A 57,671-nucleotide genomic window follows, 5' to 3' on the forward strand; every position below is an offset into this window, starting at 1 on the left:
TCATTCCTCACTAAAGTCTGAAACGTTCTATCTTAACAGCATTGATCGAACGACGACCACCATCGTAGAACGCACTGTCAAAGAATACATTTATTATTATAACAACATTCGCATTCAAACGAAACTAAACAACCAATCACCGATAAACTATCGGCAATTGGCTGTATAAAGGTGTTTTGATCCCTGTCTCAAAAACGGGGGTCAGTCCCACCAGGTGGGGTTTTTCGAGCTTAGTTTAATTTTTCTTTTGCAAGTTGAACTGCATCATAGAAAGTTTTTAATTGCTCTTGAGGAATTTTCTTAAGCAATTGGTTGAAAATAAGTAATTCAGTAGATTTGAATCCAAGACCTTTTGCGATTTTTGAATCAATTACAACGTTTCCTTTTTTGTCTAGAACAAGTGCATCACCAGCAAGATCAGCAATTCTGATCACTGATTTGAAAAGCTTTTCGAATTTAGTTGCTTCTTCTTTAGTAAGACCAAGTTCAATCGCTTTTTCTGCATCAAAAACTAATTTTCCTTTTTCGTTTTTAGTGATGCTTTCACTGAAAACGATTGTAAGAACAGCTGCGCGATCTAAGAATTTCTCAGCAGTCGCCGCTTCTTCTTCAGTCAGACCGAGCTCAACAGCTTTTTTCACATCAAATGTGTAGTTGTTGTCTTCCTCAACAAATGAATTGATGAGAATGTTGATGACACGCTCGTTTTTCTCCAATAATTCTTTAATAATTTGTTGCTGCTCAAAAGGAATCCCTTTGAAAGTTGCAGCGCTTGCTTGCCCAGGAGCTACTGTTGTGAAAGTAAGAATGATAGCTAAAGCGAAAAATACAACAGAGCTGAGCGATTTGCTCAAAAACTTCTTCATGCTTCTTTTCTCTCCCTTTTCTGTTAAATTTTGTTGCAAGAACAGCATACCACGAGAAAGTTTGTGGAAGAATAGGAAAAATGTAATTTTGTGTTTGATTTTGGAGAACTATAAAAGTTCTTGTCGAAAAATAGAGAGGTTCAGATTGCTTATATTTGCCAAGTCTATATGCTATTTTCAGTCTGATTACTCGGGTTTTAATAGGTGATTGGTCTTGTTTTTGCTCAAAATAAAAAACCTTCTACATGTAGAAGGTAAAAGGCTTTTGAAAAAATTTATGATTGCACGTTTAATTTTCTTTTTAATGTAAATCCTGTACCCATGAAAATCAAGGCGAACACGATACTAAGGCATGTTCCCAGTATGCTTTTTTCTGCAACAGATACCCCAATAAACGCCATACTGACGACTGCAAGTAAAGCACATAATAATAGAAGCCATTTGATTTGTTTCATTTATCTCCATCCCTTTTTTTAGAGTTAATATAAGTTTACAGAAAAACGATCGGATTTTAAAGGGGATTGTGATATAATATGAAAGTTATCTAATTATTTTAGGAGATGAAAATGTGAAACTTCGAAAAGATCTTCGCAACATCGCAATTATTGCCCACGTTGACCATGGTAAAACGACGCTTGTTGACCAATTGCTCCATCAAGCTGGTACTTTCCGTGCGAATGAAAATATCGCTGAGAGAGCCATGGATTCAAATGATTTAGAGCGAGAGCGCGGTATTACGATTTTAGCTAAAAATACTGCGATCCATTATAAAGATACACGCATTAATATTTTAGATACACCAGGACACGCCGATTTCGGTGGTGAGGTTGAGCGTATCATGAAAATGGTAGATGGTGTACTTCTCGTGGTGGACGCTTATGAAGGCTGTATGCCTCAAACACGATTTGTGCTGAAAAAAGCACTTGAGCAAAACTTAACACCAATTGTTGTTGTCAATAAAATTGACCGCGACTTTGCTCGTCCGGCTGAAGTAGTCGATGAAGTCATTGACTTGTTCATTGAATTGGATGCAACAGAAGAACAGCTTGAATTCCCAGTTGTGTATGCATCAGCAATCAATGGTACGGCAAGTAATGATCCGAGCAAGCAAGATGAAAACATGGAATCTTTGTTTGAAGCAATTGTCAACCATATTCCATGCCCAATTGATAACCATGAAGAGCCGCTTCAATTCCAAGTGGCGCTACTTGATTACAATGATTATGTTGGAAGAATTGGAATCGGCCGTGTATTCAGAGGAACAATGCAAGTAGGACAGCAAGTGGCCCTGATGAAAGTTGATGGCAGTGTGAAACAATTCCGTGTGACAAAGATTTTTGGTTTCCAAGGGTTAAAACGAGTGGAAATCAATGAAGCGAAAGCTGGAGATCTTGTCGCTGTATCTGGTATGGAAGACATCAACGTAGGTGAAACAGTTTGTCCGGTAGAACACCAAGAGGCACTGCCAATCCTTCGTATTGATGAGCCGACACTTCAAATGACGTTTGTTGTCAATAACAGCCCATTTGCAGGCCGTGAAGGAAAATACGTGACTTCACGTAAAATTGAAGAACGTTTAGAGCAGCAGCTTCAAACAGATGTAAGTCTTCGCGTGGATCCAACTGATTCACCTGATGCTTGGGTTGTATCTGGACGCGGAGAGCTTCACTTATCGATTCTGATTGAGAATATGAGACGTGAAGGGTTTGAATTACAAGTATCGAAGCCAGAAGTTATTGTAAAAGAAGTGGATGGTGTTCGATGCGAGCCTGTAGAACGCGTTCAAATTGATGTACCAGAAGAGCACACTGGCTCTATCATGGAATCAATGGGTGCAAGAAAAGGTGACATGATTGACATGATCAATAATGGTAACGGTCAAGTTCGCCTGATCTTTACAGTTCCATCACGTGGTTTAATCGGATATACAACTGAATTTCTTTCATTAACTCGTGGTTTTGGTATTCTGAACCATACGTTTGACAGCTATCAGCCGATGCAGTCTGGCCAAGTTGGCGGACGCCGTCAAGGTGTACTTGTTTCAATGGAAACAGGCAAAGCAACTTCTTACGGAATCCAAGGCGTTGAAGAGCGTGGTGTGATTTTTGTTGAGCCGGGTACTGAAGTGTATCAAGGAATGATTGTTGGTGAGCATAACCGTGAGAACGACCTTGTTGTCAACGTTAGCCGTATGAAACAACAAACGAACGTACGTTCAGCGACAAAAGATCAAACGGTTAGTATGAAAAAACCACGTATTATGTCACTTGAGGAATCTCTTGAGTACCTTAATGAAGACGAATACTGTGAGGTTACACCAGAATCCATTCGTCTAAGAAAGAAAATTTTAGATAAAAACGAACGTGAGAAAGCGGCGAAGAAGAAAAAGCTAGCAGGATTATCATAATTCCATGAAGAATTAAAAAGATAGAACCCTGAAAGATAAGGGGAGGGAATCTTTTGAATGATCAGGAAGTAAGTGAGAATCTATCCTTTTTCGCGATGCTGTTTCGTGTCGATGAAAATCCGCAAACAGGGATGTGGCTCCTATATGGCACCATCCTTGTTTTAGCGATTATTGTTTTTAAGCTCGGCTTTGCTAGACGTTTACCGATTTTAAAAGCGCTCGTGATTTATTTGTTTTTGATTTTTGGCTGTACGTTTCTCACATTTCTAGGAATCTTCTTGCCAGTAGCGGAAGGCCTGGTAGTGGCAGCTGCCATTTTGATTATTTATAAAATAAGGCTGCATCGTGCGAAAAAAGAAGGAACAGTAAATACGTAAAAAAGACCTGAACATGTGTCAGGTCTTTTTTATGTTTTTTGTTCTTTTTTTCCTTTTTTCTTCTTTTTCTCTTTCGTCGCAGGATCTTGATAAAGAGAGAATCTGCCAGTTTTGATGCGTGCTTCTGTCTTTACTTTAATTCTTTCCTGGCAGTCATCGCACATATATGTATGAATCGGTCGATTTCTTAACCGCTTAGCAACGAGTGTATCATCATCAATGGTTTCAAGCTTTTCACATAATGAGCACTTCACTCTCATCATTTTCACCTCACTTTATTGCATTCATTATAGCATGTTTTCTGGACCACTTGAAATCAGCGTAGAAAAAGGCTTATATCACAGGAGATATAAGCCGTTCTCATTATTTCTTCTGATTCATATGATGGTTTGATTGATCGTTTTGATTTTTGTCTAACTGCTTTTGATCGTTTTGTTTGAGCTGATCATTCGGATCATTTGTCGGGTCCGTTTCGCTACGATCGATTTCATTTCGCGGCATTTCTGGCATCACACGTCCGACAATGGCAGCTAGTTCATCCATAATACCACTTACAGGACGGCCTGCTTGAATTTCTTTGCCCATTTCTTTTAAACGGCTGACTGTATCTGGGTCAGCGACCACAACAGCATTCGCACCCTCTGGGTCATTTTTTAGCGCTTTTGCAACTGAATATTTAATGGTTTCTACTTTGCTTCTATCTAAATCATCTTTTACATCAATGCCAACAACAGCATAGCGGCCGATGACGATAGCCGTTGCATCATTTACATCTGCTACGTGCTCGGTCACATTGACAAGATGCTGCGCAACATCTGTTGATGGGCGGGCTTGATTGGTATTTTTCTTGGTTGAGTCTGACACCCGTACTAAATGCTGGCGTCCATCTTGCTTGTCCAAAGCCTCTGGCTTTTCCTGCTGCTGGCAAGCGCCCAACAGAAAGATGGTATGAATCATGAATAATGTAACAAATAGTCGCATGTGTATTCCCTCCTTCACAAACTGCATGATTTATTTTATTGTTGAATTAACCTTCTAACTTTATTCATGAAAACATATATTTTAACAATCGTTTTGGGAAAGACAAGGATGAATGAAACCCCGATCAGGAGGCGAAGGACCTGAGTAAAATTTATGTATTAGACACGAATGTGTTATTACAGGATCCGAATTCAATCTTTTCATTTGAAGACAATGAGGTCGTCATTCCGGCCGTTGTGTTAGAAGAAGTAGACTCTAAAAAGAGATATATGGACGAGGTTGGGCAAAATGCTCGGCGCGTTTCACGTTTAATCGACGGTTTGAGATCGAAAGGGAAACTGCATGAAAAAATTACGCTAGAGTCAAAAGGGACGCTGCGCATTGAACTGAATCACCGCTCTTTCCACGAGCTTCAAGAAATTTTCATTGAAAAAACGAACGATAATCGGATTTTGGCTGTCGCGAAGAATTTGAGCTTAGAGGAAGAAACAAAGCCTCATGGGCGGCCTGTCATTTTAGTCAGCAAGGATGTCTTAGTGCGAGTGAAGGCAGATGCTATTGGGCTGCAAGCAGAGGATTTCTTAAGTGATCGTGTGTTGCAAAATGAAGACATTGATAATGGCTATCACGAGCTCTATATTCCAACTGAGCAGTTAAATACATTTTATAAGCAAAATCAGTTATACGTAAAAGACGTCACCAATGCCTCGTTAAACCCTCATCAATTCGTCATTATGAAGGGAAATGAAGGGGGGTCTGCTATAGGAATGCTTGATCAAAAAGGAGAGCTCGTCAAGCGTCTCATTTATGATCAAGAACATATTTGGGGAATCCGCCCGAAAAATGTCCAGCAGACAATGGCGCTAGAGTTGCTTTTACGACGTGATATCCCGCTCGTGACGCTCATCGGAAAAGCGGGGACAGGCAAAACATTGCTTGCACTTGCTGCTGGATTGATGCAAACAGAGGATTTCGGCATGTTTAAAAAGCTCATCGTGGCCCGCTCAATTGTTCCTGTTGGTAAGGATTTAGGCTACTTGCCAGGAGAGAAGGAAGAGAAGCTCAGGCCGTGGATGCAGCCGATCTATGACAATTTAGAATTTTTATTTAATACAAAAAAACCTGGAGAACTTGATGCGATCTTAGCGGGTATTGGTTCTATTCAAGTGGAGGCTTTAACGTATATCCGTGGAAGAAGTATACCTGATCAATTTATCATCATTGATGAGGCGCAAAATTTAACAAAACACGAAGTGAAAACATTATTAACGCGAGTTGGAGAGGGAAGTAAAATTGTGCTGATGGGGGATCCAGAGCAGATTGATCATCCTTATTTAGATAGCTTAAATAATGGGCTTACGTATGTCATTGAGCGTTTCAAAGGGCAACAAATATCTGGACATGTCAAGCTTGTCAAAGGAGAAAGATCTGGACTTGCACAGCTTGCAGCTGATTTGTTATAGTCCAGACCCTCTATCTTATGTAATGATTAGCTCTTTTACACCTTTAATCGGCCGAGTTAAGTTGGACTGATCCTCGAAATAAACGTGGATTGGTCCTTCTTCTGTAATAGGCTTTCCATTTTGGCTGAAATGAGCAATGCTTTCCATTGCCTTAGAAAGCGGCACAGCAATTGTTTCCGTTTCTGTGACAAATTCACACGTTGCCGCCTCATCAAGCGGTTCTGCATTTTTCAGCATGTCGCCAAGCTTCATACCGAAGCTGCCTGTGACGAGTCTTTCTTTTTCGTACTTCTTCTCTGTTTTTAAAGTGGGTGGAAGTGTTTGACCTTCTCTTATGACCCGCTCTTGGTCAAGCTCCTGATCAAGCTGATTCTCTTCACTTGCTGCGCTTTTCTCAAAAAATGAATCCATTAAAAATTTGCGGTCATCAAAAATCCACACACTTGGATCAATGGTGATCTTGTACCGTACGTTCCCCTTAATTTGAATAATGCTCATGTTCAAGACAACCCCTTTCCATCATAAATTATAGAAGTTTTCGCCCGCTTTGTCACTTTCATAAACATGCTTCTCTTTGTACACACTAACCTTACATGAAAGATAGGGAGGATTTTGGGCATGGCGTGTCGTGACAATGAAGAGCTTCAGCGATTTGTAGAAGAAGCAAAAAAAGTCGCCAAAAATGGCAAAGTAGCATCCTATATTCCCGCTCTCGGTAAAGCGGATCAGACAGATTTATCTGTGGCTGTTTATCATGTGAGTAATACTTGCCACTCGGCGGGAGATGTAGATAAACGCTTTACCCTTCAAAGTATTTCAAAAGTATTAGCACTTGCGCTCGTGCTCTCAGAAGAAGGGCCAAAAAAAGTATTTCAATTTGTTGGGCAGGAACCAACAGGCGACCCGTTTAATTCGATGATTAAACTTGAAACAGCAAGCCCGAATAAGCCGCTGAATCCAATGATTAATGCAGGAGCGCTCGCAGTCACAAGTTTAATAAAAGGTGCGACGCCGCAAGATCAGCTCAACCGACTACTTGCTTTTATTAGAGAGCTTGCAAATGACACAAGCATTACATACTGCAAAGAAACAGCTGCTTCCGAATTTGAGACATCGATGATTAACCGCGCCATGTGCTATTACATGAAGCAATATCATATCATTAGAGGGAATGTAGAAGAGGTCATGGACGTCTATACGAAACAATGTGCCATCATGATGAACAGCTTGGATTTGGCGAAAATCGCTTGTGTTTTTTCATTAGACGGCAGGCATCCAGAGACGGGGAAGCAGATCCTTTCAAAAGATGTCGCTAGAATTTGTAAAACCTTTATGGTGACTTGCGGAATGTACAATGCAAGCGGAGAATTTGCCATTAATATCGGGATTCCTGCCAAAAGCGGTGTCTCCGGCGGGATTATGGGGGCAGCGCCATATGATTTTGGGATTGGCATCTTTGGGCCTGCGCTGGATGAGAAAGGGAATAGTATTGCTGGTATTAAGCTGCTTGAGCTCATGAGTGAAAAATATGAAATGAGTATCTTTTAACAACTTGTGCCTTCTTTTTATTTTTACAAAGCGAACTGTACAAATCTGCTTGCAATTTTGGGCGTTTCGCTTTATGATAAATAGAAGAATTAGGTACTCGCCTGGGGAACGGAGGGATACTTTTGGCGTCAGAAATTTTAGTCGATCATCGGCAAAAAGCACTGTCTTTATTAAAATTGGATGCAGATAAAATTTTAAAATTGATCCAAGTGCAAATGGACAACTTAACGATGCCGCAATGTCCTCTTTATGAAGAGGTTTTAGATACTCAAATGTTCGGATTATCGAGAGAAATTGATTTTGCTGTCCGACTTGGATTAGTTGATCAACATGAAGGCAAGAAACTACTCGATAAACTTGAGAGAGAGCTTTCCGCACTTCATGATGCGTTCACAAAAAAATAATGATTGAAAACTCAAACTTCCACAACATAAGTTTGAGTTTTTTTGTCCTCCATTTTCTTTTGATTGTTTGAGAACAAACGGACTTGATTCTTTCATGAATGACGAACAATATAAAAGAGGTAAAACGGGATCAAACGGAGAAAATGTAGTAGAATAAGAACAGCTAAGAGGATATCGAGCAGAAGAAACAGACGTTAGGAAGAGGATTATATGTTAAAGAGAATGCTAAAATCGTATGACTACTCATTATTGTTCGCCATTATATTAATTAGCGCATTCGGTTTGGTGATGGTGTATAGCTCAAGTATGATTACATCTGTCATCAGATATGATGCCGCGCCAGATAATTTTTTTAAGAAACAGCTTTTATTTATGATTGTTGGGGCGGTCATCTTGATCTTTACAGCTCTGGCTCCATATCAGCTGTTTTCAAATAAAAAATTCCAGATCGGTATGCTGCTGCTTTCTGTTGTTTCACTCATCTATGTGTACTTTGGCGGTCACATTGCAGGGAATGCTAGAAGCTGGATCAAAATAGGACCTTTTAGTCTTCAGCCAGCAGAATTTGTGAAGATTGTCGTCATTATCTATCTTGCTGCTGTGTATGCAAAAAAGCAGCACTATATTGATCATATTTTAAGAGGGGTCACACCTCCAATCGTGATTGTCTCCATCTTATGCGGCTTCATCATTTTGCAGCCAGACTATGGGACAGCCTTTATCATTGGCATGATTGCCTTTGCGATGATTTTATGCTCCGGCTTTAGCGGTAAAACGCTTGCGAAGCTGTTAGCGTTATTTAGTGCAGTGATGGTCGTTGTAACACCGTTTATTATGCTGTTTTGGGATAAAATTTTCACACAAAATCGTCTCGGACGTTTTGAAAGTTTCCAAGACCCATTTAAAGATGCAGGCGCCACTGGGCATCAATTGATTAATTCATATTATGCGATTGGATCAGGTGGTTTTTTTGGTCTTGGACTTGGAGAGAGTGTCCAAAAGTATGGGTATCTTCCAGAGCCGCATACAGATTTTATCATGGCGATCATCTCAGAAGAGCTTGGCTTTTTCGGTGTATTTTTTGTTCTAGCTCTACTTGGCTTCATCGTCGTGAAAGGTTTTTATATTGCGAGAAAGTGTGAGGATCCGTTTGGAAGTTTGCTTGCAATAGGAATTTCTTCGATGATTGCGATCCAAACATGTATCAATTTGGGTGGTGTTTCAGGTCTTATTCCAATCACTGGGGTGACACTTCCATTTATCAGCTACGGGGGATCGTCCATCATTTTATTAAGCGGATGTATGGGAATACTGCTGAATATCAGCATGTTCACTGAATATAAAGAGCGTTATAAAAAGAAAAGATCAATCAGCAAACCATCGCTTCAAAAAAATGGATTGCAGAAAACTTTGAATCTTTAGAAAACAAAAGTGTACAGTTTTCATTTCTTCCTTTATTATAGAGTACATATAAAATTTTAAGGGATATGGAGGAGTGAGAATGTCACAGAGAACAATTCAAAAGGTTCTAGTTGCAAACAGAGGGGAAATAGCTATCAGAGTCTTCAGGGCCTGTACGGAGCTTAATTTACGTACAGTGGCCATTTACTCCAAAGAAGACTCGGGCTCTTATCATCGCTATAAAGCAGATGAAGCATATCTAGTTGGAGAAGGGAAAAAACCGATTGATGCCTACCTTGATATCGAGGGGATCATCGAAATTGCAAAACGAAATGACGTGGATGCGATTCATCCAGGGTACGGATTTTTATCCGAAAACATTCATTTTGCAAGACGATGCGAAGAGGAAGGCATTCAATTTATCGGTCCAACTTCTCAGCATTTAGATATGTTTGGAGATAAAGTAAAGGCGAGAGATGAAGCGAAAAAAGCTGGAATTCCAGTTATTCCAGGAAGTGACGGGCCAGTTGATTCGGTCAAAGAAGTCGAAAAATTCGGTGAAGAATACGGTTACCCGTTTATTATTAAAGCGTCACTTGGCGGCGGCGGCCGAGGTATGCGGATTGTCAGATCAAAAGAGGAGCTGAATGAAGCCTATGACCGTGCAAAGTCAGAGGCGAAAGCTGCTTTTGGAAATGACGAAGTATACGTTGAGAAGCTGATTGAAAATCCGAAACATATTGAAGTGCAGGTGATTGGTGACAATCACGGCAATATCATTCATTTATATGAACGTGACTGCTCTGTCCAAAGGCGTCATCAAAAGGTCATTGAAGTTGCGCCAAGTGTGTCTCTTACAGATCAATTACGTGAAGACATCTGCGAAGCGGCTGTTAAGCTGGCTCGAAATGTGTCATATATTAACGCTGGGACTGTAGAATTCCTAGTGGCAAATGGTGAGTTTTATTTTATTGAAGTCAATCCTAGGGTACAGGTGGAACACACGATCACAGAAATGATCACAGGTGTCGATATCGTACAAACCCAAATTCTTGTCGCAAAGGGTCATGATCTCCATAGCAAGGAAGTCGGTATACCAAAGCAAGAAGATATCTTCACACATGGATTTGCCATTCAATCAAGGGTCACAACAGAGGATCCTTTGAATGACTTTATGCCGGACACAGGAAAAATTATGGCCTACCGTTCAGGCGGGGGATTTGGTGTACGCTTAGATACTGGGAACAGCTTCCAAGGTGCGGTCATTACACCTTATTACGATTCATTATTGGTCAAGCTGTCTACATGGGCGCTCACATTTGATCAGGCTGCTGCTAAAATGGTCCGTAATTTACAAGAATTCAGGATTCGCGGCATTAAAACGAATATCCCATTTCTTGAAAACGTGGCAAAGCATGAGAAGTTTCTAAAAGGGGAATACGATACGTCGTTTATCGATTCAACGCCAGAGCTATTTAATTTCCCTAAACAAAAAGACCGCGGAACAAAGATGTTGACTTATATTGGTAACGTGACCATTAATGGGTTCCCCGGTATCGCCGAGAAAAAGAAGCCTCATTTTGATAGACCAAATGTACCGAAGCTTCCTGTCCATGAAGAGGTTCCGTCTGGGACAAAACAGTTGTTAGATACGCATGGACCTGAGGGGCTCGCCAATTGGGTAAAAGAACAAAGCGATGTTCTTTTAACAGATACAACCTTTAGAGATGCGCATCAGTCTCTGCTTGCGACACGCTTTAGAACGCATGACTTAAAGAAAATTGCCCAGCCAACAGCGGGGTTATGGCCAGAGCTATTCAGTATGGAAATGTGGGGCGGTGCTACATTTGATGTTGCGTATCGTTTCTTAAAAGAAGATCCTTGGGAAAGACTGAAAGAGCTTCGTCAAGAAGTTCCAAACACGTTGTTCCAAATGCTTTTAAGATCATCAAACGCTGTCGGGTATACAAACTATGCGGACAATGTGATTAAAGCATTTGTCAAGGAATCGGCTGAGGCGGGCATTGATGTGTTCCGTATTTTTGACAGCTTAAACTGGGTCAAAGGCATGACGCTTGCCATTGATTCTGTTCGTGAATCAGGCAAAGTGGCTGAGGCAGCCATTTGTTATACGGGGGATATTCTTGATCCATCTCGTCCGAAATATGACCTTAAATACTATGTATCTCTTGCGAAGGAACTTGAATCCGCAGGCGCTCATATTTTAGGCATTAAAGATATGGCGGGATTATTAAAACCGCAGGCAGCTTACGAGCTTGTATCTGCTTTAAAAGATGAGCTGACCATCCCAATTCATCTTCATACGCATGACACGAGTGGAAATGGACTGTTCACCTATGCAAGAGCGATCGATGCAGGTGTTGATATTGTTGATGTTGCTGTCAGCTCTATGGCGGGGCTTACATCGCAGCCAAGTGCGAGCTCATTATACTATGCTTTAGATGGTCATGAAAGAAAGCCAGAAATGAATGTCAAAGCTGTAGAACGTCTTTCTCAATACTGGGATTCCGTCAGAAAATACTATCATGAGTTCGAAAGCGGCATGAATTCGCCGCATACAGAAATTTATGAGCATGAAATGCCTGGCGGTCAGTATAGTAACTTGCAGCAGCAGGCGAAAGGTGTAGGTCTTGACGACCGCTGGAATGAAGTAAAGGAAATGTACAGACGTGTGAATGACATGTTTGGTGATATTGTAAAGGTGACACCATCCTCTAAAGTGGTCGGAGATATGGCACTTTATATGGTGCAAAATGATCTAACAGAAGAGGATGTCTATGAAAAAGGAGCAACACTGGACTTCCCGGATTCTGTTGTTGAATTATTTAAAGGCTACTTAGGTCAGCCGCATGGCGGATTCCCAGAAAAACTGCAAAAGCTGATTTTAAAAGGGGAAGAGCCGCTGACTGTCAGACCAGGTGAGAAGTTAGAGCCAGTGGACTTTGAAGAAATTAAAAAGCAATTCAAAGAATCACATGACCTGACGTTGACAGAACAAGATGCGATTGCGTATGCCTTATACCCGAAAGTCTTTTCTGAATTTGTCCAAACAGCAGAAAGCTATGGTGACATCTCTGTTCTTGACACACCGACGTTTTTCTATGGGATGAGACTTGGTGAAGAGATTGAGGTGGAAATTGAAAAAGGAAAAACCCTCATTGTCAAACTCGTGTCAATTGGAGAACCGAATCCAGATGCCACAAGAGTTCTTTACTTTGAGCTAAATGGTCAGCCGCGTGAAGTGGTGATTAAGGATGAAAGCATCAAATCCTCCGTTCAAGAAAAAATGAAGGCGGATCGCTCAAATCCAAATCACATTGCCGCATCGATGCCAGGCACCGTAATCAAAGTGCTTGTTGAAAAAGGGCAGAAAATCTCGCAAGGTGAGCATTTGATGATCAATGAAGCCATGAAAATGGAAACAACCGTTCAAGCACCATTTTCTGCGGTCGTAGATGAAATTCATGTTACGAATGGAGAACCGATTCAAACCGGTGATCTGTTGATTGTATTAAAGCCTGAATAATGAGTGAGACACATCCGTAGCGATGTGTCTTTTTTTGAGCGTGCAGCGGCCTGAAAGAGTGATTACACTATAGAATGAGGTGAAGAAAGTTGAAAATCGTCGTGATTTGGTTTCGCCGAGATATGCGATTGAATGATCATATCGCCTTATCAAAAGCGATCACATATGCAAAAAAACACGAGTACAAATTATTTGCTTTTTATCATCTAGATCCTTTTTTTACTGAAATGGAGCTGGATTTAAACCATGAACATTTCTTTCAAAGCTTGGCTTATTTCGTCAAGGAAGCGAGAGAATCTCAAGTTTATGTTCACCTTCTCCATGATGATGTCTTGTCTGCCTTTCAGCAGGTCATGAATGTTTATGACATCAAAGCCGTCTTTTTTAATGAAGACCAAGTTGGAATCGGCCAAACACGTGACGATCAAGTATCCGATTTTTTAGAAGGAAAGGGCATTCATGTATTAAAGTGGCAAGATACACACCTTCATGGGGCGAGAGACATTTTAAAAGCGGATGGGTCTCATTATCAAGTGTTCACTCCATACTATCAATCATTGCGGAAGCAAGAGAAGCAGCCTGTGATAAAAATTGACAAATCATCTTTCAGTAGTGAGCACACGATTTGTGACGAGTCACTTTCGCAAAAAGGGGATAAAAAGCTACGAGGCATCATCAAGGGATGCTCAAGGAAATTTGATCAAATTGGTTCAGACAAAGCGATAAACACTCTGCACACCTTTATCCAAAAAAGACTGACGCGTTATCATGAGAAACGGGATATTCCGTCTGTCTTTGGAACGAGTAAACTGTCCCGGTTCTTAAAAACAGGAACCATTTCTATCCGGACGATCTTTCATGCTATCAATGAAGAAGCACTTTATGAAGACGAGGGCCGGGAAACCTTTATCAAAGAGCTGGCGTGGCGTGATTTTTATCATATGATTTTTGCGCACTATCCAGAGATGAAAGAAAAGGAAATCAATTCTTCATTTCAAGGGATGAAATGGAATGAAGATGAGACGCTTTTTGAAGCTTGGTGTAAAGGTGAGACAGGGTTTCCGCTCGTTGATGCAGGGATGAGGCAATTAAATGAAGAAGGCTGGATGCATAACCGCTTGCGAATGGTGACTGCTTCATTTTTAACAAAGGATTATTTGATTGATTGGAGAAAAGGCGAAGCGTATTTTGCGAAAAAACTCGTGGATTATGATGAGGCTTCAAATATCGGGGGATTTCAGTGGGCAGCCTCTGTCGGAACGGATGCTGTTCCTTACTTTCGCATTTTTAATCCAACGACCCAATCGAAACGGTTTGATCCAACCGGGGAATTTATCAGAAGATATGTACCTGAACTAAAACATGTCGAAGAAAAATGGATTCATGAACCAAGTAAAATGCCGATTGATGAACAAATGAAATCGGGATGTGTGCTAGGGGATGCATATCCACTGCCAACAGTCGATCATCAAGAAAGACGCAAAAAAGCCATTTCGCTATTTGAAAAAGCAAAACAACAATAAAAGAAATCCCCTTTCCGCATGGAAGGGGGATACAAACTTTTATCTAAATGGCTCTTTGCTTTCATATTTAAACCGGGCAATGAGTAAGCAGAAGTAGCATAGTACCCCAAACAAACAAGAAATAAAGAATGAATGAGCAAGCGCATAACCAAGTGCAAGGTGAGAATAAACAGACATCACACCTGAAATCGCTTGAAGTGTAATCAGAATGGCTGAAATGATCCATCCATAATACAACTGCTTCTGATCTTTATAATGTTTAATGGCATGGAACATAGCGACAAATATCCATACGAATAAAAGAAGTGCTGCTGCTCGGTGAGACATTTGGACCCACTGATTAAAGTACGCCGGAAGTGCGCCGTCTTTTGAACAAAATGGGAAGACAGAACAAGCAAGGCTTGATTTTGTGTGTCTCACATAAGCACCCGTATACACCACGATATACGTATATGTGATCAAGCCATAAATATGGAACTGCATTCTTTTTCCGATATGAAGCGGCTTCACAAGCTTTGTTTCAGATCTGGTTGCCTCAAACACAAGAAGGGCAAGCAGTAAGATTGAAGCAAAAGAAATCAGTGAAATACCGAAGTGCAGTGCCATGACAAGTGCGTTAGAACCAAACACAACAGCGAGTGCCCCTAACAGCGCTTGAAGCAGTAAGAATATAATGGACATGATGACCAAGAATTTGGTTTCACGGAATACTGGACTAATTTTTTTCCAGCATAAGATCGCCAGTGCCAGTACAAGAATGGTGGAAACCCCTGTTGACATGCGGTGACTCCATTCGATGATGGAAGCAGGGTTCATTTCAGGAAAGAAACGACCGTGGCAAAGGGGCCACTGCCGGCCGCAGCCAAGACCCGAGCCGGTTTTTGTAACAAGCGCACCGCCAATCAGAACGATCAGCATCACAAACGTTGTGACAACGCTCAATAGCCTTAAAGTAAATTTCATCAAATTATTTCACCTTCTCTAAAAAACTTCTGATACAAATAAAAACCTCACATGCTCTCAAGTTTAAGCCAAATGCGTGTTCTGTTGCAATTCATAATCACCAAAGTTCACAAAAAAATGATATGTTAGTTCACAAAGTTTACAGATTTAGAGTGCTTGATCTTTCTTTGACAGTCTGATAGAAATAGAGGAGAGAATATTTCATTTTGCACCGCCTTCTGAAACACACATCTATCCTAATAAATTCACGAAAAGTTCACAAATAACTTCAAGTTTGTCGTTTATTATTTAATAGGATGTTTTTTTACAGCTCTTTATCTTGTATGATAGAGTTGTAACGATTTTACGTTTCATTTGTTCGTTTGAAGGTTTGGGCAAGGGAGGTTATACACATTGGCAAATTCCAAAACAGCCGCGGAAGCAGCTATTCATGGACAAATAGAAGAAACAACAGCTTGGAAAGATTTTCTTGCTCTTATTAAAATGGGCATCGTCAATTCCAACTTCATTACAACATTTACTGGAATGTGGCTTGCTTTTTATTTTACAGATATGAGTTTCCTTGGGAATCTTGATATTGTTCTGTTAACAATGATTGGTTCTTCTCTTATTATTGCCGGTTCATGCGCCATTAATAATGCGTTTGACCGTGATATTGATATATTAATGGAAAGAACAAAAACAAGACCGACGGTTACAGGAAAAATTCAGCCGGGGCAAGCGTATGCATTTGGCATATTGCTTGTTGTACTTGGACTCATTATGCTTCTGATGACAACTATTACATCAGCAGTGATTGGATTTATCGGTGTCTTTACTTATGCCGTCCTTTACACTATGTGGTCTAAACGCCATTACACCATCAATACAGTCATTGGGAGTGTATCTGGTGCGGTTCCGCCATTAATCGGCTGGACAGCTGTCACAGGCACAATTGACACAACGGCTTGGGTTTTGTTTATGATTATGTTCATTTGGCAAATCCCGCACTTCCTGTCACTTGCGATTAAGAAAACGGAAGATTACCGCAAGGCAGGCATTCCAATGCTTCCAGTTGTCTATGGCTTTGAAGTTACAAAACGGCAAATTATCATTTGGACAGCATGTCTTCTTCCACTTCCATTTTTCTTAGGTGGATTAGGATGGCCGATTGTTGCTCTTGGCACATTACTAAACATTGGATGGCTCGTCATTGGCCTCATGGGCTTTAAAATGAAAGACATCATGAAGTGGTCTACACTGATGTTCGTTTATTCATTAAACTACTTAACCATCTTTTTCGTTGCGATGATTATTATTACACTATTCTAGAGTGGAATACACTTTGATCACATCAAAACAATGGCTATATCTTATAACACAACATTTTCTTACAACTATGAAAGCCGCCTGATATTCAGTTCTATTTAGGCGGCTTTCTGTTTATACATAGATGGTATTTTGAGTAAAAACATCATTTTTTTATGAAAAGAGGAAATGTAAGTGCTTTTATAAGGGCGGGGGTTATTGATGGGTGAAAAGTGATTTTATAAATAAGAGGTAAAAAGCGAAAGGCAAAGGAGATCAAGCAAAAGGGGTTGGGACAAATTATGATAAGAAAATGGCGTGTTTATTCACTGTTTCTCTTACTGACGCTCGTTTTGGCGGGCTGCGGTGAACCATACTTATCAACACTCAAGCCAGTTGGGGAAGTAGCAGATAAACAGTTTTTCCTAACGGTACTGAGTACACTCATTATGGTTCTTGTCGTCATTGTTGTATCGATCATTTTCTTTTACGTCATCATTAAATTCAAACGTTCTAAAGTGGGAGAAGATACGATTCCAAAACAGGTGGAAGGGAACCGTAACCTAGAAATTACGTGGACAGCGATTCCAATTCTTCTACTCATTATTCTCGTTGTACCTGTTGTGGCATACACGCTTGAGCTAGGGGATACAAGCGCTATGGATAAGAAAAAACGAGATCCTGAAAAGACACTTGTAGTGAATGTTAGAGCCAGCTTATATTGGTGGGAATTTGAATACCCTGATTATGGGATTGTCACAAGTCAGGAATTGATTGTACCGACAGATCAAAAGGTGTACTTTAAGCTGAAAGCATCCGATGTTAAGCACTCTTTCTGGATTCCATCGGCTGGCGGTAAAATCGATACTAATACTGACAATGAGAACAAATTTTATTTGAAATTTGATTCGAAACGAACGAAAGATGCAGGAGAATATTTCTACGGGAAATGTGCGGAGCTTTGTGGTCCATCACATGCTTTAATGGACTTTAAAGTTAAAACGCTTTCTCAAGATGAGTTTTTAGGGTGGGCCAAAAAAATGGCAGATTACAAGAAGCCTACATCCACGTCAGACCTAGCCCTAGAGGGTGAAAAACTATTTAAAGAGAAAAACTGCTTGAGCTGTCACGCAGTAGAGCCTGGGGACGAACGGCCTGAAGCGGCAAGGACTGCTCCAAACCTTGCGACCTTCGGAGAGAGAACGAAAGTAGCTGGAATTAAAGACATGAACAAAGAAAATGTGAAAGCATGGCTGAAAGATCCAGAAAGCTTTAAACCAGGTAATAAGATGACAGGGACGTATCCTAAATTAAATGACTCAGAAGCAGATGCACTCTACGAGTATTTAAAAGGTCTTAAAATAGAGTAATATCTAGAGCGTATGTTCAAATGGGTATGTGATCTATGTGAAGTTTTTGTTAAGAGCTCCCGAATATGTCTCTACAACCGAGAAGTAGTCATCTGTCAGACGCAGTCTGTTTTAAAGATCGTTAAGATAGACATCTATATGAAAAGGGGCAAATGGGAGATAAGAGGGGGATTTCATGGTGAGTACAATAGCTAAAAAGCGGGGGTTTGGCGCTGTCTTATGGGATTACTTGACGACGGTTGACCACAAAAAAATTGCCATACTATATTTAGTGGCAGGGGGATTTTTCTTTTTGGTTGGCGGCCTAGAAGCGATGTTTATCCGTATTCAGCTAGCCATCCCTGAAAATGATTTTGTTAGTGCAGGGGTTTACAATGAAATCATGACGATGCATGGAACGACAATGATTTTCCTTGCAGCAATGCCGCTTTTATTTGCATTAATGAATGCGGTTGTACCAATTCAAATTGGTGCACGTGACGTAGCATTTCCGTTTGTGAATTCACTTGGTTTTTGGCTATTCTTTTTCGGAGGAATTTTCTTAAACCTTGGCTGGTTCTTAGGCGGATCACCTGATGCAGGCTGGACTGCATACGCTTCGCTCACGCTGAATTCAGAAGGGCATGGCATGGATTTCTATATTTTAGGTTTGCAGATAGCGGGGATTGGTACGCTGATTGCTGGTATCAACTTTCTTGTGACGATCATTAATATGAGAGCGCCTGGTATGACGTATATGAGAATGCCGCTCTTCACTTGGACGACATTTGTCGCATCTGCACTCATTTTATTCGCATTCCCGCCGCTCACAGCAGGGCTTGCGATGCTGATGCTTGATAGAATGTTTGATACGAGCTTTTTCAATCCAGAGCTTGGAGGGAATACGATCATCTGGGAGCATTTGTTCTGGATTTTCGGACACCCGGAAGTATATATCTTGATCCTGCCAGCATTCGGAATTTTCTCTGAGATCATTCCAGTGTTTGCAAGAAAAAGATTGTTCGGCTACTCGTCAATGGTGTTCGCCACTGTATTGATTGGTTTCCTAGGGTTCATGGTGTGGGCGCATCACATGTTCACAACGGGGCTTGGACCTATTGCAAATGCGATCTTTGCCGTAGCCACTATGGCGATTGCGGTGCCAACAGGGATTAAAGTATTTAACTGGCTGCTCACCATATGGGGCGGTAACGTGAAGTTTACGACAGCGATGCTGTATTCCGTTGCATTCATTCCGTCATTCTTACTTGGCGGGGTAACCGGTGTCATGCTTGCAGCAGCTGCAGCTGATTATCAGTTCCATGATACGTACTTTGTTGTGGCGCATTTCCACTACGTGATTATCGGTGGTGTGGTATTCGGTATATTAGCAGGTGTGCATTACTGGTGGCCTAAAATGTTTGGAAAAATACTCAATGAGAAGCTTGGGAAAATTGGCTTTGTGCTCTTTTTCATCGGTTTCCATTTAACCTTCTTTATCCAGCATTTCTTGGGGTTATGGGGCATGCCGCGCCGTGTCTTTACGTTCCTGCCAGGTCAGGGCCTTGAGCTTGGGAACTTGATCAGTACAATAGGTGCTTTGTTTATGTTTGTAGCAGTTGTCATCATGCTGATTAACGTCATCTGGACAACAGCAAAAGGGGAGCGTGTATCGAGCGATCCTTGGGGAGATGGAAGAACGCTTGAATGGGCAGTGTCTTCACCTCCGCCAGAATATAACTTTAAACAGCTTCCACTAGTAAGAGGACTTGATCCATTATGGATTGAGAAAATGGATGGGAAAAAAGGAATGACAGCATCTGAACCGCTCGATGATATTCACATGCCGAATAATTCCATCTTACCTGTCATTATCTCATTCGGTCTATTTGTGTCAGCGTTTGGCTTCATGTATCGTCAAGAGCACAGCTGGGGGCTTCCGGTGATCTTCATTGGTCTTGGCATTACGTTTGCGACCATGCTGGTCAGGTCTCTTAAAGATGATCATGGATACCATATTCACAAAGAAGATTTGACCGATGACGATGATAAAGGGGTGAAAGCATAATGGAACCACAAAAAATGACAGCGGAAACCTTTCCGGCTTCGCCTGAGAAAGCCACGTTAGAAGGAAAGAATAAGTTCGTCGGATTCTGGTTGTTTCTTGGGGGAGAAACTGTTCTGTTTGCATCTTTGTTTGCCACTTACTTGGCGCTGAAAAACTCAAATGCAGGCGGAGCAAAAACCACTGATATGTTTGACATCACAATTGTCTTTATCGCCACAATGCTCCTGTTAACGAGCAGTTTAACGAGTGTGTATGCGATGTATCATATGAAAAACTTTGCCTTTAAAAAAATGCAGCTTTGGCTCGGCGTGACCGTTCTATTAGGTGCTGGATTTTTAGGGGTTGAGATTTATGAGTTTTATCACTATGTGCATGCGTATGAATTTACGATTACCAGCTCTGCACTTGGCTCTGCCTTCTATACACTTGTAGGAACTCACGGAGCTCACGTCGCCTTCGGACTATGCTGGATTACCGCTCTTATGATTCGGAATATGAGACGCGGGCTAGATTTATACAATGCGCCAAAATATTATGTGGCAAGTCTTTATTGGCACTTCATTGATGTTGTGTGGGTCTTCATCTTTACCGTTGTATATTTAATGGGAATGGTGGGATAAGAATGGGAAATAAAAACACAAATCAGTCCAAAGTTGATCTTGTATACCGTAAAAAGAAAAATGCCGAAGAAATGAAGCATCAGCTCATTTCTTTCGGCTTGATGATTGGATTAACATTTGTTGCATTTTTAACGATCGCCTCTGAAGACGTCGGGAATTGGTTCGCAGTACCATTTATTTTACTGCTTGCAGGCATTCAGGTGGCCTTTCAGCTTTATTATTTTATGCACATGAACCAAAAAGGGCATGAAACACCCGCGTTGTTTCTTTACTCAGGTGTATTTGTCGCGTTTATTACCGTTTTAGCCTTTTTGACCATTATTTGGTGGTAAGCCCGCTTTGCCCTTGAAGGAGGCGCAGCAATGGAGAACTTAGAGATATTCGGATTTCGAGCATTATGGAGTCCCTACTATTTGATTTGTATTGTATTAGCAGCTGCTTTTTATCTACTTCTCGTTACAAAGGGAAAGCACCGTGCGACGGTGAAAGAGAAAACGCTATTTCTGACTGGGCTTGTACTGTTATATGCCGTGAAAGGCAGCCCAATTGATTTAATGGGGCATATTATGTTCAGCGCACATATGGCGCAAATGGCGGTACTATATTTAGTCATCCCGCCACTCCTGATCACAGGTTTACCTGCGGCCATTTGGGAGCGGATCATTCAAACACCAGGCATTCAGGCTATTTTCCGTTTGTTTTCCAAGCCTTTGATTGCTCTGCTTGGGTTTAACGGGTTGTTTTCGCTTTATCACATCCCGCTTGTGTTTGATTTTGTGAAGACAGATCCGTTTTATCATGCGTTGATGACGGTTGTTATTTTTATCGCTGCCTTTTTCATGTGGTGGCCGCTTGTCCATAAAGTCCAAAGTCAGCCGCAGATCACAGGCATTTTAAAGCTTGGTTATATCATGGCAGACGGTATATTGATGACACCTGCCTGCGCACTCATCATGTTTAGTGATGCACCGATCTATGCGACCTATTCAGATGCCGGCGCGTGGATACAAGCTCTGCATCTATGTGTGCCAAGCGATATGCTTGCAGGTCTTGCACTAACTGGCCCTGATATGTTTCATACCTTGCCGCTGCTGGAGGATCAGCAGCTAGGCGCTATTTTGATGAAAATTATTCAGGAGATCGTTTATGGATCTATTCTTGCTGTTGTGTTCTTTGATTGGGCAAGAAAAGAAAGAGCGAAAGATGCCGTGCCAGATGCGCTCATTCCGAAATATGAATAAATTTAAAGCACAGCCGCTTGGGCTGTGCTTTGTTTTATGCTTCAGCAGTCATTGATTCTAGTTTTTCTTTCAGTCGGTCAAGCGTTTGTTTGCTTGATTGGATAAGAGGTTTAGGGAAATCTTCGTCTTCGCCGTATTCTACACCATGCGGATAATAATGTTTTCCAAGTAAAGGTGTCAGAAGCTGAATGTGTGCCTTTTTGGAACCGACATCTCCTTCAGTGGCGTAGCCAGAGATCCGTAAATAAAATGTCCCTTCAACCATACTATACTTTCTGTCATACGTCACACGCTCATAATCCCATTGATCGGCTCGTACAAATCCTTCACTTTCCATGATGAAATCTAATTTATTTAAGTCAGCTGATACCTTTTCAATCCCCGTACTTTCAAACTTCACCCAAAACCCCTCCTTATAAAAATTCCCTTTACTGACAATCATAGTATGAAAGCGTTAAACTTTCAACTGTGAAAGGTATGTTCTTTTATAAGCTGGTTACAGTAATAAAGAAAATAATAGATGGAGGAATCAACGTGAAAACGAAAAAAATCAAAGATATTATGACAAAAAAAGTAGTGACGTGCCAAAAGGACGACAATTCTTATGAAGCGGCAGTAAAAATGAGAGATGCTGACATCGGTGCCATTCCAGTGGTTGACGGAGATCAGCTTGTTGGAATTGTGACAGACCGTGACCTTGTACTCAGAGGCATTGCTGAGAAAAAGCCAAACTCACAGGAAGTTGGCGCACTCATGACGAAGGAAGTTCTGACAGCCGAAGAAGATGCGACGCTTGAAGAAATTGTCCGGTTGATGTCAGAGCACCAGCTCCGCCGCATTCCCGTCGTTAAAAGCGGAGCATTAACGGGGATTGTAGCTCTTGGAGATTTATCAGTTGAAGATTTGTCAAATGATCGTGCGGGAGATGCACTCACTGAAATCTCTCAACAAGATCAAGATCACAGGCAAGGATTTTTTCATTAACAGGGGCATATTTTAAATTCGTGTTAAATAGGCTGTATTGTCGTTGATAAATGGAGCAAGTTTTGTTTAAATGACAGTAGAAGGTACTTTTTGTACCTTGCCAATTTAACGGAGGTGTTTATTTGAAAACTGTGCTCAAAACACTCTTCATCCTCCTGATTATATCCGGAACGTACGTTCTGTTTATTCAATATGGATCTTCACCAGAAAAAGAAAGCAGCAATGAACCGAAGGTGTCTAATGAAGAAACATCTAGCGATAAGCCGATCAACATCCCAAAAAAGGGCCTCATGTCCTTTATGGGAAAATCATCAAACGAAGTGCTTAAACAGCTGGGAGAACCAGATCGCATTGATCCTTCCGCATATGATTATGACTGGTGGATATACAACCAATCGAAGAAGCACTATATTCAAGTAGGGGTAAAGGATAGTAAAGTGGTGACTTTGTTTGCAACAGGAGACGGGCTGAATGTTGAACCATTTAAAATCGGTCAAGCCACAAGTGAAGTGTTTAAAAAAACACAAATCGCGCCTTACATTCATGTAGAGGATGATCAAAATTCATACCGCTTTGAATTCTCAGAAAATGATATGAATACAAGGCCAACAGTGAAAGTGGGAGATGATGTCTATGTCCAGCTTTACATGGATAAGTTTGAAAGCATCCTTTCGAGTATCAGAGCCTTTAACGCAGATACATTTGTGAAACAAAAGCCGTATGAGGTTGTTTATCGAGGTCAATTGATAGAACCTGAGGCGATATCAGGCGAAAAGTGGAAGGATATCGAAGCTTCCAGTCAAAAACAAATTTTTGATATGACCAATATTATCCGCCATAAGTACAACCTGCCGACCTTAAAGTGGGACGATGAAACCTCCGAAGTGGCATTCATGCATAGTGAGGACATGAAAGAGAATCATTATTTCTCCCATGAGTCTAAAAAATACGGTACGCTAAAAGACCGATTAGAAAGAGGCGAGGTCGCATTTCAGCTCGCAGGTGAAAACATTGCATATAACTATGTAGATGGACCAGCAGCTGTAGAAGGCTGGCTCAATAGCGAAGGTCACCGGAAGGCGTTATTAAATGGAGATTACACACACCTTGGCGTAGGTGTGAAAGAAAAATACTATACTCAAAACTTCATCAAGAAAACATCTTAAAACAAAGCAGCTGCACAACCGCAGCTGTTTTTTTATATGAAAAAAGAGGCTCACCAAAACAGATGCTGGTGTATATAGTATAGTAGGCATTTGTATGGGGGGTGAGGATATGACAAATAAGCAAAAACAAACATCCATTGATGAATTTAAACAATTCGTCAGACGCCATCCGAAGTTAATTCAAGAAGTGCAAGCGCAAGAAAAAAGCTGGCAAAGTTTATACGAAAATTGGGTCATGTTTGGTGAGGAAGATGAGATGTGGTCTCCTTATCGGCAAACGCAATCTAAAGAAGCAAAAGACGAAAAAGGCTCTAAGACAAGTGAACCGGGAAAAGCAGATTTTATGTCTAAAATGGTTTCTGCTGTGAAAAAAATGGACGCTGATCAAATGAATGAACAGATTAACAAAATGAGCCAGTCTATTTCCTCTTTACAAAGCTTACTCGGTCAATTTTCATCAAATAGCTCAAAAAAAGGTTCATCTGGAGGCAGTCAGCACCCATTCTCCTTCAGGAAAGATTAATTGAAAGGGGATGTTTTTGGTGCGGAAAGAAGTACAGGAGTTTGTCATGGCCGAGGAGGATCGAATCAAATTCATTAGACAGCGTCCTCTTTGGTACAGACAGCTGACTCGACATCCTGAAAATCTATCTTCCTTTGAATTAGATAAAATGAACTTTTACGAAAAAACCATTCCTCATCGTGTGAGTCAGTTGAGCAATAGTGTCCAAATGGCTGAAATGATGATTCAAATGTTCCAAGCAATGCGCAATCAAAATGGAGCCGGGTGAGGCTTTTTTGAGTTGATTAAGATGTCTATTTCATGAGCATCCTATGAAAGTAGACGAAAGGAGAATCAGATGATGAAATGGATGCTGTCAATATGCGCATTGCTTTTTCTTGTCACCGGGTGTCAAAGTCAACATGAAGAAGAGCAAGTGATCAAGCAAGATCCAGCTGTACCAGTGATGCAGCAAGCTCAAAGTGAAATGAAGCAGCAAGGCTTTTTAAAATACAAAGTGCAGGGATCGGCTGTCTATATAGAAAGTACACTTCAAGATTTCCATCTTGAGCCTTCACTTGGGAAGAAGGATGAGAAGGCGGGGTATTTTACAGTGTATGTAGATGGGAAACGTGCGGGCAATGAGTATACTGCTGCGTTTGTGGTCAAGCACCTTTCAAAAGGAAAGCATAAAATGACCGTTGTGCTGAATTCCCGTCATCCAGATTATAAACAAAAAAGGGAAACGTGGGATGTATTTGTCACGTAAAAGCATTTTCTGATCCATAGGTTTCGTGGTAAACTATGAATTGGAGGTGCAACATTTATGTATGCGACAATCGAATCTGTGGAACTCCAAGAGGAAGCAAATCAATTGGCTGCCATGATTCTTCAGTCGGAGGAGGCTGAACATTACCGCAACTGCTTTAAGCGTCTCCAGCAAGACGAAGAAGCCCAACAAATTATTGCCCACTTTACAAAAGTAAAAGAGCAATATGAGGATGTGCAGCGGTTCGGCAAATACCATCCGGACTATAGAACGATCTCAAAGGAAATGCGTGAGGTCAAAAGAAAGCTAGATCTTCACGATACAGTGGTTGATTTCAAAAAAGCAGAAACAGCGGTTCAATCCATCTTAGATGAGATTAGTATTGAAATCGGTCAAGCTGTATCAGCATATATTAAAGTTCCAACAGGGAACCCATATTTTGATGGTCTATCATCATGCGGCGGTGGCTGTGGATCAGGAGGCAGCTGTGGCTGTAAAGTATCTTGACGAGACTTGAACGTCTCGTCTTTTACATAATGAATGGAAAGAATTGAAAAGCGGCAGGTGAAAAGATGGAAACCAAACGTCAAGGGATGGTCGTTTGGCTGCATTCGTTAAAGCAGTCAAAAGCGCTAAGAAAATTTGGGAATGTTCACTATATTTCAAGGAAAATGAAATATGCAGTGATTTATTGTGATATGGATGATCTCGAGCGCCATATGGCAAAGCTGAGCTCATTGCCATTTGTAAAACGTGTTGAGCCTTCATATAAACCTTTTATTAAATTAGAGTACGAATCCAAATTGGACAAAGCAAAAGAATATGATTATAAGGTGGGCTTTTAAAGACACAAAAAAACCCCCGCGGCATCACCCGCGGGGTCCTTCTATTCTTAATGATTCATTAAGGAGAAGGCAAAGGGAGAGGAGAAACCGGAGGAAGAACTTATGGGGAAACGTAAGTCTTCTCCGCGGTTGGCAACAGCACCACATCAGATGCTGTTACAAGTAGTATGGCCCCGCTTCCCGTCATCTATACATAGAAAATGAATGAAATTACGCGCATTGTCCCATGCCGAGTGGATGTGGTAAGATAATGTTGAATTTTTTGTCATAAGACAGTGACCAATAGAAGCAAGCAGAAAAAGTGGTGGGAAAATGAGAGTCATCTCTGGAACGAGAAAAGGCCGCACGCTTAAAGCGGTACCAGGTCAATCAACAAGACCGACGACAGATAAAGTGAAAGAATCCATTTTTAATATGATTGGCCCGTATTTTGATGGCGGGAGGGCCCTTGATTTATTTGCGGGAAGCGGTGGTTTAGGAATTGAAGCGCTCTCTAGAGGATTCGATCATTGCATTTTTGTTGATCGAGATATGAAGGCGATTCAGACAATTAAAGAAAACCTGAATCAATTGTCGCTGAAGGATCAAAGTGAAGTATTTCGAAATGATGCAAAGCGTGCTCTCACAGCCGTTGTAAAACGAGAGGAATCCTTTCAAGCTATCTTTCTTGATCCGCCGTATAAGGATCAAAAGCTGAAGGCACTTCTTGAAATGATTGATGAGCACTCCTTATTAACAGATGATGGCGTGATCGTATGTGAGCATGATAAAGACGTCACGCTGCCTGAGGAAGCTGGACAGCTCCACATATCAAGGCGGGAACTGTACGGAATGACTGGCATTACGATCTATAGAAAGCGGGGAAATTAAAGCATGGGGAACATAGCCGTTTGTCCGGGTAGCTTCGATCCAGTCACATTGGGCCATTTGGATATTATTAAAAGAGGAGCAAATATCTTTGATGAAGTGTATGTATGTGTATTAAATAACTCATCAAAAAAACCGTTGTTTACAGTTGAAGAACGGTGTGAGCTCATTAGGCAAGCGACAAAGGATTTGCCAAATATCAAAGTTGAATCCTTTCATGGCTTGCTTGTTGATTATGCGAAACAAAAAGAGGCCAAAGTCATTTTGCGTGGGCTAAGAGCCGTGACGGACTTTGAATATGAGATGCAAGGCACATCGATGAATAAAGTCTTAGATGATGAAATTGAAACGTTTTTCATGATGACCAATAATCAATACTCCTTCTTAAGCTCAAGCATTGTCAAAGAAGTAGCGAAATACAATGGATCTGTCAAAGAGCTTGTTCCAAAAGAAGTAGAAGCAGCGCTGAAAGAAAAATTTAATGGATGAGTGCCTCGTGCACTCATCCATTTTTTACTTTCTGGTAATATAGAGCAATATACACGATCAGGCTGAACAAAGTGATCAAAGGGCCAGCTGTCACAAGCTGATTCCAGAGCACACTGCTAAACATGACGACTTGCTCGCTTGCTTCAAAGGCTCCTGCTGGAAGAGCCATGTCTGATCGAGATACATAAAGAGGTTTGAATAATAAAAAGGCAAAGACAGCTGCATAAATCCCGTGGAGCAAACGGGCGAAGAAAAACGGTTTAAAGCGTATATCGGTTGCCGCCAAAATGCCGGCTACCTGGGCTTGAACAGAGAACCCGCTGAATCCTAAAATAAAGCTGACCACAATGGTTTTAGCGAGCAGGGTAACCTCTTGTGACCCCGTTAGCTGACTTCCTAATGTGATTTCAAATAAACCGGCAATCATGGCTAGATCTAATTCTGGCGGAAGGTGCATCGTTTGCAGCATATATCCGATTCCTATGGAGAGCAGGTCTGTCACATGAACAACTGCCAGCATTTTGCTAAAGACAGAAAATAAGATAATAAAGCCGCCAATCATAAAAAGTGTTTGAATGGACGACATGACAGCATCGCTTAAAATTTGGCCGAGCGGTCTTTTCTCTTCGAGTCTTGCTGTATGAAGGGCGCTGAGTGCCTCTTTAAACGGTGGAAATAAAAATCCCTTCCGGCTTCTAAGATGCGCATCATGCCGCGCTTTATACCCCCGCATCGTCACACCAACAGCGAGATTCCCTAAATAATGTGCGCAGGCTAAAACAATCCCTAAAGCTGGGTGATGAAAAAAACCAACAGCCACCGCTCCGAAAATAAACAATGGATTCGATGAATTTGTAAATGAAACAAGGCGCTCTGCTTCGATTCTCGTCAGCTGTCCTTCCTGTCTGAGTCTTGTCGTTAATTTAGCGCCAGAAGGAAAGCCTGAGGCCATTCCCATAGCTAGTACAAATCCGCCTACACCAGGTACTCGAAAGATGGGGCGCATAAATGGCTCTAATAACACCCCGACAAATCTGACAATCCCGAAACTAATTAATAGCTCGGACAAAATAAAAAAAGGAAGCAATGATGGAAATACAACCTCCCACCACATTGCAAGTCCATTTTTCGACGCTTGCAAAGAGGCTTGTGGATGTGTAATCACAGTGGCTGTTAAAAAGATAAAAAAAGCAGCGATGAACAGAGTGTTCCATTTTTTCATGGAGATTTCGCCCCTTGCCGTTATGATCTATTGGCGAGCTCGTGATCAAAGAAAAAGAAAAAAACTAGCCGAGCCTGTCTTCTATTACTATACGAGCAGAAGGGGCATGTTTAGACCTATAGATTCGTATATATGCATAGAAAGAGGAGGTGGATTTTCATGAAGCGACCGGTCATCGGGCTTGCGCTAGGCTCTGGAGGTGCTAGGGGAATGGCACATATCGGAGTTTTATCTAGTCTTGAGAAACAAGGAATTCAGGTGGATATGATTGCTGGAAGCAGTATTGGCGCACTTGTTGGGAGCTTTTATGCGGCAGGACAAGACGTAGAAAAAATGAAAAAACTTGCACTTGTCTTCAGAAGAAAGTATTATGCTGACTATACACTGCCAAAAATCGGTCTTTTAAAAGGAAATCGAATTTTGCAGCTGATCCACACGTTTACATATGGGAAAAAAATCGAGGAATTGCGAATGCCTCTTGCGATTGTCGCCTGTGACCTCGAGACAGGGGAGAAGGTTGTGTTCAAAGAAGGGTCTGTCTCACAAGCAGTCAGAGCGAGTATTAGCATTCCGGGTGTGTTTGTTCCGCACGAAATGGGCGGTAGACAATTAGTAGATGGAGCGGTTGTTGACCGCATTCCTGTTTCTGTTTTAAAAGAAATGGGTGCAGACCTCATTATCGCCTCTGATGTATCAAGGGTGAAAAAAACAGAAAAGGCGACGAGATTATCGGATGTGATTATGCAAAGTTTGGACATCCTTCAAAATGAATTGGTTCGTCATCAAACCATTCACGCAGATCTCATGATCCGGCCGAGGCTTGAAACATATAGCTCTAGTGCGTTTACACAGGTTCAAGAGATGATTGAAGCAGGTGAGCTCGCCGCAGACCAACTAAAAGGGAAACTGAAAGATGTCATTGATAAATGGGAGTGTTAATCGAATGAAAAAATTGAATATTCGCTGGCTCAGCTTTTTTGTGGTTGTCCTTGTATTATTTGGCTTAACCTTTGTGAAACTGCCGTATTACGTGACAAAGCCGGGTGATGCAACAGAGATTGCTCCGCACATTAAAGTAGACGGAGCATATGGCGAGAAGGGCAGCTTCTCTCTTATGACCATTAAAGTAGGTCCAGCAAACCCATATACGTATTTGCTTGCAAAAATGAACAAGTATGACGAGATCGTCCCGGAAGAAAACATTAAAGCGGACGGAGAATCGGATGAAGATTATATGAAACGACAGCTTCAACTGATGAAAAGCTCTCAAGAAAATGCCATGATTGCAGCATATACAAAAGCAGGAAAAAAAGTAGATTATACGTTTAACGGGGTATATGCGAGCTACGTGATGAAAGGAATGCCTGCTTACGGAAAAATTGAAGTTGGCGACCGGATCAAAAGCGTTGATGGCAAGACCTATGATTCAGCTGATAAAATGGTTTCATATATCAGCAGTAAAAAATCAGGCACATCTGTCCGCTTTGTCCTTGAACGAGACGGCAAAGAAATCACACAGCAAGTGACATTAAAACCATTTAAAGAAGAGCCAAAACAAGTCGGAATAGGTGTGTCATTGTTTACAGACCGTCATGTGAAAGTGTCACCTGCGATTAAAGTGGATATTGAAAATATTGGCGGCCCATCAGCAGGCTTAATGATGTCGCTTGAAATTTATAACCAGCTGACAAAAGAAGACGAAACACATGGCTATGCGATTGCGGGGACTGGAACGATTGACGCCGATGGAACGGTCGGCCCAATTGGCGGAATCGATCAAAAGGTCGTGGCGGCAGATAAAGCCGGAAAAGACATATTCTTTGCGCCAAACGATAAAGGCGATCCAAACTCAGACTACCAAAATGCAGTCAAAACAGTGAAAGATATTAAAAGTGATATGAAAATTGTCCCTGTAGATACAATGCAAGATGCACTGAACTATTTAAACAAATTAAAAGAGAAAGCATCATGATAAAAGAGCAGCCCACACCAAGGCTGCTCTTTTTTATGGAGAGAGAAAGAGATCAGTCTCTTCATCATATCGGATCGGTGAGGTTTTAAACTCTGCTTCCGTTAAGTTCGTTTGCATTGGCTCACAGATGGGAAGGCTGAAGACGCGGGAAGCGCGAATATCAAGATCAAGTGCGGGATGTGAAAAGGAAGACAGCTTGCTCACAAGCGGTACGTCCAATTCTTTTTTCACAAGAGATAAGTATTGCTGCCCTTTCTTTGACATACCGAGTAAACGAATATAGGGTGCTTTTTTCTCTTCAAGCAGTTCATGCATTGTCTTTTTCTTCACTCTCATTAAGAGATGCGTATTCATCCGCTGTAACCTAGTCCACGTATATCGTTTTGTTTTCACAAGTGATAGATATTCCTCATAGGAGGACGCGTGTGTGATCGCCTTTTGCATGCGGTGTTCGATGCCTTCTTCGATTTCATAGATGTCTTCTAGTTCAGCCGTATTCATTGTGTGAAAGACATGTTTTAAGAAGCTAAAATAGGCTTCTTGTGTATGTAAAAGACCATATGAAGAATGATAGTTGTGTAATTGCTTTAAAGTAGCGTCCGGGAGATAGGGTGTGACCGCTTCAAATGAGCCGTGCTCTTTTAAGGCTTTTCGAATACTTGTTGCGCTTGCGATTTGCTGATTTACAGGAAGTTCTTCATCATGATAATCAGACGCAATTCTCACAGAGGTAAAAGGCTGTATGTGAGGGGATCGCTCTAAGATGGCCTTTACATAATGGAAGCCTAAAATGTTATTCGGTTTAGACAAATCCAGTAAGTGCTCAAGGGAAATGGCCTCTTGAAACGCTGTGGCTGTAGCTGCCGGATAACTAAGACCTTTTTTGACCTTCTCTTTTGTTAAAAGGTCAATCTCTGCCTTTTTCTCATGCCAAGCATGAGCTGTGCGCTCAAATACGTTGATGTCCCCATCCTCACTTCCGAAAAAAAGAGTGCGGCATTTTAAAGCGTCTAGGATCGACACAGCGCCATTTGCAAAGGTTTCTGCCTTTTGCACAGCGTATATGTATGGAAGCTCACATACAATGTCTACACCGTTTTGCAGTGCCATTTTTGTACGTGCCCATTTTGAGACGATTGCAGGCTCTCCGCGCTGGAGGAAGGAACCGCTCATGACGGCAATGGCAACATCTGAGGAGGTTTGTTTTTTCGCCTGACGAACATGATAGGCATGTCCATAATGAAATGGATTGTACTCTACAACGACTCCCACTGATTTCAATAGATGTTCCGCCTTTCTTGCTATGGTTAAATGGTCTATGCTACAGTAGCATAAGGGAAAAATGAAGCCCATTTTTTTCAGTGTAGGCATTCAAGGAACTGATGTCAAACAACCCTCTGACATCACAAAGGACTGTAAAGAAAAAATATTGACAAATAGCATGATGAAAGCTATAATCATGTTTGTTGCTCTTAGAGGTGATACAATTGAAATGGACAGTTTATCAGTTACATCAAAAAGCTAAAAACAGCTTCGATTTTCATGAGACGGTTGACTTAAATGAACTTACTAGCCTTCATTCAGATATACGTCGCATTTCACCAGTAGAGGTGAAAGGGACTGGAGTGATCGAATCAAAGCAAGTCGCATTTGATTTAACCATCACAGGTGAAATGACACTGCCTTGTTCAAGAACGCTTGTTGATGTAAATTATCCATTTGCGATTTCAACGAAAGAACTATTTGTACTTCATAAGACAGACGATATAGAAGATGAAGACGTTTCCGTTGTAGAAGACGATATCATCGACTTAACGCCTATCGTCAAGGAAGAAATACTTCTTGAAGTGCCGATGCAAATCTTTTGCGACCAAACAGACGTAAAAGGTGCTGCACCACAAGAAGGTCATGACTGGGCGGTCATTTCGGAAGATGCACATCAAAACCGAATTGATCCGCGTCTGGAAGGCTTGAAGAAGCTCTTAGAAGAAAATAATGAATCTTAACTCTTTAAGGAGGTGGGAATAATGGCTGTACCTTTTAGAAGAACTTCTAAAATGAAAAAAAGATTGCGTCGTACGCATTTCAAACTACAAGTACCTGGTATGGTAGCTTGCCCAGAATGCGGTGAAATGAAAATTTCTCATCGTGTCTGCAAATCTTGCGGAACATACAAAGGCAAAGACGTAAAAAGCAACTAATTTATAAAAAAGCGTGAGGGAATCTTCCCTTGCGTTTTTTTATTTGTCTATTTTTTAGGTTTCTCTCCTGCAAATAGTCTATCTACTCTAGTAGGCGCATATGATGTGGTATTCAGATTCAGGGGGGATGATTAATTGACGATTACAAGGCAGGACGCATGGACACAAGATGAAGATTTACTTTTAGCAGAAGTCGTCTTAAGACATATTCGAGATGGAGGGACCCAGCTTTCCGCATTTGAGGAAGTCGGGAAAGCACTGTCGAGAACGGCTGCAGCATGTGGATTCAGGTGGAATTCTTACGTCAGAAAACAGTATCAAGCAGGAATTGAACTGGCGAAAAAACAGCGGAAAGAACTGCGTAAAAAGATCGGTATTCATTCCTCAGGTTTACCACAGCATGCGTTAACAATAGAGGAGAAGACATCTTCAGATCATGCTGAATTGACCCTTCGAGAAGTGATTCAGTTTTTAGAGCAGCTTGAGAAAGAGCCTTCTGGTCCCGCTTATTTACGCGAGGAGCTAAAGGATGCACATCATCAATTAAAGGCGCTCACAGAAGAAAATGAACACTTGAAGCGCCAATTGAAAATGACAGAAGAAGATTACCGGGCGCTCATTGGTATTGTTGAAAGAGTCAAACAGAATATCAGCTTAAAAGACTACGCTAAATAAGTAAACGCCCCTCACAGATGAAAGGAGGGGCGTTTTGTTATCAACCATTAAGCTGATTCACCTGTATTCTTTTTGATATGTGCGGGCTCCCAAATGAGTGGATTTTCACCTTTATCGCGTTCCATATCATATTTCACCGCTTCAAAGCCCATTTTATCCCAAAAACCAGCAGATTTGACGCGTGGATTCGTTCGAATCGGCAATCCGAAAGATTTGGCGAATTCGACAAGTGCTTCGCCGTACCCTTTTCGCTGATACCCAGGAAGCACTTCTAGCTTCCACAGCTCTAAATAATCATGGTTGTGGTCAAAATACGTAGTCGTCGAGCCATCCACTTGATATAGGCTCATACGTGCCACAAGCTTATCTCCAAAATAAATCCCGTAAAATGGAGAGTTGCTGTCATTTTCAATCATATTGCTTTCAAGGTCTTCAAGCATTGAAAGTTCTTGTATGCCGTATTCCTTAAATTGTTTAAATTCCTCTAATGTTTTGTAATTAATTAGAAGACGTTTTACTTGTGTCATGTGATCTTCCCCCTTACACACATAATGTCGACAGTGATGTCTTTGAAGGCGTTTTCATCCCATCCGCCTAAAAAAGTTTTTACACTTATTATTATAGTTTTTAAATTAAAAAAATTCAATCATAGCGCGTCATCTGCTTTTTGCATCATGACATGAAACTGTTAAAATAGTGGATATGATGAAGTAAACAGAAAAAGGGAAGTGCGGCAGTTGAAAATTGGAATCATTGGCGGAGGTGCGATTGGTCTGCTTTGTGCCAGTTATTTATCACAGCATCATGACATTACCGTATTCACAAGAAGAAACGAACAGGCAGAAGAGATTCGAGCGTCAGGAATTGAACGAATGGTGAGAGGAGAAACGTTTCGGACAGTTGCCCATGCACAGACAGGGGTAAAAGGGGTATTTGATCTACTCATTGTGACAGTGAAATATCATCATTTGCAAGATGTACTGGACGAACTATCGACATTACCTCGTCAGCGGATCTTATTTTTGCAGAACGGAATGGCCCACCTATTAGACTTAGAGAACTGGAAAACGGCACATGAATTATATATAGGTGTGGTAGAGCATGGCGCAATGAAGGTGTCAGATCATGCAGTCGCCCATACAGGTATTGGTGTCATAAAGTGGGGGGCATTTCATCATGAGGAAGCGGCAGATGTGAAGAATGAATTGAATGAGGCATCAGCCCATTTTCAGATGGTCTATACAGATGAATGGAAAATGGTGCTGGAGGAAAAACTGCTTGTCAATGTCTGTATTAATCCGCTGACGGCTTTATTACATGTGAAAAATGGGGAGTTGATCGCAAATTCCTCATATGAGTACATGATGAAATGTGCATTTGAAGAAGCTGTTTCCATTTTGGGCTTGTCTGAAAAGGAGCGGCTCTGGTCCCATGTGGTCTCTATTTGTGATAAAACGGCCGCTAATCAATCGTCGATGCTACAAGATATCGTAAAAGGCCGCCAAACCGAAAGAAAAGCCATCGTTGGCTATCTTTTAAAACAGGCTCAGGCTCAAGAGATTCTGACGCCATATCTTGCTTTCTTCAATAGAAGCTTGGAAGTATTGGAAAAAAAGCAAACAAAATCTTTTGAGTGAGCTCATTTACGTGCTATACTTTTTTCGGGAAACTAACTATTTATTGAAGAAAGGAAGTTCTAAACATGCAATTGACTGAACTTTCCATCCGAAGTCAGAATTTATTCATACGTGATTATATAGAAGAAAAAAAAGACATGACTGCTTTTTTTGATTATGATATACATTCTGAGCACACATGGAAAAAGAGATACGACGATCTCATGGAAAGGAGCTTCCCGCGCGAGGCTTTAGCGGATTATATGAGCGCATATCACGCAAAGTTTGAATCAGCAGCGATGCGTCAGAACATTGAGAAGATCCGTGATGAACGGAGTGTCATGGTGATTGGAGGGCAGCAGGCAGGCCTGTTAACAGGTCCGCTTTATACTATACATAAAATCATATCCATTATTCAGTTTGCAAAAGAAAAAGAATCAGAGCTTGGCGTTCCTGTGATTCCAGTCTTTTGGGTAGCTGGTGAGGATCATGACGTAGATGAAATTAATTTTGTGTACACGTCTGGCGAAAAAGGTCCAGTCAAACAAAAGCTGCCATTACATAGTATCAAAAAAGCTGCTGCGAAAAGAACACCGCTGCATCAGGAGAAAACAGAGAAATGGCTTCGTGATGTGTTTTCAACCTATGAAGAATCTGCTTACACAAATGATTTGCTTGATCAGCTTCTTCGATGTTTACGCAAATCACAAACGTTTACTGATTTCTTTGAATGGATTGTGTGCGATCTCTTTAAAGAAGATGGGCTTCTGCTATTTAATTCAGGAGACTTAGGTGTCAAACCACTTGAGCGTACGTTATTTAAGCACATTGTCGAGACAAATGATACGATCACAGCTCGCCTGGATGAAACGCAGGCTGCCATGAAGCGAGCGGGATATCAGCCGATCATTGAAGCTGGTGACCACCAGGCAAACCTGTTTTACGAATATGATGAGGAGCGTTTCCTCATTGAAAAAGAGCAGCATCAGTTTTCTGTATCAGAAGTGGGGCTTACGTGGACAAAGGAAGAGCTTTTGCAGGAAGTCGAGGAGCACCCAGAAAGGTTTAGCAACAATGTGGTGACGCGCCCCTTGATGCAAGAGACCCTTCTCCCAACACTTGCTTTTATGGCAGGACACGGTGAAGTCAACTATTGGGGAGAACTGAAAGGAATTTTTGAACACTTTGAATTAAAGATGTCACCTGTTCTTCCAAGACTGCACGTCACCATTCTTGAAAGGCATATTGACAAGAAGCTGCCGGTCAGAGAACTGTCGGTAGAAGAAGTGCTGACAAACGGAGTAAAAGAAAAGAAAGATGCGCACTTTCAGCAAAGCCTTCCAGACAGTTTCGTTCAAGCGGTTCAACATGCCAAACGTGAATTAGCAAATGTTCATGGTGCGATGAGACAAGAAGCGCTGGAGATTGAACCGAGCTTTGAGCAGCTTCTAGATAAAAATGCCAAATTTATTGAAGACCAACTTCAATTTGTTTATCAAAAGGTGGCTCAGCGTGTGGAAGAGAAGGAAGGATATATCCTTCGCGACTTTGAACGGATTGAAAATAGTTTAAAACCACTTGATGCCGCGCAAGAAAGAATTTGGAATATCATGTATTTTTTAAACAAATATGGTCCAGAATTCTTCAAAACATTCAAAAATATGCCATTTTCATTTCAAAACAAGCAACAAATTGTCAAACTTTGAAATAAAGTTTTAATGAACCCTGACTAGTTCAGGGTTTTTTTTTATGTAGAAACAGTGTAAAATAAGTTTTGTGGAGAGAAGTGGTGGATAGTGGAGAGTAAGGGTGAGAAAGTGGGGCTCTGATTATCATGTTCATGGGTGAATACCAACATACGATTGATACAAAAGGGCGCATGATCATCCCTGCTAAATTTAGAGACGGTCTCGGAGAACAGTTTGTGCTGACGAGAGGGCTTGATCAATGTTTATTTGGCTACCCTATGAGTGAGTGGAAACTAATCGAAGAGAAACTCAAAGCACTTCCGCTAACGAAAAAAGATGCACGTGCGTTTACCCGGTTCTTCTTTTCTGGCGCAGTCGAATGCGATCTGGACAAGCAGGGGCGCATTAACATCGCATCAAACCTACTCCAATATGCAAAACTCGAAAAAGAATGTGTCGTCATCGGCGTTTCAAATCGAATTGAGTTGTGGAGTAAGTCGATCTGGGAACAATATACAGAAGAGCAAGAAGATTCTTTTGCTGAAATTGCTGAAAACATGATTGGATTTGATATATAATAATCCCTTGTGCAGCAAGCTTTCTACACATTCATTTCTATTTGAAAAAGGTGGGACCATAACATCATGTTTCAACATGAGACAGTATTATTAAAAGAAACAGTTGACGGTTTAAACGTCAAAGAAGACGGTACATATGTGGACTGCACGCTAGGCGGCGCAGGTCATAGCTCATATTTACTATCTCAATTATCAGAAAAAGGTACATTGATTGGATTTGACCAAGACGATGCTGCACTGGATCATGCACGAGAGAAGCTCGCAGATTCAAAAGCGAACATTCTTTTCATAAAAAGCAACTTCCGATATTTAAAAGAACGTCTGAATGAACAAGGCATTACAAGCGTAGACGGTGTGATCTTTGACCTTGGTGTGTCGTCTCCTCAGCTCGACACACCAGAGAGAGGCTTTAGTTATCATCATGATGCACCTCTTGACATGCGAATGGATCAATCAGCCGTATTGTCGGCAAAACAAGTGGTGAATGAATGGCCATTTGAAGATCTAGTTCGGATTTTCTACAAATATGGGGAAGAGAAATTCAGCAAGCAAATCGCACGCAAAATTGAAGAAGCTAGAAAAAAAGCGCCAATTGAAACAACGGGTCAACTTGTAGACATTATCAAAGAAGGAATTCCCGCACCTGCAAGACGAACTGGCGGACATCCAGCGAAAAGAGTGTTTCAAGCGATCCGAATTGCTGTAAATGACGAATTGAAAGTATTTGAAGAAGCACTAGAACAAGCAATAGAGTTACTCAATCCGAAGGGGAGAATTTCTGTCATTACATTCCATTCACTTGAAGATCGGATTTGTAAAAGTACATTTAAAGAGATGTCTTCTCTTCCAGAACTTCCGCACGGATTACCAGTGATTCCAGAAGGACTTGAACCAAAACTGAAGCTGATCACGAGAAAACCGATCGTCGCATCAGAACAAGAGCTGGAACATAACAACCGTGCCCGTTCAGCGAAGCTCCGAATTGCAGAAAAAAAGTAAACGACACCATAGATGATGAGAAAAAGGAGGTTTCTTATGAGTAATTTGGCTTACCAAAGAGAAGTAAAGCAACATCAAACAGAGCAGCAAGGCCAATCGGTTGTCATTAGAAGAAGAGGTTCTATTACACTTGGTGAAAAAATCTTACTTGTCATGTTTGTCATGGCTCTTATGTGCAGCTCCATTCTCATCGTTTCTAAAGCCTTTGCTGTGTATCACGCAAATATCGAAGTGCAGAAATTAGAACAGCAAGTATCTTTAGAATCGAAAAAGATCACTGAGCTGCAAAAGGAAAAAGACTTGCTGAGTGAACCAGAGAGAATCATCGATGCCGCTAAAAAAGCAGGCTTAAGCATATCGAAAGATGTTAAGAAGGTCGATTAACATGGCGATGCCTAAAAAGAATAAAATGATGAACAGAGGCGCGGCAATTGCGAGTATTTGCTTCGCCCTGTTTTTCTTTATCATCCTGGCACGTTTTATTTATATTCAGATTACAGGAACGGTTGATGGACAAGTTCTAGCCGCCAAGGCAAATGAGCAATATCAATCGAAGAAAACACTTGAAGCCAAAAGAGGATCAATTTTAGACCGAAATGGAAATGTGATTGCAGAGGATACCTCTGTGTATAAACTCATTGCCATTATGAGCAAGAAAATGACGGTCGATCCAAAGCATCCGATGCATGTCGTCGACAAAGAAAAGACGGCTAAAGAGCTGTCAAAAGTCATTGATATGAGCGAAAGCGAAATTTTAAAGCGTTTGAATACAAAGGGTGCGTTCCAAGTCGAGTTTGGTAAAGCTGGGAGGGATATTAGTTTTTCAACAAAGGAAAAAATTGAAAAGCTAAAGCTTCCTGGGATCGCATTTGAAAAAGACACGAAGCGGTATTATCCAAACGGCATGTTTGCTTCTAATTTAATTGGTTATGCAAGATTAGATGAGGCAACCAAGGACATGTCAGGTGCAATGGGGCTTGAGAAGGCGCTAAATAAATTCTTAAAAGAAAAAGATGGCTATGTGACGTATAATAGTGACAGAAGCGGGTGGGCTCTTCCGAATAGTAAAGAAGACATTGTCGCCCCGAAGGATGGGAAAAATGTCACGCTGACCATTGATCAAAAAATTCAGGCGTTTCTTGAAGAAAGTATGACGCAGGTCGCCAAAAAATATAAGCCAAAGAAAATCATTGCGACAGTCGTTGATCCGAAAACAGGAAAAGTTCTTGCGATGGGACAGCGCCCAAGCTTTAATTTAAATGAACTCGACATTACGAACTATAACAATGATGTCATTTCATATGCGTTTGAACCTGGTTCAACGATGAAGATCTTTACACTCGCTGCAGCGATCCAAGAAGGGGTATATCAAGGCAGTGCCAAGTATCAATCTGGAACTTATAAAGTAGGCGGCGGCCTTGTAAGAGACCATAACAACGGAAATGGCTGGGGGAAAATTGATTTTCATGAGGGTGTTCTCCGTTCTTCAAATGTGGCCTTTGCAAAGCTGGCAAAGGAAAAGCTAGGCTTCACGCGATACGAACAATATTTGCAAAAATTCCATTTCTATGACAAAACGGGAATAGACGTGCCGAACGAAGCGTCTAGTAAAATCAATTTCAGATACGAATATGACAAAGCATCGACGGCTTATGGTCAAGCGTCTGCCATTACACCAATTCAACAAATCGAGGCAGCGACAGCGATTGCAAACGGCGGAACGATGATGAAGCCATATGTCATTGACCATATTACAGACCCGAACACAAACAAAACGATTTTGCAGCACGAACCAACAGTAGCTGGAAAGCCGATTTCATCTGATACAGCGAAGCAAGTCCGTGATATTTTAGGTGAGGTTGTTTCCTCGAAAATTGGTACAGGTCAGCCTTATCAAATCAAAGGCTTTGACGTCGCTGGGAAAACAGGGACAGGACAAATTGGCGGTGCCGGCGGTTACCTCCAGGGAAGAAACGATTACGTCTTTTCATTTATGGGGATGGCGCCAAAAGATGATCCGAAGCTGCTCGTTTATGTGGCAGTACAGCAGCCGCAGTTGTCTGAAACAGAAACAGGCTCTGCCCCAGTTTCACAAATCTTTAACCCTGTCATGAAAAATAGTCTGCTATATTTAAATATCGCACCAACAAAAACAGACGATAAAAAATCAGGCGAACAAAAGGTGAAACAAGAAACAATGCCTTCATTCCTTGATTTAGAAGTGAAGCAGGCAGAAACGGAAGCCAAAAACAAAAACGTAACACCTGTTGTCATCGGCGACGGTCTATCCATTAAACGCCAGTGGCCGAGTGCGGGCTCTGAATTCACTGAAAGCCAGAAAGTCTTCTTGAAAACAGCAGGAAAAACCATTAAGATGCCTGATATGACAGGCTGGTCCAGAAGGGAAGTACTTCAATATGCATCCATTTCCGGTGTGCACATTGAAACAAATGGACAAGGATATGCTGTCAAACAAAGCGTCAAAAGTGGAGCAGAGATTTCAGATAAAGTCGTCACTGTGACATTTAAAAGTCCGAATTAACTTTAAAACCTAGCAAACCATTTGCTAGGTTTTTTCTTTTATTTTAAAGGGATGGACTAGACCGTTCTACAAAAGGACGGGCCTGCATATGATGGAAACAAGCCATATGTAAGGAGTGAACCAGGCGTGCGAGTGTCAAGTGTAACAGTGAGAAAACGATTGCTTTTCGTGCTGCTGTTTGGAGTGGTCATTTTTTTCATCATAGATACTAGATTAGGATATGTGCAGTTTATTATGGGCGAAAAGCTGACAAGCTTAGCAAAAGATTCATGGAGCCGTAACCTCCCGTTCGAACCGGAACGGGGAGATATTCTGGACCGGAATGGGGTAGAGCTGGCGACGAACAAAAGTGCTCCATCCATTTTGGTCGTCCCGCGGCAAATTAAAGATCCCGCAGAAACAAGCAAGAAACTCGCGGCAGTGCTGAATATGTCTGAGGAGAAAGCGTACAAGCACGTCACGAAGAAAACATCAATTGAGCGAATTTCTCCTGAGGGCAGAAAAGTATCTCATGAAAAAGCAAAAGAAGTAAGAGAGCTTGATTTAGATGGAGTTTATGTAGCAGAAGACAGCATCAGACATTATCCGTTTGGCAGTTTCCTGTCCCATGTACTGGGCTTTGCTGGAATTGATAATCAAGGTTTACTTGGGCTGGAAGCCTACTATGATGATGACCTAAAAGGTGAAAAAGGCTCTGTGAAATTCTATTCCGATGCAAAAGGACAGAAAATGCCAGATGAAGCAGATGATTATACACCGCCTAAAGATGGTCTTGATATGAAATTAACGGTCGATTCGAAAGTACAAACCATCATTGAACGAGAATTAGACAATGCGCAGACAAAATATAATCCAGATGGCATGATCGCCATTGCCATGAACCCAAAAAATGGTGAAGTGCTTGGGATGTCAAGCAGACCAGACTTTGATCCAGCTGACTATCAATCAGTTGATCCAAAAGTATTTAACCGAAATTTACCGGTGTGGAGCACATATGAGCCGGGATCGACGTTTAAAATTATTACACTTGCAGCAGCATTAGAAGAAAAGAAAGTGAATTTAAAGCGAGATCAATTTTTTGACAGCGGATCTGTGACGGTCGATGGAGCAAGGCTCAGATGCTGGAAAAAAGGCGGGCATGGATCACAGTCATTTTTAGAAGTGGTGCAAAACTCCTGTAACCCAGGCTTTGTAGAGCTAGGCGACCGTCTTGGAAAAGATCAATTATTTTCCTATATTAAAAATTTCGGTTTTGGCCAGAAAACAGGAATCGATCTTCAAGGGGAAGGGAGAGGAATTTTGTTCCCGCTTGATCGAGTAGGTCCAGTAGAGCAGGCAACAACTGCCTTTGGTCAAGGTGTCTCCGTTACGCCGATTCAACAAGTAGCCGCAGTGGCTGCCGCGGTAAATGGCGGGACGCTTTACACGCCCTATATTGCGAAAGAATGGATAGATCCGGTCACAAAAGAGGTCGTGAAAAAGCAATCACCGATTGCCAAGAAGAAAGTGATTTCAGCTGAAACATCAAAAGAAATCAGATATGCACTTGAAAGCGTAGTCGCTCAAGGAACTGGCCGAAATGCATTTGTTGAAGGGTATCGGGTTGGCGGAAAAACCGGAACAGCACAGAAGGTAAAGGACGGAAAATACATGGAAAATAACCATATTGTGTCGTTTATCGGATTTGCGCCTGCTGATGACCCAAGCATCGTTGTATATGTAGCCGTTGATAACCCAAAAGGCACCATTCAATTTGGTGGTACAGTAGCGGCACCAATTGTTGGTCATATTATGCGAGACAGCCTGCCTGAGATGGGTGTGAAAAAAAGAAAAGGACAAATTGAAAAGAAGTACCAGTGGCTGGACACAAAAACCATTGAGGTACCGAATCTTGTAGGGGGATCTGTTTCTGACCTTGAATCACTCCTCATTAACCTGAAGATCGATGCCTCAGGCACTGGCAGTAAAGTGGTGAAGCAGTCTCCTGCTGCTGGGACAAAAGTGAAAGAGGGCTCAACGATCAGATTATACTTAAACGATGAATAATAAAGAATGAACAGAGGGTAGCCGCACTCATTCGGCTGCCTCTTTTTGTTGAAAGAGAAGGGCAGTTTTAAAAAAAGAGCGCAAAGTGTGTTTTTTTCCAAGAGAAACTTAAGGAATACGCTGGATGTATCCTTTTTTTTACGATAAAATATAGACTGTGTGTTTTTTTCACAAGACATGCACGTGAACGAATTTGAGAGGTTTGATATGATAATGAAATTACAAGAACTCCTTACATACTTTAAAAGTGAAAACAACGAATTGATAAACGAAAATCCCGATATCACTTCCATTGAAATGGATTCAAGAGAGGTGAGAAAAGGGAGCCTTTTTGTCTGCATAAAAGGCTATACAGTAGATGGACATGATTACGCTGAAAAAGCGGTGAAAAGCGGGGCTGCAGCGATTGTAGCAGAACACCCTCTTAACATAACAGATGTACCAGTCATTATTGTGAAACACTCTCAAAGAGCACTTGCAAGAATCGCTGATGCGTTTTACAGGCAGCCAACCCATAAGCTAAATCTTATCGGTATCACAGGAACAAACGGAAAAACATCAACAACACACATGATCGAACAAATGATGAGAAAAGCCGAGAAGAAAACAGGCTTAATCGGTACGATGTATATGAAGGTGAATGATGAAATTCTCGACGTGAAAAACACAACACCTGAGAGTGTCACACTTCAAAAAACCTTTAAACAGATGCTTGATCAAGATGTAGACACGGCAATTATGGAAGTATCATCACATGCATTGCATCTTGGCCGGGTTCATGGATGTGATTATGATATGGCCGTTTTCACAAATCTTACGCAAGATCACCTTGACTACCACAACACAATGGAAGAATATAAACACGCGAAAAGCTTGCTATTCTCCCAGCTTGGAAGTGCCTTTCATCACGATAAGCCGAAGCACGCGATTTTAAATGCAGATGATGAAGCTTCTAGTTATTTTGAAAAAGTCACAGCTGCTGAAATCATGACGTATGGCTTAGAGCAAAAAGCAGATGTAATGGCAAAGAATATTCAAATCAAGCCTAAGGGAACTCAATTTGATTTGATCACTCCAATCGGCACAAAAAATGTGACGGTGGCCCTCATCGGAAAGTTCAATGTGTATAACATCCTGGCTGCTGTATCAGTAGGGATCGTATCCGGCTTATCGTTTGATACGATCGTCAGTGCAATGGAAGAGCTCGAGGGAGTCAAAGGAAGATTTGAACTTGTGAACTGTGATCAGGACTTCCCTGTCATCATTGATTACGCGCATACACCTGACAGCTTAGAAAATGTCCTCACAACGTGTAGAGAATTAACTGAGGGCAAAATTTTCTGTGTGATAGGCTGCGGCGGAGACCGTGATAAAACAAAGCGTCCTCAAATGGCCCAAATCGCTGTGAAATATGCAGATGAGCCTGTTTTTACATCAGACAACCCAAGAAGTGAAGATCCATCAGCTATTTTAAAAGATATGGAAAATGGTGTGCCTAAGGCATATTATCATAGCTTTGTGAATCGCAAACAAGCCATCTTTTTTGCGATTGCCAATGCGAAAAAAGGCGATACCGTCTTAATAGCGGGAAAAGGCCACGAGACGTACCAAATCATTGGCGATCAAGTCTACGACTTTGATGATGCAAAGATTGCAGTGGACGCTATTTTAGATCTAAACAAATCTTAAAAATGATGAAAAGAGTGTAATGAAATGAAGCATTTTGTACAAAAACAACATATGAAAGACTTGAATGAATATCATAATAATGAATGCTATTTTCTGATGGAAAACGGCTTTGGAAATTCGGAAGGAGTAAAGAACGATGCTTGAACAGGTGATATTGTTTACAATCATAATGGGATTTTTAATCAGTGTTCTTTTATCCCCGATTTTTATTCCGTTTTTAAGAAGACTTAAATTTGGTCAGAGTATTAGAGAAGAAGGCCCGCAGTCTCACCAAAAGAAATCAGGTACTCCGACAATGGGCGGCATTATGATGATCTTTTCTATCACAATTACAACAATTGTGATGATCAACAAATTCTCTGAGATTAGTCCAGAAATGTTTTTACTGTTATTTGTCACACTTGGCTACGGTTTATTAGGATTTTTAGATGATTATATTAAAGTAGCGATGAAACGAAATCTTGGATTAACATCGAAACAGAAATTGATCGGTCAAATTGTGATCGCAGTGATTTTTTATGCAGTCTTCCATTATTATCAGTTTGCAACGACGATTCGCATTCCAGGAACGGATGTCAGCTTTGATTTAGGATGGGCTTACTTTATCCTCGTCATTTTCATGCTTGTCGGTGGTTCTAATGCGGTGAACTTAACAGATGGACTTGATGGTTTATTATCTGGAACAGCTGCCATTGCTTTCGGAGCTTTTGCCATACTTGCTTGGAATCAATCTCAGTATGATGTGGCCATCTTTTCAGTAGCTGTTGCTGGAGCCGTCCTTGGTTTCCTTGTGTTTAATGCGCACCCTGCAAAAGTATTTATGGGTGATACAGGGTCACTAGCTTTAGGCGGAGCCATTGTAGCGATTGCAATTTTAACGAAGCTTGAAATTTTACTCGTGATTATTGGAGGAGTATTTGTTGTTGAAACGTTATCGGTTATCCTTCAAGTCATCTCCTTTAAAACAACTGGAAAAAGAATCTTTAAAATGAGCCCGCTTCACCACCACTATGAGTTAGTTGGCTGGTCTGAGTGGAGAGTGGTTGTCACCTTCTGGACAGCTGGTTTATTACTTGCTGTTTTAGGAATTTACATCGAGGTGTGGTTATAATTGAATAAGATGCAAATGTTAAAAAACGAACATGTACTAGTATTAGGTCTTGCAAAAAGCGGATATGCGGCCGCCTCAATTCTTCTCGAACACGGAGTAAACGTGACAGTAAATGATCAAAAACCGTTTGAAGAAAATGAGCCGGCTCAGCTACTTTCTGAAAAGGGGATTGATGTCATTTGTGGCAGTCATCCTCTTCGTATGTTCGATGATAAAGAAATTACGATTTTAATTAAAAACCCTGGAATTCCATATGAGAATGTGATGGTTCAAGAGGCGCTTCGACGCCAAATTCCAGTTTGGACTGAAATAGAATTAGCTTATCATTTGACCTCATCTCCTTTTATTGGGATTACCGGATCGAATGGGAAAACCACTACCACTACATTGATTTATGAAATGCTGAAAAAAGACAGTCAAAAAACTTTAGTGGCAGGTAATATTGGAACAGTTGCCAGCGAAGTCGCTGCAAATGCAGCTGGCGATGAATGGATTGTAACTGAGCTCTCTTCTTTTCAGTTAATGGGAACAGTTGAATTCAGGCCCAAAATCAGCTTAATTTTAAATATTTTTGACGCACATTTAGACTATCACCACACTCGTGAAGAATACGAAAAAGCAAAACAGAAAGTATACGCACATCAACATGAAAATGACATAGCCGTGATCAACCTAGATGATCCATCTGTCGTTAAGCTAGCAGAAGGATCAAAAGCGAAAAAGGTGTTTTTCTCCGTGAAAGAGCCAGTAGAGCATGGAGCCTTTATTAAAAATGGCGCTATCTACTATATGAATGAACGTGTCATTGATCTAAAGGATGTTGTTCTTCCTGGTGAGCATAACCAAGAAAATATTCTAGCAGCCATTTGTGTTGTGAAAAATGCAGGCTGTTCAAATGAAGCGATCACACACGTACTCACAACATTCAGTGGAGTGAAGCATCGTTTGCAGTTTGTGGATACGATTCAAAGTAGAAAATTTTATAACGATAGCAAAGCGACCAATATACTGGCAACAAGTAAAGCTTTGTCAGCCTTCGAACATCCGACCATTTTACTAGCAGGCGGACTAGATCGGGGCAATGAATTTGATGAATTGAAACCTTTCATGAAAAATGTGAAAGGAATTATCACATTTGGTGAGACTGCACCTAAGTTTGTGAAGCTTGGTGAAGAGCTGGGAATACATCACGTAAAACATGTCGATAATGTTGAACAAGCAGTACCTGCGGCGTTTAGCATATCTGAAGAAGAAGACGTGATTTTATTATCTCCGGCTTGTGCAAGCTGGGATCAACATAAAACATTTGAAGAACGTGGAGACATGTTTGTAAACGCCGTGCATATGCTTAAATAAGGGCTTGTCTCTCATATGACTGACAGCCCAAATGAAATTATGCTTGGGGTGTCGGTCTCTTGACGAATAAGAAAACTTCTCCGGATTTTTTGCTTGTTGTCATTACGTTACTTTTATTGACGATTGGTTTAATTATGGTGTACAGCGCAAGTGCTGTGTGGGCATCGTATAAATTTGATGATTCGTTTTATTTTGCAAAAAGACAGCTTTTGTTTGCTGGAATCGGAGTTATCGCGATGTTTTTCATTATGCGAGTCGATTATTGGACGTGGCGGACTTGGTCAAAGATATTGATTGCTGTTTGTTTTCTCCTCTTGCTGCTTGTACTGATTCCTGGTATCGGTATGGAGAGAAATGGATCAAGAAGCTGGATCGGTGTCGGTGCGTTTAGTATTCAGCCCTCTGAATTCATGAAGCTTGCGATGATTGCGTTTCTCGCAAAATTCTTATCTGAAAAGCAAAAAAATATCACGTCCTTCCGTAAAGGTTTCGCGCCAGCGTTGGGTATTGTGTTTTCGGCATTTGCCATCATTATGCTGCAGCCGGACCTGGGGACAGGAACGGTTATGGTTGGAACTTGTATTATTATGATTTTTGTTTCAGGTGCGAGAATTGCTCACTTTATATTTCTCGGTCTTATAGGGCTAAGCGGTTTTGCTGCACTTGTCTTATCAGCACCCTATCGAATAAAACGAATTACGTCTTATTTAAACCCTTGGGAGGATCCACTAGGCAGCGGGTTTCAAATTATTCAATCCTTATACGCTGTTGGCCCAGGCGGTCTGTTCGGAATGGGTCTAGGTCAAAGTAGACAAAAATTCTTCTATTTACCTGAGCCTCAAACGGACTTTATCTTTGCCATATTGTCTGAAGAGCTCGGCTTTATAGGCGGTTCACTCATTTTATTGCTCTTTAGTGTTCTGTTATGGAGAGGCATACGAATAGCACTTGGGGCACCAGATTTATACGGAAGTTTCTTAGCAGTTGGCATCATTTCAATGGTTGCCATTCAAGTGATGATTAATATCGCAGTTGTCACTGGACTTATCCCTGTGACAGGTATCACGCTCCCATTCCTAAGTTATGGCGGCTCATCACTGACACTAATGCTCATGGCAATTGGCGTACTTTTGAATGTAAGCAGGTACGCTAGATATTAATGTGCTGCTAGTTCATGAAACCATGTCGACTTTTATTTTGCAAAAGTACAAAAAAATGATTTGAAGAGTGAAAATGACAGTTTTTGTTTCGAAAACATGATTTTTGACTCTTCTTTACAGGTTTTAACGGAGCCCTGTTGTTTAAAACAGGGTTTATACTTTGTTCAGAGCAAGAAAAAAATTGAGGGGAAATGGTATAATGCGTATAGCAATCAGTGGAGGCGGAACAGGTGGACATATTTATCCAGCCTTAGCTTTTATTAAAGAAGTAAAAAGACTGCATCCTGATGTGGAATTTTTATATATTGGTACTGAAAATGGACTTGAAAAGAAAATTGTAGAAAGAGAAAATATCCCTTTCAAGTCAATAGAGATTTCAGGTTTTAAAAGAAAGCTTTCCTTTGATAATGTAAAAACGGTGATGAAATTTCTAAAAGGCGTTCAAAAAAGCAAATCTTATTTAAAAGAATTTAAGCCAGATGCTGTCATTGGAACAGGCGGTTATGTGTGTGGCCCTGTCGTTTATGCGGCTTCTAAGCTGAAAATCCCGACCATTATTCACGAACAAAACAGCCTGCCTGGTATCACAAATAAGTTCCTTGCGAGATATGTTAATAAGGTAGCCATCTGCTTTGAAGAAGCAAAGGCACATTTTCCTTCTGAAAAGGTTGTTTTTACGGGAAACCCAAGAGCCTCTGAAGTCGTCTCTATAAAAGAGGGGAAATCTCTTAAAGAGTTTGGTCTAGATGAAAAGAAAAAAGCGGTTCTTATTTTTGGCGGGAGCAGAGGTGCAGCTCCGATCAATAGAGCAGTCATTGACATGCAAGATGAATTAAAGGCAAAGAACTACCAGCTTTTATATATTACTGGTGAGGTTCATTATGAAAAAGTGCTGAACGAACTAAAGGACAAAGGTGCAGCACCAAATATGATCACAAAGCCTTTCCTGCATCAAATGCCGGAGTATCTGAAATCGATTGATGTGATTGTGGCAAGAGCGGGAGCAACAACGATTGCTGAAGTGACAGCTCTTGGAATTCCAACAATTTTCATTCCGAGCCCATACGTGACGGCAAATCATCAGGAAATCAATGCTAGATCACTTGAAAAGCATGATGCTGCTATCGTTTTAAGAGAATCAGAGCTTTCTGGAGATCGCTTGCTGCATGCAATTGATGAAATTGCCGGTAATGAAGAGAAATTAAATCAAATGAGCCGTTTAACGAAAGAACTCGGAGTACCAGATGCGGCTACACGTTTATATAATGTGTTAAAAGAAATTACGACTACATGATTGAATGATATTAGGTAAGGCGGAGGGTAATATGGAGAACTTGAAGAATGAATTATTAGAAGCGCAAGTTGGTAAAGTGCTTGAAAATGAGCCGCTTGCAAATCATACGACAATGAAAATAGGCGGACCAGCAGATCTATTGATCATTCCAAAAGATGTCGACGCAGTCAAAACGATCATGGATCAGGTAAAAAAACATCATACTGATTGGACGGTCATTGGAAGAGGGTCTAATTTACTTGTACTTGATAAAGGAATACGTGGTGTAGTTCTAAAGTTAGGCGCTGGACTTGATCATTTAAATGTGAATGATGAAGAAATTACAGTTGGCGGCGGCTACTCTGTTGTACGTCTCGCAACGTCTCTTAGTAAGAAGGGCCTTTCAGGATTGGAATTCGCAGCTGGTATTCCAGGGTCTATCGGTGGCGCTGTTTATATGAACGCAGGGGCACATGGATCAGATATCAGCAACATTCTTGTGAAAGCTAGAATCTTATTTGAAGATGGAAGCATCGAGTGGGTAGCAAATGAGCAAATGAACTTTAGCTATCGAACCTCTGTACTTCAAAAAGAACGTCCGGGCATTGTCCTCGAAGCCGTGTTTAAGCTCAAACAGGATGATCGCGAGAAAATCACAAAGAAAATGCAGCAAAATAAAGACTATCGTAAGGAAACGCAACCTTATAATCGACCGTGTGCAGGCAGTATTTTTCGAAATCCGCTACCTGAATATGCAGGACAGCTTGTAGAAAAGGCGAATTTAAAAGGATACCAGATTGGCGGGGCAAGAATTTCTGATATGCATGGAAACTTTATTGTCAATGCTGGTGGCGCTACTGCTCAAGATGTGCTGGACTTAATTCAGTACATCCAAAAGAAAATTAAAGAAGACTACAATGTAGGTATGCATACAGAAGTAGAAATTATCGGTGAAGCAAATTAAAGCTAGTTTTTATGAATGATGGCATCGCAGGAAAACAAACGGCATTCTTTCATGCCGTTTGTTTTCTAATCAAAATGATGACCTAAAGGTGTGGACAAGCAGCTTTGAATGAGGTGAAGAGTATATATGCGGCCTGATCATGAAAATGAAAAGATCGTCAATATAGAAGAGCGAATTCCTAAAATTAAAGAACAAAGAAAGCAGAAAGCAAATCGGAGACTGATCTCTTTTATTCTGCTGTTTTTTATCATGGTTTTAATTGTTATTTATTTGCAAACACCAATCAGTAAAATTTCTTCTTTAACCATCACGGGTAACGAGCATGTATCAACAAAACAGCTTGTTAAACTTTCACAAATTAAAGAAGGCGAGACAGAGTTTTGGAACTTAAATAAAGATATGACAGCAGACCATATTAAACAAAATAAACTGATTAAAAGTGTCAGTATTAAAAAACATTTCCCGAATAAGGTCAGTATTGCTGTAAAAGAATATGCAAATATTGCTTATCTTCAAAAGGGAAATCTATATTATGAGCTTCTTGAAAATGGGACAGCTTTACCAGATGAAGTAACGCCGAATCATGCAGGACCTATTTTTGTCGATTGGGACAATAAAGAGAAACTGAAGCAAACAGTTAAATCTTTAAATCAGCTCCCAGCCTCTATTCAGGAACTCATCTCAGAAGTATATTATGTGCCGACAAGTTCAAACCAGTGGCTCGTTAAATTTTATATGAATGACGGGAACACCGTGATCGCATCAATTAAAACATTCGCCGATAAAATGAAAACCTATCCGGCTATTGTAAAAGAACTTTCGTCATCTGAGAAAGGCACGATTCATATGGAAGTCGCAACGTATTTTGAAGCTTTCAAATCTAAGAAAAAGGAAGATGAACGTTGAGAGGCAAAACAGTTATATTCTCAATTGTGATGCTTGTTCTTGGGTTTCTGATTTCTTTTTCATACCAATATACAAAGCAGCATCAGGCAGATGTCAATCGAACCGAACAATGGAAAAAAGAATACTCTTTGAAAAGTCAGCTGACAAAGCAAGAAAAGGCGAATCAGAAACTTGAAAAAGAACTATACAGCCTTCAATCAAAGGTTCAAGCGACAGAGTCCAGTTTGAAAAATGAAAAAGAGCAGTATTTTAATGTGTTGGAAGATGTTGAGAAATACAGAATGTTTACAGGGGAGATAGGTGTAAAGGGGAAAGGGGTAAAAGTATCTCTTGAAGATGCATCTTATATCCCGAGTGGACAAAATGTCAATAATTACATTGTTCATGAGAGCCACATTTTTCATGTGATAAACGAACTATTTATATCAGGGGCATCTGCTGTATCTATTAACGGACAAAGAATCACACACCAATCATACATACATTGTAATGGCCCAGTCGTCACAGTTGACGGAGTTCAGCATCCAGCGCCATTTGTCATTTCTGCTATTGGGGATCCTGCTGTGTTAATACCTGCTTTAAATATTGCTGGCGGGGTGGTTGATCAGCTGACAAGTGATCACATTTCAATGACGATTGAAAAAAAGGATATTCGTATGAATCCTCTTTTAAGAAACAAAGATTAAAAGTGAAAAGGTGAGTGGTGTTGAGGAAAAAGAAGCCTTTACTTAGTTTGACAGTCTTGATGGTGATATTTGGCATCATGGTCTCCATCCAATTTAACTCTTTACAAAAACCTAAAATTCGTGATACTCGCGATGTTTGGGAATTAAGAGAGGATTTATCTGCATCTAAAAGTAAAGAATTGGATTTACTAAAAGAAATTGATAAATATGATGAGATGCTGAAAAAGTATGATAATCAAGGAGATCAATCAAAAGAAGCACAATTAACAAAAACGCTAAAAGATTTAAAAGAAAAGGCTGGTTTTACAGAGGTAACGGGGGAAGGGATTGAAGTTGAAATTTCTCAGCTCTTTTCGAAGGAACTTACCGGAGAAGAAGTGAAAAATATCCCGCCTGATCTTTTGAAAAAGTTAATCAACGAAGCCAACATGTTTGGGGCAAAATATATTTCCATTAATGACCATCGGGTGATTAATACAAGTGTCATTCGAGATATTAATGGGACGACGAAAATGGATGGCTACAGCTTAGATAGTGATGCAGTTACCATTAAGATGATCAGCCAGCAGGCAGACAAATTATACAGCCGTTTAAATGTATCAGATATTGGCGATTTGTTCGCTCAGGAAAATTTCAGCTTGAGTATTAGCCAGCCGAAGAAAAAAATTCATTTAAAAGCATATGACGGTGCAATTCATTTAAACGAATTGAAGCCTCTTGAAGATGTAAAGGAGGGAAAATCTTAATGTGGCTTCCTGTACTTGGCTTAATCATAGGAGTTGCAATCGGTTTTTTAACAAATTTTACGATACCGAATGAGTATTCTAACTATCTTTCCCTCGCTGTACTTGCTGCTCTTGATACATTGATTGGTGGAATACGAGCACATCTGCAAGGGGCATACGATGAACTGGTGTTTGTATCAGGCTTCTTCTTTAATATTATACTCGCAATAAGTTTAGCTTTTCTGGGCGTCCATCTTGGTGTAGACTTGTATTTAGTCGGAATGTTTGCGTTCGGCGTTAGATTGTTTCAAAATATAGCAGTTATTCGAAGAATTTTACTAACAAAATGGACAATTTCTAGAGAAAAAAAGAAAAAAAGTGAGTCATAAAAAAGGATATACATATGATGTAACGAATATTTTCAGTAATCCTAATAAAAAATGTTGATTTTTTAAGTTTTGTTACACACTTGTAAAAACACATTCATTGTATTGTTGTTCAGCAAATAATAGAATAGAAAGTATTGATATGTGAGGAGGTGCCATAGAATGAACAACAATGAAATTTACGTCAGCCTTGACATCGGTACATCCAATATAAAAGTCATCGTCGGAGAAATGGCGGATGATTCGCTTAACATTATAGGTGTTGGAAATGTCCCTTCAGAGGGGTTAAAAAAAGGATCGATTGTTGATATAGATGAGACAGTTCATTCTATTAGACAAGCATTTGAACAGGCTGAGAGAATGGTAGGTTTTCCTTTACAAAAGGCGATTGTCGGAATGAACGGAAACCACATTCATATTCAGAATACGAGCGGCGTGGTCGCAGTATCTAGTGAAAACAAAGAAATACATGCTGAAGATGTGAGACGTGTCTTAGATGCTGCACAGGTAGTATCTATTCCTCAAGAACATCTCGTCGTAGACGTGATTCCGAGACAATTTATCGTCGACGGAAGGGATGAGATCACAGATCCGAAAAAAATGCTTGGTGTTCGGTTAGAGGTGGAAGGATCGTTAATTACAGGCTCTAAAACGATTCTACATAACTGGCTCCGATGTGTAGAGCGAGCTGGGATTGAAATTATGGATATTTGTTTGCAGCCACTCGCATCGGGCTCAGCAGCATTATCGAAAGATGAAAAAAATCTAGGAGTAGCTCTTGTCGATATTGGCGGCGGATCTACTACGATATCCGTATTTGAAAACGGGCATCTCTATTCTACTCACAGTATCCCTTTGGGCGGAGAGAACATTACAAAAGATTTGTCTATAGGATTGAGAACTTCCACTGAAGAAGCTGAACGAATCAAAAAACAATTTGGACATGCGTTCTATGATGAGGCATCGTCTGAGGAAACATTTGAAGTTTCCGTCATCGGTACCGATCAAAAACAGACGTATACACAACTTGAAGCGGCCAATATCATCGAAGCACGACTGGAAGAAATCCTGTTGTTTGTGGCAGAGGAATTAAGAAATATGGGTGTCCATGATTTGCCTGGCGGATTCGTTCTAACAGGTGGACAGGCAGCCATACCAGGTATCCTTTCTCTTGCACAAACGGTCTTACAAAACAATGTAAGAATTGCAAGTCCTAATTATATCGGGGTGAGAGAGCCCCAATATATGACAGGAGTGGGTCTGATCCATTTTGCTTATCGCAATGCAAAGATCCAGGGCAGACAGGTTGGGTTCCAAATGCCGGATGAGGCGTTTCATGAAGTAGGCGCGTCCATGGAGCCGGTTTCTGCTACATCACAAGTGAAAGAAGCTCAGCCAAGACCGAAAGTAAAACAAAAAGCACAACAAGAGACAAATAAAAAACCGGGCAAAATGAAAAAACTATTTAATATGTTCTGGGAATAGAATTAGATTTTCGACGGATTAGGAGGATTCAGCATGTTGGAGTTTGAAACAAATATAGACGGCCTAGCATCAATTAAAGTAATCGGAGTAGGTGGAGGCGGAAATAACGCTGTCAACCGAATGATCGAAAATGACGTACAAGGTGTCGATTTTATTGCAGTTAATACAGATGCACAGGCGTTAAATCTATCAAAAGCAGAAACAAAAATGCAAATCGGCGCTAAGCTGACAAGAGGGCTTGGAGCAGGTGCGAATCCTGAAGTCGGTAAAAAGGCAGCTGAGGAAAGCAAAGAACAAATTGAAGAAGTATTAAAAGGCGCTGACATGGTCTTTGTTACAGCTGGTATGGGCGGTGGAACTGGAACTGGTGCTGCACCTGTCATTGCAAAAATTGCAAAAGATTCTGGGGCATTGACAGTTGGTGTCGTCACTCGTCCTTTCACATTCGAAGGAAGAAAGCGTCAGCTTCAAGCAGTTGAAGGAATTGCTTCTATGAAAGAAGCAGTTGATACATTAATCGTGATTCCAAACGATCGATTGCTTGAAATTGTTGATAAAAACACGCCAATGCTTGAAGCATTCCGTGCAGCGGATAACGTGTTAAGACAAGGTGTTCAAGGAATTTCAGATTTAATTGCAACACCAGGTTTGATTAACCTTGACTTTGCTGACGTGAAAACAATCATGTCCAATAAAGGTTCAGCCCTTATGGGAATCGGTGTCGCAACAGGTGAAAACCGTGCCGCTGAAGCAGCGAAGAAAGCCATTTCTTCACCACTTCTTGAAACGGCGATTGACGGTGCACAAGGCGTCATCATGAATATTACGGGTGGTACAAACCTAAGTCTTTATGAGGTGCAAGAAGCAGCTGATATTGTTGCATCAGCATCTGATGAAGATGTAAACATGATTTTCGGATCTGTTATTAATGATAACTTGAAGGATGAAATTGTGGTGACAGTGATCGCAACTGGATTTATTGAGCAGGAGCCAGAAGTGACAAAATCACAAAGAAATCCATTAGGTCAAGGATTAAAGCAAAATCAATCCATTCCACAAAAGCGTGAAGTAAAACGCGAGGAACATCAGCAAACATCATCTCAGCCAAGGCAAAATACACAACAATCGAGCGATGATACGCTCGATATCCCAACGTTCTTGCGCAACCGCAACAAACGCTAATTGAGCATGGCTCATCCCCTTCCATTGGAAGGGGATTTTTTAATGCCTAAAAAGGATAAAGGGACCTGTTGTTCTTCTAATAAAAAAGTCTTGAACATGTAAGAAACACTCAATCCAACATATGTATTTTGACTTATGTGAATTAAGACAAAAGAATCATTTTTGATACCTGTTACAAAAAACGACAAAATGATGAACTTTATTTGACTACATTAAATAGAACACCATGTATCTTGTCATAAACAAAAAGGAAGGGGGAAGTGAGGACTACACGCTGCTTGACCATTTGAGGAGGAGGGATTTGATTGAAAGTGAAGTTTCACAAAACCGCCGGCTATCGTTTTATGAGTCTATTAGTGATGGGTACTTTAGCGATGACAAGCTTTGGGATGGTTCAGGCAAAATCGACTTCTACCTCATATCAGGAGGAAGCTGTTTCCTCTAAGACAACAAAAGCAAAGATTTCATCTAGATTAATGAAGCAGTTTCAACAGGAAGACAAGGTGACCTTTTTAGTCAAAATGAAGGAACAAACAAACGCGCAAAAAGTAGCGAAGGAAGCTGTGTCGAAAGCCAAAAAGCAGAAACTAACAGCTGCTAAAACGCAGTACACAAAAAGATCGGCTGTTGTATCTGAGCTAAGAGCAACGTCTGATGAGACACAACAAGCACTGCTTGCGTATTTACAAAAGGAAAAAAAGAAAAAGCTAGTGAAGGATATTCGTTCGTACTATATTGTGAATGGTCTAGCTGTGACGGGAACGAAAGAAGTCATGGAAAAGGTGGCTTCCTTTCCAGAAGTAGATCAAGTGCTGCCGAATGAAACACGTCAAATTCATCGTCCTGTTGATTTGAAGCGTTCTCAGCAGAAAAAACAAATCAAAGCAGTAGATGGAATCGAGTGGAATATTTCTCAGGTTCATGCCCCAGAAGCGTGGGCTTTAGGCTATGACGGTACTGGTACAGTTGTTGCAAGTATTGATACAGGTGTGGAATGGGATCACCCTGCTTTAAAAGAAAAATATCGCGGGTTTGATCCGGCTCGTCCGAATGAACCATCTCATGCATTCAATTGGTATGATGCAACGACAGGATCTGATTCACCTTACGATGACTTAGAGCATGGTACACATGTGACTGGAACAATGGTTGGTTCTGAGCCAGATGGAACGAATCAAATCGGGGTCGCACCAGGTGCAAAATGGATCGCAGTGAAAGCTTTCTCAGAAGATGGAGGAACAGATGCTGATCTGCTAGATGCAGGTGAGTGGATTTTGGCACCGAAGGATGAGAACGGAAACCCGCATCCAGAAAAAGCACCAGATGTCGTCAATAATTCTTGGGGAGGTGGGCCTGGGCTTGATGATTGGTATAAAGATGTGGTCAATGCTTGGAGAGCAGCAGACATCTTTCCAGAGTTTTCAGCTGGCAATACCGATTTATTTAATCCTGGGGGTGAGGGATCGATTGCAAATCCCGCAAACTACCAAGAAGCCTTTGCTACGGGTGCAACGGATCAAGACAATAAATTAGGATCTTTCT

Annotated in this window: 59 protein-coding genes (1 of these 59 running past the window's edge); 49 read left to right on the forward strand and 10 right to left on the reverse strand. The window is 41.0% G+C overall.

Features of this window, described 5'->3' with window-relative positions; all coding sequences use genetic code 11:
* The coding region (locus ACSLGF_RS00005; protein ID WP_456001767.1) for an IS3 family transposase at positions 1-169 on the forward strand (169 nt) is incomplete at its 5' end.
* A gap of 61 nt (positions 170-230) precedes the next feature.
* On the opposite strand, the gene ACSLGF_RS00010 is transcribed toward ACSLGF_RS00005, so the two are convergent.
* On the reverse strand, positions 231-866 hold the full coding sequence (locus ACSLGF_RS00010; RefSeq protein ID WP_456001297.1) for a hypothetical protein: 636 nt from the start codon (positions 864-866) through the stop codon (positions 231-233).
* A gap of 275 nt (positions 867-1,141) precedes the next feature.
* A complete protein-coding gene (locus tag ACSLGF_RS00015) occupies positions 1,142-1,321 on the reverse strand; it encodes a DUF5325 family protein (RefSeq protein WP_099725978.1) in 180 nt (59 codons plus the stop codon).
* A 113-nt stretch (positions 1,322-1,434) separates the two neighbouring features.
* Between ACSLGF_RS00015 and typA the strand changes: the two genes are divergently transcribed.
* Together typA and ACSLGF_RS00025 are read left to right on the forward strand one after the other, a co-directional pair.
* The gene (typA, locus tag ACSLGF_RS00020; RefSeq protein ID WP_456001299.1) at positions 1,435-3,273 is read left to right on the forward strand and encodes a translational GTPase TypA; all 1,839 of its coding nucleotides are present in this window, start codon (positions 1,435-1,437) and stop codon (positions 3,271-3,273) included.
* Between the two features lie 95 nt (positions 3,274-3,368).
* A complete protein-coding gene (locus ACSLGF_RS00025; protein ID WP_044334035.1) occupies positions 3,369-3,650 on the forward strand; it encodes a YlaH-like family protein in 282 nt (93 codons plus the stop codon).
* Positions 3,651-3,679: 29 nt separating this feature from the next.
* Here the strand turns inward: ACSLGF_RS00025 and ACSLGF_RS00030 are convergent, their stop codons facing one another.
* Both ACSLGF_RS00030 and ACSLGF_RS00035 read right to left on the reverse strand, forming a co-directional pair.
* Positions 3,680-3,910, reverse strand: coding sequence for a YlaI family protein (locus ACSLGF_RS00030; RefSeq protein ID WP_012009835.1), 231 nt, complete (start codon positions 3,908-3,910; stop codon positions 3,680-3,682).
* Between the two features lie 103 nt (positions 3,911-4,013).
* Positions 4,014-4,631 (reverse strand): YhcN/YlaJ family sporulation lipoprotein, encoded by a 618-nt coding sequence (locus ACSLGF_RS00035; RefSeq protein ID WP_456001301.1) that lies wholly within the window; start codon positions 4,629-4,631, stop codon positions 4,014-4,016.
* Positions 4,632-4,771: 140 nt separating this feature from the next.
* Between ACSLGF_RS00035 and ACSLGF_RS00040 the strand changes: the two genes are divergently transcribed.
* Complete coding sequence (locus ACSLGF_RS00040; RefSeq protein WP_456001770.1) at positions 4,772-6,094, forward strand: PhoH family protein; 1,323 nt, start codon at positions 4,772-4,774, stop codon at positions 6,092-6,094.
* A 15-nt stretch (positions 6,095-6,109) separates the two neighbouring features.
* Here the strand turns inward: ACSLGF_RS00040 and ACSLGF_RS00045 are convergent, their stop codons facing one another.
* The gene (locus ACSLGF_RS00045) at positions 6,110-6,592 is read right to left on the reverse strand and encodes a peptidyl-prolyl cis-trans isomerase (RefSeq protein WP_456001304.1); all 483 of its coding nucleotides are present in this window, start codon (positions 6,590-6,592) and stop codon (positions 6,110-6,112) included.
* Positions 6,593-6,712: 120 nt separating this feature from the next.
* Here ACSLGF_RS00045 and glsA point away from each other — a divergent pair, with 120 nt between their 5' ends.
* From glsA to ACSLGF_RS00070, 5 genes are all read left to right on the forward strand, one after another.
* Positions 6,713-7,642 (forward strand): glutaminase A, encoded by a 930-nt coding sequence (gene glsA, locus ACSLGF_RS00050; protein ID WP_456001307.1) that lies wholly within the window; start codon positions 6,713-6,715, stop codon positions 7,640-7,642.
* A 122-nt stretch (positions 7,643-7,764) separates the two neighbouring features.
* On the forward strand, positions 7,765-8,046 hold the full coding sequence (locus ACSLGF_RS00055; protein ID WP_034318078.1) for a YlaN family protein: 282 nt from the start codon (positions 7,765-7,767) through the stop codon (positions 8,044-8,046).
* Positions 8,047-8,256: 210 nt separating this feature from the next.
* Positions 8,257-9,468: a putative lipid II flippase FtsW gene (gene ftsW, locus ACSLGF_RS00060; protein ID WP_456001310.1), complete on the forward strand. Its 1,212-nt coding sequence runs from the start codon at positions 8,257-8,259 to the stop codon at positions 9,466-9,468.
* Between the two features lie 79 nt (positions 9,469-9,547).
* Positions 9,548-12,994, forward strand: a complete 3,447-nt coding sequence (pyc, locus tag ACSLGF_RS00065) for a pyruvate carboxylase (protein WP_456001313.1) — start codon at positions 9,548-9,550, stop codon at positions 12,992-12,994.
* 89 nt (positions 12,995-13,083) lie between these two features.
* A complete protein-coding gene (locus ACSLGF_RS00070) occupies positions 13,084-14,517 on the forward strand; it encodes a cryptochrome/photolyase family protein (protein WP_456001316.1) in 1,434 nt (477 codons plus the stop codon).
* Between the two features lie 39 nt (positions 14,518-14,556).
* Here ACSLGF_RS00070 and ACSLGF_RS00075 read toward each other — a convergent pair whose 3' ends face one another.
* Positions 14,557-15,480, reverse strand: coding sequence for a COX15/CtaA family protein (locus ACSLGF_RS00075; protein WP_456001318.1), 924 nt, complete (start codon positions 15,478-15,480; stop codon positions 14,557-14,559).
* A gap of 393 nt (positions 15,481-15,873) precedes the next feature.
* Between ACSLGF_RS00075 and cyoE the strand changes: the two genes are divergently transcribed.
* The 6 genes from cyoE to ctaG all read left to right on the forward strand — a co-directional run bounded on the left by cyoE (position 15,874) and on the right by ctaG (position 22,045).
* Positions 15,874-16,791, forward strand: a complete 918-nt coding sequence (cyoE, locus tag ACSLGF_RS00080; protein ID WP_024424777.1) for a heme o synthase — start codon at positions 15,874-15,876, stop codon at positions 16,789-16,791.
* A 278-nt stretch (positions 16,792-17,069) separates the two neighbouring features.
* Complete coding sequence (gene coxB, locus ACSLGF_RS00085) at positions 17,070-18,137, forward strand: cytochrome c oxidase subunit II (protein ID WP_456001321.1); 1,068 nt, start codon at positions 17,070-17,072, stop codon at positions 18,135-18,137.
* Positions 18,138-18,312: 175 nt separating this feature from the next.
* Entirely contained in the window at positions 18,313-20,184 is a 1,872-nt protein-coding gene (gene ctaD, locus ACSLGF_RS00090) for a cytochrome c oxidase subunit I (protein WP_456001323.1), read from the forward strand.
* Entirely contained in the window at positions 20,184-20,804 is a 621-nt protein-coding gene (ctaE, locus tag ACSLGF_RS00095; protein ID WP_456001325.1) for a cytochrome c oxidase subunit III, read from the forward strand. Before ctaD ends, ctaE begins: the two co-directional genes overlap by 1 nt.
* Before the next feature lie 2 nt (positions 20,805-20,806).
* On the forward strand, positions 20,807-21,136 hold the full coding sequence (ctaF, locus tag ACSLGF_RS00100) for a cytochrome c oxidase subunit IVB (RefSeq protein WP_024426910.1): 330 nt from the start codon (positions 20,807-20,809) through the stop codon (positions 21,134-21,136).
* 30 nt (positions 21,137-21,166) lie between these two features.
* Entirely contained in the window at positions 21,167-22,045 is an 879-nt protein-coding gene (gene ctaG / locus ACSLGF_RS00105; RefSeq protein ID WP_456001327.1) for a cytochrome c oxidase assembly factor CtaG, read from the forward strand.
* A 34-nt stretch (positions 22,046-22,079) separates the two neighbouring features.
* Here the strand turns inward: ctaG and ACSLGF_RS00110 are convergent, their stop codons facing one another.
* Positions 22,080-22,445 carry a YugN family protein gene (locus ACSLGF_RS00110; protein ID WP_456001329.1) on the reverse strand — a complete coding sequence of 122 codons (366 nt, stop codon included), beginning with the start codon at positions 22,443-22,445 and terminating at the stop codon, positions 22,080-22,082.
* 161 nt (positions 22,446-22,606) lie between these two features.
* Here ACSLGF_RS00110 and ACSLGF_RS00115 point away from each other — a divergent pair, with 161 nt between their 5' ends.
* The 9 genes from ACSLGF_RS00115 (at position 22,607) to coaD (ending at position 27,667) form a co-directional block, all read left to right on the forward strand.
* Positions 22,607-23,029, forward strand: coding sequence for a CBS domain-containing protein (locus ACSLGF_RS00115; RefSeq protein WP_230031484.1), 423 nt, complete (start codon positions 22,607-22,609; stop codon positions 23,027-23,029).
* A gap of 122 nt (positions 23,030-23,151) precedes the next feature.
* The gene (locus ACSLGF_RS00120) at positions 23,152-24,195 is read left to right on the forward strand and encodes a CAP domain-containing protein (RefSeq protein ID WP_456001331.1); all 1,044 of its coding nucleotides are present in this window, start codon (positions 23,152-23,154) and stop codon (positions 24,193-24,195) included.
* Between the two features lie 109 nt (positions 24,196-24,304).
* Positions 24,305-24,718, forward strand: coding sequence for a YlbD family protein (locus ACSLGF_RS00125; protein WP_456001333.1), 414 nt, complete (start codon positions 24,305-24,307; stop codon positions 24,716-24,718).
* A 19-nt stretch (positions 24,719-24,737) separates the two neighbouring features.
* Entirely contained in the window at positions 24,738-24,986 is a 249-nt protein-coding gene (locus tag ACSLGF_RS00130) for a YlbE-like family protein (RefSeq protein WP_039178297.1), read from the forward strand.
* A 72-nt stretch (positions 24,987-25,058) separates the two neighbouring features.
* Complete coding sequence (locus ACSLGF_RS00135) at positions 25,059-25,466, forward strand: hypothetical protein (protein ID WP_410609403.1); 408 nt, start codon at positions 25,059-25,061, stop codon at positions 25,464-25,466.
* A 57-nt stretch (positions 25,467-25,523) separates the two neighbouring features.
* On the forward strand, positions 25,524-25,973 hold the full coding sequence (locus ACSLGF_RS00140; protein WP_034318038.1) for a YlbF family regulator: 450 nt from the start codon (positions 25,524-25,526) through the stop codon (positions 25,971-25,973).
* A gap of 65 nt (positions 25,974-26,038) precedes the next feature.
* Entirely contained in the window at positions 26,039-26,311 is a 273-nt protein-coding gene (locus ACSLGF_RS00145) for a YlbG family protein (protein WP_024424276.1), read from the forward strand.
* Positions 26,312-26,593: 282 nt separating this feature from the next.
* Complete coding sequence (gene rsmD / locus ACSLGF_RS00150; RefSeq protein WP_456001773.1) at positions 26,594-27,181, forward strand: 16S rRNA (guanine(966)-N(2))-methyltransferase RsmD; 588 nt, start codon at positions 26,594-26,596, stop codon at positions 27,179-27,181.
* Between the two features lie 3 nt (positions 27,182-27,184).
* Positions 27,185-27,667 (forward strand): pantetheine-phosphate adenylyltransferase, encoded by a 483-nt coding sequence (gene coaD, locus ACSLGF_RS00155; protein WP_099725959.1) that lies wholly within the window; start codon positions 27,185-27,187, stop codon positions 27,665-27,667.
* A gap of 13 nt (positions 27,668-27,680) precedes the next feature.
* On the opposite strand, the gene ylbJ is transcribed toward coaD, so the two are convergent.
* Positions 27,681-28,889 carry a sporulation integral membrane protein YlbJ gene (ylbJ, locus tag ACSLGF_RS00160; RefSeq protein WP_456001336.1) on the reverse strand — a complete coding sequence of 403 codons (1,209 nt, stop codon included), beginning with the start codon at positions 28,887-28,889 and terminating at the stop codon, positions 27,681-27,683.
* 159 nt (positions 28,890-29,048) lie between these two features.
* Here ylbJ and ACSLGF_RS00165 point away from each other — a divergent pair, with 159 nt between their 5' ends.
* Both ACSLGF_RS00165 and ACSLGF_RS00170 read left to right on the forward strand, forming a co-directional pair.
* Positions 29,049-29,828: a patatin-like phospholipase family protein gene (locus ACSLGF_RS00165; RefSeq protein WP_249705183.1), complete on the forward strand. Its 780-nt coding sequence runs from the start codon at positions 29,049-29,051 to the stop codon at positions 29,826-29,828.
* 4 nt (positions 29,829-29,832) lie between these two features.
* Positions 29,833-30,861: a SepM family pheromone-processing serine protease gene (locus ACSLGF_RS00170; protein WP_456001338.1), complete on the forward strand. Its 1,029-nt coding sequence runs from the start codon at positions 29,833-29,835 to the stop codon at positions 30,859-30,861.
* 33 nt (positions 30,862-30,894) lie between these two features.
* On the opposite strand, the gene ACSLGF_RS00175 is transcribed toward ACSLGF_RS00170, so the two are convergent.
* Positions 30,895-32,142 carry a nucleotidyltransferase gene (locus ACSLGF_RS00175; protein WP_456001340.1) on the reverse strand — a complete coding sequence of 416 codons (1,248 nt, stop codon included), beginning with the start codon at positions 32,140-32,142 and terminating at the stop codon, positions 30,895-30,897.
* Between the two features lie 206 nt (positions 32,143-32,348).
* Between ACSLGF_RS00175 and ACSLGF_RS00180 the strand changes: the two genes are divergently transcribed.
* The 3 genes from ACSLGF_RS00180 (at position 32,349) to gerR (ending at position 33,737) form a co-directional block, all read left to right on the forward strand.
* Positions 32,349-32,867: a YceD family protein gene (locus ACSLGF_RS00180; protein ID WP_456001342.1), complete on the forward strand. Its 519-nt coding sequence runs from the start codon at positions 32,349-32,351 to the stop codon at positions 32,865-32,867.
* A gap of 21 nt (positions 32,868-32,888) precedes the next feature.
* On the forward strand, positions 32,889-33,062 hold the full coding sequence (gene rpmF / locus ACSLGF_RS00185) for a 50S ribosomal protein L32 (protein WP_008354700.1): 174 nt from the start codon (positions 32,889-32,891) through the stop codon (positions 33,060-33,062).
* Positions 33,063-33,197: 135 nt separating this feature from the next.
* On the forward strand, positions 33,198-33,737 hold the full coding sequence (gene gerR / locus ACSLGF_RS00190) for a sporulation-specific transcriptional regulator GerR (protein WP_099725953.1): 540 nt from the start codon (positions 33,198-33,200) through the stop codon (positions 33,735-33,737).
* Between the two features lie 47 nt (positions 33,738-33,784).
* Here gerR and ACSLGF_RS00195 read toward each other — a convergent pair whose 3' ends face one another.
* Positions 33,785-34,264: an N-acetyltransferase gene (locus tag ACSLGF_RS00195; RefSeq protein WP_099725952.1), complete on the reverse strand. Its 480-nt coding sequence runs from the start codon at positions 34,262-34,264 to the stop codon at positions 33,785-33,787.
* Positions 34,265-34,474: 210 nt separating this feature from the next.
* Between ACSLGF_RS00195 and ACSLGF_RS00200 the strand changes: the two genes are divergently transcribed.
* The 20 genes from ACSLGF_RS00200 to ACSLGF_RS00295 form a co-directional block, all read left to right on the forward strand.
* Positions 34,475-35,374: a 2-dehydropantoate 2-reductase gene (locus ACSLGF_RS00200; protein ID WP_456001344.1), complete on the forward strand. Its 900-nt coding sequence runs from the start codon at positions 34,475-34,477 to the stop codon at positions 35,372-35,374.
* Between the two features lie 65 nt (positions 35,375-35,439).
* Positions 35,440-37,059 carry a bacillithiol biosynthesis cysteine-adding enzyme BshC gene (gene bshC / locus ACSLGF_RS00205; RefSeq protein ID WP_456001346.1) on the forward strand — a complete coding sequence of 540 codons (1,620 nt, stop codon included), beginning with the start codon at positions 35,440-35,442 and terminating at the stop codon, positions 37,057-37,059.
* A gap of 128 nt (positions 37,060-37,187) precedes the next feature.
* A complete protein-coding gene (mraZ, locus tag ACSLGF_RS00210; RefSeq protein WP_003211163.1) occupies positions 37,188-37,619 on the forward strand; it encodes a division/cell wall cluster transcriptional repressor MraZ in 432 nt (143 codons plus the stop codon).
* Positions 37,620-37,685: 66 nt separating this feature from the next.
* Positions 37,686-38,618, forward strand: coding sequence for a 16S rRNA (cytosine(1402)-N(4))-methyltransferase RsmH (gene rsmH, locus ACSLGF_RS00215; RefSeq protein WP_456001348.1), 933 nt, complete (start codon positions 37,686-37,688; stop codon positions 38,616-38,618).
* A 36-nt stretch (positions 38,619-38,654) separates the two neighbouring features.
* Positions 38,655-39,002, forward strand: coding sequence for a cell division protein FtsL (gene ftsL / locus ACSLGF_RS00220; protein WP_456001350.1), 348 nt, complete (start codon positions 38,655-38,657; stop codon positions 39,000-39,002).
* A gap of 7 nt (positions 39,003-39,009) precedes the next feature.
* Positions 39,010-41,160 (forward strand): penicillin-binding protein, encoded by a 2,151-nt coding sequence (locus tag ACSLGF_RS00225; RefSeq protein ID WP_456001776.1) that lies wholly within the window; start codon positions 39,010-39,012, stop codon positions 41,158-41,160.
* Between the two features lie 126 nt (positions 41,161-41,286).
* Complete coding sequence (locus tag ACSLGF_RS00230) at positions 41,287-43,206, forward strand: stage V sporulation protein D (RefSeq protein ID WP_456001352.1); 1,920 nt, start codon at positions 41,287-41,289, stop codon at positions 43,204-43,206.
* Between the two features lie 213 nt (positions 43,207-43,419).
* Positions 43,420-44,895, forward strand: coding sequence for a UDP-N-acetylmuramoyl-L-alanyl-D-glutamate--2,6-diaminopimelate ligase (locus ACSLGF_RS00235; protein ID WP_456001779.1), 1,476 nt, complete (start codon positions 43,420-43,422; stop codon positions 44,893-44,895).
* A 136-nt stretch (positions 44,896-45,031) separates the two neighbouring features.
* Positions 45,032-46,006: a phospho-N-acetylmuramoyl-pentapeptide-transferase gene (mraY, locus tag ACSLGF_RS00240; RefSeq protein WP_456001354.1), complete on the forward strand. Its 975-nt coding sequence runs from the start codon at positions 45,032-45,034 to the stop codon at positions 46,004-46,006.
* A 9-nt stretch (positions 46,007-46,015) separates the two neighbouring features.
* A complete protein-coding gene (murD, locus tag ACSLGF_RS00245; RefSeq protein ID WP_456001782.1) occupies positions 46,016-47,362 on the forward strand; it encodes a UDP-N-acetylmuramoyl-L-alanine--D-glutamate ligase in 1,347 nt (448 codons plus the stop codon).
* Positions 47,363-47,421: 59 nt separating this feature from the next.
* A complete protein-coding gene (gene spoVE, locus ACSLGF_RS00250; RefSeq protein ID WP_003212197.1) occupies positions 47,422-48,522 on the forward strand; it encodes a stage V sporulation protein E in 1,101 nt (366 codons plus the stop codon).
* Positions 48,523-48,721: 199 nt separating this feature from the next.
* Positions 48,722-49,816 (forward strand): undecaprenyldiphospho-muramoylpentapeptide beta-N-acetylglucosaminyltransferase, encoded by a 1,095-nt coding sequence (gene murG, locus ACSLGF_RS00255; protein WP_456001355.1) that lies wholly within the window; start codon positions 48,722-48,724, stop codon positions 49,814-49,816.
* A 31-nt stretch (positions 49,817-49,847) separates the two neighbouring features.
* Positions 49,848-50,759 carry a UDP-N-acetylmuramate dehydrogenase gene (gene murB / locus ACSLGF_RS00260; protein WP_456001357.1) on the forward strand — a complete coding sequence of 304 codons (912 nt, stop codon included), beginning with the start codon at positions 49,848-49,850 and terminating at the stop codon, positions 50,757-50,759.
* 126 nt (positions 50,760-50,885) lie between these two features.
* Complete coding sequence (locus ACSLGF_RS00265; RefSeq protein ID WP_099725942.1) at positions 50,886-51,665, forward strand: cell division protein FtsQ/DivIB; 780 nt, start codon at positions 50,886-50,888, stop codon at positions 51,663-51,665.
* On the forward strand, positions 51,662-52,351 hold the full coding sequence (locus ACSLGF_RS00270; protein ID WP_099725941.1) for a DUF881 domain-containing protein: 690 nt from the start codon (positions 51,662-51,664) through the stop codon (positions 52,349-52,351). Before ACSLGF_RS00265 ends, ACSLGF_RS00270 begins: the two co-directional genes overlap by 4 nt.
* 20 nt (positions 52,352-52,371) lie before the next feature.
* Positions 52,372-53,097 (forward strand): DUF881 domain-containing protein, encoded by a 726-nt coding sequence (locus ACSLGF_RS00275; RefSeq protein ID WP_456001359.1) that lies wholly within the window; start codon positions 52,372-52,374, stop codon positions 53,095-53,097.
* Positions 53,097-53,465 (forward strand): small basic family protein, encoded by a 369-nt coding sequence (locus ACSLGF_RS00280; RefSeq protein ID WP_003210988.1) that lies wholly within the window; start codon positions 53,097-53,099, stop codon positions 53,463-53,465. The genes ACSLGF_RS00275 and ACSLGF_RS00280 overlap by 1 nt, the downstream gene beginning before the upstream one ends.
* 159 nt (positions 53,466-53,624) lie before the next feature.
* Positions 53,625-54,947, forward strand: a complete 1,323-nt coding sequence (gene ftsA / locus ACSLGF_RS00285) for a cell division protein FtsA (protein ID WP_456001361.1) — start codon at positions 53,625-53,627, stop codon at positions 54,945-54,947.
* Between the two features lie 33 nt (positions 54,948-54,980).
* The gene (gene ftsZ / locus ACSLGF_RS00290) at positions 54,981-56,129 is read left to right on the forward strand and encodes a cell division protein FtsZ (RefSeq protein ID WP_034317972.1); all 1,149 of its coding nucleotides are present in this window, start codon (positions 54,981-54,983) and stop codon (positions 56,127-56,129) included.
* A gap of 305 nt (positions 56,130-56,434) precedes the next feature.
* Positions 56,435-57,671, forward strand: the 5' end (the start) of a protein-coding gene (locus ACSLGF_RS00295; RefSeq protein ID WP_456001363.1) for a S8 family serine peptidase. 3,080 nt of this gene lie beyond the right edge of the window; only the first 1,237 of its 4,317 coding nucleotides appear in the window; it begins with the start codon at positions 56,435-56,437; the stop codon falls past the right edge of the window.

This window comes from Bacillus sp. A015, from assembly GCF_053851875.1.

Bases quoted from the DNA above. Each gene is read 5' to 3' on its own strand.
- ylbJ (WP_456001336.1), bottom strand. From the start codon at position 28,889: ATGAAAAAATGGAACACTCTGTTCATCGCTGCTTTTTTTATCTTTTTA.
- ACSLGF_RS00125 (WP_456001333.1), top strand. From the start codon at position 24,305: ATGACAAATAAGCAAAAACAAACATCCATTGATGAATTTAAACAATTC.
- ctaG (WP_456001327.1), top strand. From the start codon at position 21,167: ATGGAGAACTTAGAGATATTCGGATTTCGAGCATTATGGAGTCCCTAC.
- ACSLGF_RS00265 (WP_099725942.1), top strand. From the start codon at position 50,886: ATGCGGCCTGATCATGAAAATGAAAAGATCGTCAATATAGAAGAGCGA.
- coaD (WP_099725959.1), top strand. From the start codon at position 27,185: ATGGGGAACATAGCCGTTTGTCCGGGTAGCTTCGATCCAGTCACATTG.
- rpmF (WP_008354700.1), top strand. From the start codon at position 32,889: ATGGCTGTACCTTTTAGAAGAACTTCTAAAATGAAAAAAAGATTGCGT.
- mraZ (WP_003211163.1), top strand. From the start codon at position 37,188: ATGTTCATGGGTGAATACCAACATACGATTGATACAAAAGGGCGCATG.
- ACSLGF_RS00225 (WP_456001776.1), top strand. From the start codon at position 39,010: ATGCCTAAAAAGAATAAAATGATGAACAGAGGCGCGGCAATTGCGAGT.
- murB (WP_456001357.1), top strand. From the start codon at position 49,848: ATGGAGAACTTGAAGAATGAATTATTAGAAGCGCAAGTTGGTAAAGTG.
- ftsW (WP_456001310.1), top strand. From the start codon at position 8,257: ATGTTAAAGAGAATGCTAAAATCGTATGACTACTCATTATTGTTCGCC.
- ACSLGF_RS00165 (WP_249705183.1), top strand. From the start codon at position 29,049: ATGAAGCGACCGGTCATCGGGCTTGCGCTAGGCTCTGGAGGTGCTAGG.
- ACSLGF_RS00045 (WP_456001304.1), bottom strand. From the start codon at position 6,592: ATGAGCATTATTCAAATTAAGGGGAACGTACGGTACAAGATCACCATT.
- ACSLGF_RS00025 (WP_044334035.1), top strand. From the start codon at position 3,369: ATGCTGTTTCGTGTCGATGAAAATCCGCAAACAGGGATGTGGCTCCTA.
- ACSLGF_RS00235 (WP_456001779.1), top strand. From the start codon at position 43,420: ATGAAATTACAAGAACTCCTTACATACTTTAAAAGTGAAAACAACGAA.
- ftsL (WP_456001350.1), top strand. From the start codon at position 38,655: ATGAGTAATTTGGCTTACCAAAGAGAAGTAAAGCAACATCAAACAGAG.
- ftsZ (WP_034317972.1), top strand. From the start codon at position 54,981: ATGTTGGAGTTTGAAACAAATATAGACGGCCTAGCATCAATTAAAGTA.
- pyc (WP_456001313.1), top strand. From the start codon at position 9,548: ATGTCACAGAGAACAATTCAAAAGGTTCTAGTTGCAAACAGAGGGGAA.
- murD (WP_456001782.1), top strand. From the start codon at position 46,016: ATGCAAATGTTAAAAAACGAACATGTACTAGTATTAGGTCTTGCAAAA.
- ctaF (WP_024426910.1), top strand. From the start codon at position 20,807: ATGGGAAATAAAAACACAAATCAGTCCAAAGTTGATCTTGTATACCGT.
- ACSLGF_RS00015 (WP_099725978.1), bottom strand. From the start codon at position 1,321: ATGAAACAAATCAAATGGCTTCTATTATTATGTGCTTTACTTGCAGTC.
- ACSLGF_RS00145 (WP_024424276.1), top strand. From the start codon at position 26,039: ATGGAAACCAAACGTCAAGGGATGGTCGTTTGGCTGCATTCGTTAAAG.
- ACSLGF_RS00010 (WP_456001297.1), bottom strand. From the start codon at position 866: ATGAAGAAGTTTTTGAGCAAATCGCTCAGCTCTGTTGTATTTTTCGCT.
- ACSLGF_RS00075 (WP_456001318.1), bottom strand. From the start codon at position 15,480: ATGAAATTTACTTTAAGGCTATTGAGCGTTGTCACAACGTTTGTGATG.
- ACSLGF_RS00280 (WP_003210988.1), top strand. From the start codon at position 53,097: ATGTGGCTTCCTGTACTTGGCTTAATCATAGGAGTTGCAATCGGTTTT.
- ACSLGF_RS00195 (WP_099725952.1), bottom strand. From the start codon at position 34,264: ATGACACAAGTAAAACGTCTTCTAATTAATTACAAAACATTAGAGGAA.
- ACSLGF_RS00030 (WP_012009835.1), bottom strand. From the start codon at position 3,910: ATGAGAGTGAAGTGCTCATTATGTGAAAAGCTTGAAACCATTGATGAT.
- glsA (WP_456001307.1), top strand. From the start codon at position 6,713: ATGGCGTGTCGTGACAATGAAGAGCTTCAGCGATTTGTAGAAGAAGCA.
- ACSLGF_RS00140 (WP_034318038.1), top strand. From the start codon at position 25,524: ATGTATGCGACAATCGAATCTGTGGAACTCCAAGAGGAAGCAAATCAA.
- mraY (WP_456001354.1), top strand. From the start codon at position 45,032: ATGCTTGAACAGGTGATATTGTTTACAATCATAATGGGATTTTTAATC.
- ctaD (WP_456001323.1), top strand. From the start codon at position 18,313: ATGGTGAGTACAATAGCTAAAAAGCGGGGGTTTGGCGCTGTCTTATGG.
- rsmH (WP_456001348.1), top strand. From the start codon at position 37,686: ATGTTTCAACATGAGACAGTATTATTAAAAGAAACAGTTGACGGTTTA.
- coxB (WP_456001321.1), top strand. From the start codon at position 17,070: ATGATAAGAAAATGGCGTGTTTATTCACTGTTTCTCTTACTGACGCTC.
- ctaE (WP_456001325.1), top strand. From the start codon at position 20,184: ATGGAACCACAAAAAATGACAGCGGAAACCTTTCCGGCTTCGCCTGAG.
- ACSLGF_RS00135 (WP_410609403.1), top strand. From the start codon at position 25,059: ATGAAATGGATGCTGTCAATATGCGCATTGCTTTTTCTTGTCACCGGG.
- ACSLGF_RS00170 (WP_456001338.1), top strand. From the start codon at position 29,833: ATGAAAAAATTGAATATTCGCTGGCTCAGCTTTTTTGTGGTTGTCCTT.
- murG (WP_456001355.1), top strand. From the start codon at position 48,722: ATGCGTATAGCAATCAGTGGAGGCGGAACAGGTGGACATATTTATCCA.
- ftsA (WP_456001361.1), top strand. From the start codon at position 53,625: ATGAACAACAATGAAATTTACGTCAGCCTTGACATCGGTACATCCAAT.
- ACSLGF_RS00035 (WP_456001301.1), bottom strand. From the start codon at position 4,631: ATGCGACTATTTGTTACATTATTCATGATTCATACCATCTTTCTGTTG.
- ACSLGF_RS00115 (WP_230031484.1), top strand. From the start codon at position 22,607: ATGACAAAAAAAGTAGTGACGTGCCAAAAGGACGACAATTCTTATGAA.
- bshC (WP_456001346.1), top strand. From the start codon at position 35,440: ATGCAATTGACTGAACTTTCCATCCGAAGTCAGAATTTATTCATACGT.